This is a genomic window from Citrobacter sp. CK181 (assembly GCF_030333595.1).
GTDB classification, from domain to species: domain Bacteria; phylum Pseudomonadota; class Gammaproteobacteria; order Enterobacterales; family Enterobacteriaceae; genus Citrobacter_B; species Citrobacter_B koseri.
In genome coordinates this window covers 1-56,121 of the sequence record NZ_JAOWFN010000016.1, presented here as the reverse complement: position 1 = coordinate 56,121, position 56,121 = coordinate 1, and the positions used below count along the sequence as shown (strand labels likewise).

The window sequence follows — 56,121 nt, the reverse complement described above, 5'->3', positions numbered from 1 at the left end:
CAGGGAAATTATTCCCTCGCCCGAAAAACACAAGCCGTGGAATTTAATGACAACGGCGATATCGATACGCCGGGAGAATATTTTAGCCATCCTCGCTGGTATCACGCCTTAATTACCACGCTACAGGATGTGGATACGCTGATTTATGTACATGCGGCAAATGACCGCGAAAGTCGCTTACCCGCCGGGTTATTGGATATTGGCGCCAGTAAACGACACATCGCCGTCATCAGCAAAACGGACATGCCGGATGCCGACGTCGCCGCCGCGCGACAGCTACTGAGCGGGCTGGGATTTCAGGAGCCGATTTTCGAGCTCAACAGCCATGACCCGCAAAGTGTGCAGCACCTGGTGGATTATCTGGCAGCACTCACCGAACAGGAGGAAGGCGCAGGTGAAGAAACTCATCACAGCTAACGATATTCGTGCGGCTCACGCACGCGGCGAACAGGAAATGTCGGTTGTTCTGCGCGCCAGCATCATTACCCCGGAAGCCCGCGAAGTTGCGGAACTGCTGGACTTCACGATCGTGGAATGCGACGAATCGGCACCGGCTGTCGCGCCGGTGGAAGACGCGAAAACCGAAAGTCAGCGCATTCGTGAAACCATTATCGCGCAACTGCCGGAAGGGCAATTTACCGAAAGCCTGGTCGCGCAACTGATGGACAAAGTGATGAAGGAAAAACAGTCGCTGGAGCAGGCTGACATGCAGCCGGGCTTTAAGTCGGTCACTGGCAAGGGCGGCGTAAAAGTGATCGACGGCAGCAGCGTGAAGTTTGGTCGCTTCGACGGCGCGCAGCCCCACTGCGTCGGCTTAACGGATTTGGTCACCGACAAGGACGGCAGCAGCATGGCAGCCGGGTTCATGCAGTGGGATAACGCGTTTTTCCCGTGGACGCTGAACTACGACGAGATCGATATGGTACTGGAGGGCGAACTGCATGTGCGTCATGAAGGCGAAACCATGATCGCGAAAGCCGGGGACGTGATGTTTATCCCGAAAGGCTCCAGCATTGAGTTTGGCACACCGTCGACCGTGCGCTTCTTATACGTTGCCTGGCCTGCGAACTGGCAGTCCTGCTAAGGCGGATGTATGAAGGATTTCATTACCGAAGCATGGCTCAGAGCGAATCATACGCTCAGCGAAGGGGCGGAGATCCATCTTCCCGCTGACGCTCGCCTGACGCCATCTGCCCGGGAATTGCTGGAAAGCCGCCATTTGCGCATCAAGTTTCTGGATGAGCAAGGCCGTCTTTTTGTCGATGACGATGAGCAGCAATTACAGCCGGTGCACGGTTTGACCAGCAGCGATACGCACCCTAAGGCGTGCTGCGAACTGTGTCGCCAGCCGGTGGCAAAAAAGCCCGATACGCTGACCCACCTGACCGCCGACAAAATGGTTGCGAAAAGCGATCCGCGCCTGGGATTTCGCGCCGCGCTGGACAGCACCATCGCGCTGGTGGTGTGGCTGCAAATTGAGTTGCCGGAGCAGTGGCAACCCTGGCTTGCTGACATTCGTTCCCGCCTGGGCAACATCATGCGTGCCGATGCGATGGATGAACCGCTGGCCGCGCAGGCCATTGTGGGGCTAAACGAAGACGAATTGCATCGTCTGTCCCATCAGCCGCTGCGCTATCTCGATCACGATCATCTGGTGCCGGAAGCCAGCCACGGCCGCGATGCCGCGCTGCTGAATTTGCTGCGTACCAAAGTGCGTGAGACGGAAGTCGTGGCCGCTCAGGTCTTTATCACCCGCAATTTTGACGTGCTGCGCCCGGATCTTCTACAGGCGTTGAACCGCCTCTCCAGTACGGTCTACGTGATGATGATTTTGTGCGTGACGAAGCATCCGCTCACCGTCAGCCAGATTCAACAGCGACTGGGAGGGGAGCAATGATCATTGAACGTTGCCGCGAACAGGCCTTACGCGCGCCCGCCAGGGTGGTCTTCCCGGATGCGCTGGATGTCCGTGTCCTGAAGGCGGCGCACTATCTGCAACGGCATGGTCTGGCGCGACCGGTTCTTGTCACCAGCCCGTTTGCGCTACGCCAGTTTGCGCTCACTCACCGTATCGCGATGGATGGCATTCAGGTGATTGACCCACAGAGCAATCTGTCTATGCGCGAGGTGTTCGCCGGGCGCTGGCTGGCGCGGGCGGGAGAGAAAACACCGCCGGATGCGCTGGAAAAACTGAACGACCCGCTGATGTTCGCCGCCGCGATGGTGAGCGCAGGTCATGCCGATGTGTGCATTGCCGGCAACCTCTCTTCGACAGCGAACGTGCTACGGGCAGGGCTACGCCTGATCGGTTTGCAGCCGGGCTGCAAAACGCTGTCGTCGATCTTCCTGATGCTGCCGCAGTACACCGGGCAGGCGCTGGGATTCGCCGATTGCAGCGTGGTGCCGCAACCCACGGCGGCGCAACTGGCGGATATCGCCATCGCCAGCGCGCAGACCTGGCGAACCATTACTGGAGAGGAGCCTCGGGTCGCCATGCTGTCGTTCTCCAGTCATGGCAGCGCGCGTCACCCCAATGTCGCCAATGTGCAGCAGGCGACAGAGATCGTTCGTGAGCGCGCGCCGGATTTGATTGTTGACGGCGAGTTGCAGTTCGACGCCGCTTTTGTCCCGGACGTCGCCGCGCAAAAAGCGCCCGCCAGTCCGTTACAGGGCAAAGCCAATGTGATGGTCTTTCCGTCACTGGAAGCGGGCAACATTGGCTACAAAATCGCCCAGCGTCTGGGAGGATATCGCGCCGTTGGGCCGCTGATTCAGGGGCTTGCCGCACCGCTTCACGATCTCTCCCGAGGCTGTAGCGTACAGGAAATTATCGAACTGGCGTTGGTGGCAGCAGTGCCGCGCCAGACTGACGTGAGTCGTGAACACGACTCGCAAACACTGGTTGTATAAAGGTCCCGTCTGGACCCCCTTACCGAAGAGGAAAACACAATGGAAGCATTAGGAATGATTGAAACCCGGGGCCTGGTTGCACTGATTGAGGCCTCTGATGCGATGGTTAAAGCAGCACGCGTGAAACTGGTTGGCGTGAAGCAGATTGGCGGCGGTCTGGTCACCGCGATGGTGCGTGGCGATGTGGCAGCGTGCAAAGCCGCTACTGATGCCGGCGCCGCAGCGGCGCAGCGCATTGGCGAACTGGTTTCCGTACACGTCATTCCGCGCCCGCACGGCGATCTGGAAGAGGTGTTCCCGATCAGCTTCAAAGGTGACAGCAATATCTAAGCTGGATGGCTACGTCTGATCGTGTAGGCCGGAGAAGACGCAAACGCGTCGCCATCCGGCAATGAGATGGCATCGATGCCGGATGGCGCCTCGTTTATCCGGCCTATAGTTTCGGCACGCAACACACAACACATGGAGGCGGGTATGAAGCTGGCAGTCGTCACAGGACAAATTGTTTGTACGGTGCGCCATGAAGGACTCGCGCATGACAAATTGCTGATGGTGAAAATGATTGATGCCGAAGGGAATCCCGACGGGCAGTGCGCCGTTGCAATCGACAGCATTGGGGCGGGAACCGGGGAGTGGGTGCTGCTGGTTAGCGGCAGTTCTGCCCGCCAGGCGCATCGGAGCGAATCCTCACCTGTCGATCTGTGCGTGATTGGTATTGTCGATGAAGTGGTGGCTGGCGGGAAAGTCGTTTTCCATAAATAGGACTGAACATCATGAATCAACAGGATATTGAACAGGTGGTAAAAGCGGTATTGCTGAAAATGAAAGACAGCAGTCAACCTGCCGCCGCCGTTCATGAAATGGGCGTCTTTGCCTCCCTGGATGACGCCGTTGCCGCAGCGAAAGTGGCTCAGCAGGGGCTGAAGAGCGTGGCCATGCGCCAGCTCGCTATTCATGCGATACGTGAGGCGGGTGAAAAGCACGCCAGAGAACTGGCGGAACTTGCCGTGTCAGAAACCGGCATGGGACGCGTCGAAGATAAATTAGCGAAAAACGTGGCGCAGGCGCGCGGTACGCCGGGCGTGGAATGCCTCTCGCCGCAGGTACTGACCGGCGATAACGGTCTGACCTTAATTGAAAATGCGCCGTGGGGGGTTGTGGCGTCGGTCACGCCGTCCACCAATCCGGCGGCAACCGTGATTAACAACGCCATTAGCCTGATTGCCGCAGGCAACAGCGTGGTCTTTGCGCCGCATCCGGCGGCGAAAAAGGTTTCTCAGCGCGCCATTACGCTGCTTAACCAGGCGGTTGTTGCCGCTGGCGGCCCGGCTAACCTGCTGGTGACCGTTGCGAACCCGGATATCGAAACCGCCCAGCGCCTCTTTAAATATCCCGGTATCGGCCTGCTGGTGGTGACCGGCGGCGAAGCGGTCGTCGAGGCCGCGCGTAAACACACCAACAAACGTCTGATTGCCGCAGGCGCCGGGAACCCGCCGGTGGTGGTGGATGAAACCGCTGACCTGGCGCGCGCCGCGCAGTCCATCGTCAAAGGCGCATCCTTCGATAACAACATCATTTGCGCCGACGAGAAGGTGCTGATTGTTGTCGATAGCGTTGCCGATGAACTGATGCGCCTGATGGAAGGGCAGCATGCGGTGAAACTCACCGCCGCACAGGCCGAACAGCTTCAGCCGGTATTGCTGAAAAATATCGACGAGCGTGGCAAAGGAACGGTCAGCCGCGACTGGGTTGGGCGTGACGCCGCCAAAATCGCCGCCGCGATTGGGCTGACGGTGCCGGAGCAAACGCGCTTGCTGTTTGTGGAAACGCCTGCCACGCACCCGTTCGCGGTCACGGAACTGATGATGCCGGTACTGCCGGTGGTGCGGGTTGCCAACGTAGAAGAGGCCATTGAGCTGGCGGTCACGCTGGAAGGCGGTTGCCACCATACGGCGGCGATGCACTCGCGCAACATCGACAACATGAACCGGATGGCAAACGCCATTGATACCAGCATCTTCGTCAAGAACGGACCGTGCATCGCCGGGCTGGGTCTGGGCGGCGAAGGCTGGACCACCATGACCATTACTACGCCAACCGGGGAAGGGGTGACCAGCGCGCGCACCTTCGTGCGTCTGCGTCGCTGCGTGTTGGTGGATGCGTTTCGCATCGTCTGATACCGGCCCAGCAGACTGTCTATAAGGAGAAAAGAGATGGCGCACGATGAACAACGTTGGCTGACGCCGAGACTCCAGAAAGCCGCTGAGCTGTGTAATCAGCATCCCGTCGCCAGCGATTCGCCGCTGTGGCTGGGTATTGATTTAGGGACGTGCGATGTGGTGTCGATGGTTGTCGACCGCGACGCGCAGCCAGTCGCCGTTTGTCTGGACTGGGCTGACGTCGTGCGTGACGGCATCGTCTGGGACTTCTTCGGCGCCGTCACCATCGTGCGTCGCCATCTCGACACGCTCGAACGCCAGCTTGGCTGCCAGTTCACCCACGCGGCGACCTCATTTCCGCCAGGCACCGACCCGCGTATCTCCATCAATGTTCTGGAATCCGCCGGGCTGGAGGTCAGTCATGTGCTGGATGAGCCGACCGCTGTGGCGGATCTGCTGCGACTGGATAACGCGGGCGTGGTGGATATCGGCGGCGGTACGACGGGGATCGCCATTGTGAAGCAGGGCAAGGTGACTTACTCCGCTGATGAAGCGACCGGCGGACACCATATTTCCCTGACGCTGGCCGGAAACCGCCGCATCGAACTGGAAGACGCTGAGCAGTTCAAGCGCAGCAACGCCCGGGAGATTTGGCCGGTGGTAAAACCGGTATACGAAAAGATGGCGGAGATTGTTGCCCGGCATATCGAAGGGCAAGGTATAGCCGATCTGTGGCTGGCGGGCGGCTCCTGTATGCAACCGGGCGTGGATGAGCTATTCCGTAAACGCTTCCCGGAACTGCGGGTGCATTTACCTGAACACAGCCTGTTTATGACGCCGCTGGCGATTGCCAACAGCGGGAAAGAAAAAGCGGAGGGGATCTATGCAAAGTGAATTGCAGACCGCGCTCTTTCAGGCATTCGATACCCTGAATCTGCAACGGATAAAAACGTTCAGCGTTCCGCCCGTCACGCTGTGCGGCCTGGGGGCGCTCAGCGCCTGCGGGCAGGAAGCGCAAACGCGCGGGCTGACGCATCTGTTTGTCATGGTTGACAGTTTTCTGCATCAGGCAGGGATGACCGCCGGGCTTGAACGGAGTCTGGCGATGAAAGGCGTGGCGATGAGCATCTGGCCCTGCCCGGTGGGAGAACCTTCCATCACTGACGTTTGCGCGGCGGTCGCGCAGCTGCGCGAATCAAAATGTGACGGCGTGGTGGCGTTTGGCGGCGGCTCGGTGCTGGATGCGGCAAAAGCCGTAGCGCTGCTCTTTACCAACCCAGGGCAGACGCTGGCGGATATGACGGCGCAGAGCGTACTGCGCCCGCGTCTGCCGCTGATTGCCGTGCCGACGACGGCGGGGACGGGGTCGGAAACCACCAACGTGACGGTGATTATTGATGCGGTAAGCGGGCGCAAGCAGGTTCTGGCGCATGCCTCGCTGATGCCGGACGTCGCCATTCTGGATGCGGCGCTGACGGAAGGGGTGCCTTCTCACGTAACGGCGATGACCGGGATTGACGCGCTGACCCATGCGGTTGAGGCGTATAGCGCTCTGAATGCCACGCCGTTTACCGACAGCCTGGCGATTGGCGCTATTGCGATGATCGGCAAGTCGCTGCCGAAAGCGGTGGGGAACGGGCATGACATGGCGGCGCGGGAAAACATGCTGCTGGCGTCCTGCATGGCGGGGATGGCCTTTTCCAGCGCGGGGCTGGGGCTGTGTCATGCGATGGCGCACCAGCCGGGCGCGACGCTGCATATTCCGCATGGCCAGGCGAACAGTATGTTGCTGCCGACGGTGATGGGATTTAACCGCATGGTGTGTCGCGAACGGTTCAGCCATATCGGTCGGGCGTTACTCAACAAGAAAGCGGACGATCGCGACGCGATCGGCGCAGTTAGCGAACTGATTATTGAAACCGGGCTGACAAAACGCCTCGCCGATGTTGGCGCGACGTCCGCGCATTACAGCGCGTGGGCGCAAGGCGCGCTGGAAGATATTTGTATTCGCAGTAACCCACGAACCGCCACACAGGAACAGATTATCGACCTGTACGCGGCGGCACAATAAAGCATACCAGGATGTAGGCCCGATAAGGCGTTCGCGCCGCCATCCGACAAAAACGCGGCACTATTGCCTGATGGCGCTGCGCTTATCAGGCCTATGAAACACCTGGCAAATGGAGATAGGGCTATGGGAATTAATGAAATCATCATGTACATCATGATGTTCTTTATGCTGATTGCCGCCGTGGACAGGATCCTGTCGCAGTTTGGCGGTTCGGCGCGTTTTCTCGGTAAATTCGGTAAGAGCATCGAGGGGTCTGGCGGTCAGTTTGAAGAAGGTTTTATGGCGATGGGCGCGCTGGGGCTGGCGATGGTCGGTATGACCGCCCTGGCGCCGGTGCTGGCGAAGCTGCTCGGGCCGGTGATTATCCCGCTGTATGAAATGCTCGGCGCGAACCCGTCGATGTTCGCCGGAACGCTGCTGGCCTGCGATATGGGCGGCTTCTTCCTCGCCAAAGAACTGGCGGGCGGCGATGTGGCGGCATGGCTGTACTCCGGTCTGATCCTGGGAGCGATGATGGGGCCGACGATCGTCTTCTCCATTCCGGTGGCGCTCGGCATTATCGAGCCGTCTGACCGCCGCTACCTGGCGCTGGGCGTGCTGGCGGGGATTGTCACCATTCCCATTGGCTGTATCGCCGGTGGTTTAGTGGCGATGTACTCCGGCGTGGAGATCAACGGGCAACCAGTGGAGTTTACCTTCGCGCTGATCCTGATGAACATGATCCCGGTGATCATCGTCGCGGTGCTGGTTGCGCTGGGGCTGAAATTTATCCCGGAGAAAATGATCAGCGGTTTCCAGATCTTCGCTAAATTCCTGGTGGCGTTGATCACCATTGGTCTGGCGGCTGCGGTGATTAAATTCCTGCTGGGATGGGAGCTGATCCCAGGCCTCGACCCGATCTTCATGTCCCCTGGCGACCAGCCTGGCGAAGTGATGCGCGCCATTGAAGTGATCGGCTCCATCTCCTGCGTTCTGCTCGGCGCCTATCCGATGGTGCTTCTGCTGACCCGCTGGTTTGAAAAACCGCTGATGCGCGTTGGCGGCCTGTTAAAAATCAACAATATGGCGGCAGGCGGCATGGTCGCGACGCTGGCGAACAATATTCCGATGTTCGGCATGATGAAACAGATGGATACCCGCGGCAAAGTGATCAACTGCGCCTTTGCGGTCTCCGCTGCCTTTGCGCTGGGCGACCACTTAGGCTTTGCGGCCGCCAACATGAACGCGATGATCTTCCCGATGATTGTCGGCAAGCTGATCGGCGGTGTGACGGCGATTGGCGTGGCGATGATGCTGGTGCCCAAAGATGAAGACGTTCCGGCAGAAACGGAAGTGGAGGCACAGTCGTGAACACTCGCCAGCTACTGAGCGTCGGTATCGATATCGGCACCACCACCACTCAGGTGATCTTCTCACGCCTTGAGCTGGTTAACCGTGCGGCAGTGTCGCAGGTGCCGCGCTACGAATTTATCAAACGTGAAATTAGCTGGCAAAGCCCGGTCTTTTTTACCCCTGTGGATAAGCAGGGCGGATTGAAAGAGGCCGAACTTAAGGCGCTGATTCTGGATCAGTATCAGGCGGCGGGGATTGCGCCGGAGACGGTGGATTCCGGGGCGATCATCATTACCGGCGAAAGCGCGAAAACCCGCAATGCGCGTCCGGCAGTGATGGCGCTGTCGCAGTCTCTCGGCGATTTTGTCGTCGCCAGCGCCGGGCCGCATCTGGAATCGGTGATTGCCGGGCACGGCGCGGGGGCGCAGACCCTGTCTGAACAGCGTTTGTGTCGCGTGCTCAATATCGACATCGGCGGCGGCACCTCGAACTATGTTCTGTTTGACGCCGGAAAAGTGAGCGGCTCCGCCTGTCTGAACGTGGGCGGCAGATTGCTGGAAACGGACGGTCAGGGGCGGGTGGTGCATGCGCATAAACCGGGGCAGATGAGCGTTGAGGCGGTGTTCGGCGCGGGCACTGACGCCCGCTCGCTCAATGCCACACAGTTGGCGCAGGTTGTGCGGCGGATGGCGGATTTGATTGTCGAAATCATTGACGGCGAGCCTTCGCCGCTGGCGCAGGCGCTGATGCAAACCGGATTACTGCCCGCAGGGGTGAAACCGGAGGTGATCACCCTTTCCGGTGGCGTTGGGGAGTGCTACCGCAATCAGCCTGCCGATCCGTTCTGCTTTTCTGATGTCGGCCCGCTGCTGGCGACGGCGCTGCATGAGCACCCGCGCCTGCGTGAGATGAACGTGCAGTTCCCGACGCAAACCGTGCGCGCCACGGTGATTGGCGCGGGGGCGCACACGCTGTCGCTGTCCGGCAGCACCATCTGGCTGGAGGGGGTTGCGCTTCCGCTGCGCAACCTGCCGGTGGCGATTCCACAAGATGAGAACGAACTGGTGGTCGCCTGGGAACAGGCGTTGACTCAGCTCGATCTCGACCCTGGCACTGACGCATACGTGCTGGCGCTTCCCGCCCGGCTTCCGGTGCGCTACGCGGTATTACTCACGGTCATCGACGCGCTGCTGGCGTTTACCGCGCGTTTTCCCAATCCGCATCCCCTGCTGGTGGTGGCCGAGCAGGACTTTGGCAAAGCCCTGGGCATGTTATTGCGCCCACAGTTACAGCAACACCCGCTGGCGGTCATTGACGAAGTGAGCGTCCGGGCGGGGGACTATATCGACATTGGTACGCCTCTTTTTGGCGGATCGGTTGTGCCGGTGACGGTGAAATCACTCGCATTTCCTTCCTGAGGGAACGACTTATGAAACTAAAGACCACATTGTTCGGCAATGTTTATCAGTTTAAGGATGTAAAAGAGGTGCTGGCAAAAGCCAACGAACTGCGTTCGGGGGATGTGCTGGCAGGTGTTGCGGCTGAAAGCTCACAGGAGCGCGTTGCCGCGAAACAGGTGTTGTCGGAAATGTCGGTGGCGGATATTCGCAACAACCCGGTGATTTCCTATGAAGAGGACTGCGTGACGCGTCTGATTCAGGACGACGTCAATGAAACGGCCTATAACCGCATTAAAAACTGGAGCATCAGTGAGCTGCGCGAATATGTGCTGAGTGATGAAACGTCCGTCGATGACATTGCGTTTACGCGTAAAGGGCTGACTTCGGAAGTGGTGGCGGCGGTCGCGAAGATCTGCTCCAACGCCGACCTGATCTACGGTGGCAAGAAAATGCCGGTGATCAAAAAGGCCAACACCACCATCGGTATTCCGGGCACCTTTAGCTGCCGTTTGCAGCCGAACGATACCCGTGACGATGTACAGAGTATCGCCGCGCAAATCTATGAAGGGCTCTCTTTCGGGGCGGGCGATGCGGTGATTGGCGTTAACCCGGTAACGGACGACGTGGAAAACTTAAGTCGCGTGCTGGATACCGTGTACGGGGTGATCGACAAGTTCAATATTCCGACGCAGGGCTGCGTGCTGGCGCACGTCACCACTCAGATTGAAGCCATTCGTCGCGGCGCGCCGGGCGGGCTGATTTTCCAGAGTATTTGCGGCAGCGAAAAAGGATTAAAAGAGTTCGGCGTGGAGCTGGCGATGCTGGATGAAGCGCGTGCGGTCGGCGCGGAGTTCAACCGTATCGCCGGGGAAAACTGCCTGTACTTTGAAACCGGGCAGGGGTCTGCGCTTTCGGCTGGAGCCAACTTCGGCGCCGACCAGGTGACGATGGAAGCACGTAACTACGGCCTGGCGCGGCACTACGATCCGTTCCTGGTGAATACGGTGGTCGGTTTTATCGGGCCGGAGTATCTCTACAATGACCGGCAGATTATTCGCGCTGGTCTGGAAGATCACTTTATGGGCAAGCTGAGCGGCATCTCAATGGGCTGCGACTGCTGCTACACCAACCACGCCGACGCCGATCAGAACCTCAACGAAAACCTGATGATTCTGCTCGCCACCGCAGGCTGTAACTACATTATGGGCATGCCGCTCGGCGACGACATCATGCTCAACTACCAGACCACCGCATTCCACGATACCGCAACGGTACGTCAGTTACTCAACCTGCGTCCGTCGCCGGAGTTTGAGCGCTGGCTGGAAACGATGGGCATTATGGAAAACGGTCGCCTGACCAAGCGGGCGGGCGATCCGTCACTGTTCTTCTGATGACGCGGGGATGACATACGATGGATCAAAAACAGATTGAAGAAATTGTACGCAGTGTAATGGCGTCAATGGGCGAGTCGCAGCCGCAGGCCCCCGCAGAATCCGCGCCAGCCTGTAGCGCTAAACAATGTGCCGCACCTTCAGCGCCTTCAGCGGCGGAAAGCTGCGCGCTGGATTTAGGTTCGGCTGAGGCGAAAGCCTGGGTAGGCGTGGAGAATCCGCATCGCGCGGATGTGTTGGCCGAACTGCGCCGCAGCACCGCTGCGCGCGTGTGTACCGGTCGCGCTGGCCCACGTCCTCGCACCCTGGCGCTGTTGCGCTTCCTGGCGGATCACTCTCGTTCGAAAGATACCGTCCTGAAAGAGGTGCCGGAAGAGTGGGTGAAAGCACAGGGGCTGCTGGAAGTGCGTTCGGAAATCAGCGACAAAAACCTCTACCTGACCCGCCCGGATATGGGGCGTCGTCTGAGCCTGGAGGCCATTGACGCGCTGAAAGCGCAGTGTGTCGCCAGCCCGGATGTCCAGGTGGTGATTTCCGATGGTTTATCGACGGATGCGATTACCGCCAACTATGAAGAGATCCTGCCGCCGCTGCTCTCTGGCCTGAAACAGGCGGGGCTGAAAGTCGGGACGCCGTTCTTTGTACGCTATGGCCGCGTGAAGATTGAAGATCAGATCGGCGAAATTCTCGGCGCGAAAGTGGTGATTCTGCTGGTAGGCGAGCGTCCTGGCTTAGGTCAGTCGGAAAGCCTCTCCTGCTATGCGGTTTACTCACCACGGGTGGCAACCACCGTTGAAGCGGATCGTACCTGTATTTCGAATATTCACCAGGGCGGCACGCCGCCGGTTGAAGCCGCAGCGGTAATTGTGGATTTGGCGAAACGTATGCTGGAGCAGAAAGCATCCGGCATCAATATGACCCGTTAAGGAGGCAGCATGCCAGCATTAGATTTGATTCGACCGTCGGTCACCGCAATGCGCGTGATTGCCTCGGTGAATGACGGTTTCGCGCGTGAGCTTAAATTACCGTCACATATACGTAGCCTCGGTCTCATCACGGCAGACTCTGATGACGTAACGTATATTGCGGCAGACGAAGCGACAAAACAGGCGATGGTGGAAGTGGTGTATGGCCGTTCACTGTATGCCGGAGCGGCCCACGGGCCGTCGCCGACGGCCGGTGAAGTCTTGATTATGTTGGGCGGCCCGAACCCGGCGGAAGTGCGGGCGGGTCTGGATGCGATGGTGGCGCATATTGAAGGCGGCGCAGCGTTCCAGTGGGCCAACGATGTGGAAGATACTGCATTCCTGGCGCATGTGGTTTCGCGTACCGGGTCTTATCTCTCATCAACCTCAGGCATCGCGCTGGGCGATCCTATCGCTTATCTGGTGGCGCCGCCGCTGGAAGCGACGTTTGGCATTGATGCGGCGATGAAATCCGCCAATGTCCAACTGGTGACCTACGTGCCGCCGCCGTCAGAAACCAACTACTCTGCGGCGTTTTTAACGGGGAGCCAGGCCGCCTGTAAAGCCGCCTGCAACGCCTTTACCGATGCCGTTCTGGATATTGCCCGTAATCCCGTCCAGCGCGCGTAAGAGAGGTAGCGATGATCAATGCACTGGGATTACTGGAAGTGGATGGCATGGTTGCCGCCGTTGATGCGGCGGACGCCATGCTGAAAGCCGCCAATGTGCGATTGCTCAGCCACGAAGTGCTCGATCCCGGCAGGCTGACGCTGGTGGTGGAGGGCGATCTGGCGGCGTGTCGCGCGGCGCTGGATGCCGGAAGCGCCGCAGCACAACGCACGGGCCGTGTTATCAGCCGCAAAGAAATTGGGCGGCCGGAAGACGACACCCAGTGGCTGATCGGCGGCTTTAAGCGCCAGCCAACGAAAGTCGGAAGGACGCCAGATGCGCCTGTTACCTCTGAATCCTCAGAAGCGCTGTTGGCGTTATTAGCATCAGTACGTCAGGGAATGACGGCAGGGGAGGTGGCCGCGCATTTTGGCTGGTCACTGGAGCGCGCCAGAAATGCGCTGGAGCAACTCTTTTCTGACGGGGCGTTGCGTAAACGCAGTAGTCGCTATCGTCTGAAGAAAGTATAACCTGTCGGAGGTGCCGGGGACGTTGCGCCCCGGCTTTGAAGATCATGAAAAAGACTCGTACAGCAAACTTGCACCATCTTTATCATGAAGCGTTACCCGAAGACGTTAAACTTACGCCTCTGGTTGAGGTGGATAATGTTCACCAGCGGCTGACAACGGACGTCTATGAACACGCCCTGACGATAACCGCCTGGCAGCAGATTTACGATCAGCTGCATCCCGGTAAATTTCATGGGGAATTCACGGAAATCCTGCTGGATGAAATTCAGGTGTTCCGTGAGTACACCGGTCTGGCGCTGCGTCAGTCTTGCCTGGTCTGGCCGAACTCCTTCTGGTTCGGTATTCCGGCAACGCGCGGCGAGCAAGGTTTTATCGGCACGCAGTGCATTGGCAGCGCGGAGATCGCCACCCGCCCGGGCGGGACGGAGTTTGAGCTGAGCACGCCGGATGATTACACCATCCTCGGCGTGGTTATCTCGGAGGAGGTGCTTACCCGGCAGGCCAATTTCCTGCATCACCCGGAAAGGGTGCTGCATATGCTGCGTAACCAGTCTGCGCTGGAGGTGAAAGAGCAGCATAAAGCGGCGCTGTGGGGCTTTGTCCAGCAGGCGCTGGCGACGTTCAGCGAGAACCCGGAAAACCTGCATCAGCATGCGGTGCGTAAAGTGCTGGGGGATAACCTGCTGCTGGCGATGGGGACGATGCTGGAAGAAGCGCAGCCGATTATAACGGCAGAAAGCGTCAGCCATCAGAGCTATCGAAAATTGCTGTCCCGCGCGCGGGAATACGTGCTGGAGAATATGTCGGAGCCGCTGACGGTACTCGATCTGTGCAATCAGCTGCACGTCAGCCGCCGCACGTTGCAAAACGCGTTTCACGCGATTCTGGGGATTGGCCCGAACGCGTGGCTGAAGCGGATTCGATTAAACGCGGTGCGGCGGGAGCTGATCAGCCCGTGGTCGCAAAGTTCGACGGTCAAAGAGGCGGCAATGCAGTGGGGGTTCTGGCATCTGGGGCAGTTCGCGACCGATTACCAGCAGCTGTTTGCCGAAAAACCGTCGCTGACGCTGCATCAGCGTATGCGCCAGTGGATGTGATGACATTATTGTGCCGGATGCGACGCTTTGCGTCTTATCCGGCCTACGGGCGCTACCGTTGCAGTTGTAGGCCGGATAAGGCGTTAGCCGTCATCAGGCAAAACGCGGCCAGGTAAATTATACCCAGTCGCGGACTTTGATAAATTCGCTCAGCGCCGCTTCCGGGCTGCCCTCTTCCGGCTGCCAGTCGTACTCCCAGCGCACCAGCGGCGGCATCGACATCAAAATGGACTCGGTGCGTCCGCCCGTTTGCAGGCCAAACAGCGTGCCGCGATCCCACACCAGATTAAACTCCACATAGCGGCCCCGGCGATAAAGCTGGAAATGACGTTCGCGCTCGCCCCAGGCCATTGCTTTACGCCGCTCGACAATTGGCAGAAAAGCATCGGTATAGCCTTTGCCTACCGCCTGCATAAAGCGAAAGCAGCTGTCGAAATCAGGCGTGTTCAGATCGTCGAAGAAAAGCCCGCCGATGCCGCGCTGCTCATCGCGATGCTTCAGGAAAAAGTAATCGTCGCACCATTTTTTATAGCGCGGATAGACGTTCTCGCCGTAGGGCTGGCATAGATCCCGCGCCGTGCGGTGCCAGTGAATGGCATCCTCTTCAAACGCGTAATAGGGCGTCAGGTCGAAACCGCCGCCAAACCACCAGACCGGCTCCGCGCCGGGCTTCTCCGCAATAAAAAAGCGAACATTGGCATGGCTGGTTGGAATGTACGGATTCAACGGATGCACCACCAGCGATACGCCCATCGCTTCAAAACTGCGCCCAGCCAGCTCCGGGCGGTGTGCCGTCGCGGAGGCGGGCATCGCGTCGCCGTGAACATGGGAGAAATTTACCCCAGCCTGCTCAAAGACACCGCCGTTACGCAGTACCCGGCTGCGCCCGCCGCCACCCGCGTCGCGCTGCCAGCTATCTTCAACAAAATCAGCGCCATCAACGGCGGCTAACTGCTGGCAAATATCATCCTGAAGGCTGAGCAGGAACTGTTTTACGCGTTGTGCATCGGGTTTCATGATTACCGTTTCTTCGAGTGTGCTTTCTGGTTATCAAACCAGTGGAAATAACTGATCACGCCATTGGCTATCGCGGTGGCGATTTTCTGCCGGAATGCGGTGGTGCCTAACAGACGCTCCTCTTCCGGGTTGGTGATAAATGAGGTTTCTACCAGTACGGAGGGAATTGACGGTGATTTTAGCACCACAAACGCCGCCTGTTCCGTATTGCGACTGTGCAGACGATGCACTGGCTTGATCTTCTTAAGAATATGCGATCCCAGCGTCAGGCTGTTTTTGATGGTGTCGGTTTGCACCAGATCGAACAACACCTGCTGCAACAGATGATCTTTATCGGTCGCTTTTTTCCCCGCGACTTCATCGGCGCGGTTTTCACGGTCGGAGAGGTATTTCGCCATGGCGCTACTGGCGCCGCGATTAGAAAGCGCAAACACCGAGGCCCCTGCGGCGCTGGGGTTGGTAAAACCATCTGCGTGGATGGACATAAACAGATCCGCGCCGTGCTTGTGGGCGATTTCCACGCGATCGTACAGGGGAATAAAGGTGTCGCCCGTGCGTGTCAGGCGCGCATCAATCCCCTGGTTGCGCAAAATCGCGCGCACGTTTTTGGCGATCTCCAGCACGACGTGTTTTTCCTTCGAGCCGTTGCGACCAATCGCGCCGGTGTCGATACCGCCGTGGCCGGGGTCGAGAACAACAATGCGTCTGGCGCCTGCTTTTTTGGCCTTCGGTTTGCTGTGACCATTACTGGTCTTTAGCGCTTCTTCTTTAGCGATGGCGTGCGACATGCCCGACAGCGTCAGAGCCGCCAGCCCGGCTTTCAGCACCTGGCGGCGCGATGTGAGAGTTTTTAAGGGTTTAAAAGTGCTCATACAGCCTGAGTTGTGAAAATTGAGTTCCAGATGTTATATCGTATCGCGTAATCCGTTACGACTGTTCGTGATGAGAATTGTTTTACTTTTCATTTCAATACGTGACAATCCGTCATTATGCCATTTTTTTCGCCGTTTCGCGTCAGATATTGGCTAAATCAGTCGTTCGCGCCATAATCGGAGTTTTAACCTTGAAAAGGGTCTCAATACCATGGAGATACGCGTTTTTCGCCAGGAAGATTTCGAAGAGGTGATCACCCTCTGGGAGCGCTGCGATTTGCTGCGTCCGTGGAACGATCCTGAAATGGATATCGAACGTAAGCTGAACCATGACGTCAGCCTGTTCCTGGTTGCTGAGGTGAATGGCGAGGTGGTCGGTACGGTCATGGGCGGCTATGACGGCCATCGGGGTTCTGCCTATTATCTTGGCGTACACCCGGAGTTTCGCGGTCGTGGCATCGCCAACGCGCTGTTGAACCGGCTGGAGAAAAAGCTCATTGCTCGCGGCTGCCCGAAAATCCAAATCATGGTGCGGGAAGACAACGACATTGTACTGGGCATGTACGAGCGCCTGGGTTATGAACATTCGGACGCGTTAAGTCTGGGCAAGCGTCTGATTGAAGATGAAGAGTACTGAGTTTCATCCTGCTGACTACGACGGTCATGGGCGCTTGCGCCTGCCTTTTCTGTTCTGGTGCGTGCTGCTGCTTCAGGCGCGTACCTGGGTGCTGTTTGTGATTGCTGGCTCCTCCCGCGAGCAGGGCGATACGCTGCTGAATCTGTTTTATCCCGATCACGATACGTTCTGGCTGGGGTTGTTGCCCGGCGTCCCGGCGGTACTGGCGTTTTTACTGAGCGGGCGGCGCGACGCTTTCCCGGTGCTGTGGCGCGGGCTGCGCGGTTTGTTGATTCTGGCGCAGGGCGTTCTGCTCTGCTGGCAACCGGTGCTGTGGCTGTACGGTGAACCGGTAAACGGCATCGGGCTGGCGCTGGTGGTGGCCGATATTGTCGCGCTTATCTGGTTGCTCTCTAACCGTCGTTTACGCGCCTGCTTTGCACCGGTAAAAGAATAACGGCACTTTTTGGCGAAACCGGACTCCAAACAACGTTGATTAATAAAGAAAGGAAGTGAGATGAAATCGCTGCGTTTGATTTTATGCGCAATGCCGCTGGTGCTGAGCGGCTGTTCAACCCTCTCGTCGGTGAACTGGTCTGCTGCGAATCCGTGGAACTGGTTTGGATCGTCGACAGAGGTCACTGAGCAGGGCGTTGGGGCATTAACTGCGTCCACGCCGCTGGATGAAAAAGCGATTACTGACGCGCTGGATGGCGACTATCGCCTGCGTAGCGGAATGAAAACCCAGAACGGCAACGTGGTGCGTTTTTTTGAAGTGATGAAAGAGGACAAGGTTGCGCTGGTTATCAATGGCGACCAGGGAACCATCAGCCGTATTGATGTGCTGGACAGCGATATTCCATCGCAGGCAGGCGTCGAAATCGGTACGCCGTTTAGCGACCTTTACAGCAAAGCCTTCGGTAACTGCCAGAAAGCGACGGGCGATGACAGCGCGTCGGTCGAGTGTAAAGCACAAGACAGTCAACATATTAGCTATCTGTTCTCCGGCGAGTGGAACGGCCCGGAAGGGTTAATGCCTCCTGACGACACGCTGAAGAACTGGAAAGTGAGCAAAATCATCTGGCGCCGTTAATTTGCGTCTGAACAAACCGCCTCGCTGAAAAAACGGGTACAATACGCCCATCAATGCCACGCAGCCGTGGCATTCTTATTTTTCAGGAGGAACAATGTCTCAGGTTCAAAGTGGCATTTTGCCAGAACACTGCCGCGCGGCGATTTGGATTGAAGCCAATGTAAAAGGGGATGTCGATGCCCTGCGTGCGGCCAGCAAAGCGTTTGCCGATAAACTGGCAACCTTCGAAGCGAAATTCCCTGACGCGCATCTGGGCGCGGTTGTCGCATTTGGCAACAACACCTGGCGCGCCCTGAGCGGCGGCGCTGGGGCTGAAGAGCTGAAAGATTTTATCCCTTACGGTAAAGGTCTGGCGCCAGCAACCCAGTACGATGTGCTGATCCACATTCTTTCACTGCGTCACGACGTGAACTTCTCTGTCGCGCAGGCGGCAATGGCGGCTTTTGGCGAGTGCATCGAGGTGCAGGAAGAAATCCACGGTTTCCGCTGGGTGGAAGAACGCGATCTCAGCGGCTTCGTTGACGGGACGGAAAACCCGGCGGGAGAAGAGGTTCGCCGCGACGTGGCGGTCATCAAAGACGGCGTGGATGCGGGCGGCAGCTACGTGTTCGTTCAGCGTTGGGAACACAACCTGACGCAACTCAACCGCATGAGCGTTCACGACCAGGAGATGATGATTGGTCGTACTAAAGAAGCCAACGAAGAGATCGATGGCGATGACCGTCCGGTCACGTCTCACCTGACCCGCGTGGATCTGAAAGAAGACGGCAAAGGGCTGAAAATTGTGCGCCAGAGCCTGCCATACGGTACGGCCAGCGGCACCCACGGCCTCTATTTCTGCGCTTACTGCGCGCGTCTGTACAATATTGAGCAGCAGTTGCTGAGCATGTTTGGCGATACCGACGGGAAGCGTGACGCCATGCTGCGCTTCACGAAGCCAGTGACGGGCGGCTATTACTTTGCACCGTCTCTGGACAGATTGATGGCGCTGTAATTTCTTTTGCCGGATGGCGGCATCGTTTTACCCGGCCTACAGAGCCTTTTTGTAGGCCGGGCAAGCGAAGCGCCCCCGGCAGTCCTGCCTTATCGGTTACTCATGTTTTAACGCCGCGTATATCTGATCCACCACCCAACCGTATGTGGCTATCGGCATCAACCCGCTGTTAAACATATTCGGGTTCTTTTGCGGGTCGGCGACGGGTGAGTGCGGTTTGTTGCTCAGCATCACAATCGCCATCTGATTGGCCGGGTCGATAACGGTCAGCGTCCCTGTCCATCCGGTATGGCCGTATGCCTGCGCGCTGGCCAGCGTGCCGAATGTCGGCGTCATGGACGCATTGCCGTTAACGCGCCAGCCGAGACCAAACGTGGCATCCTCCGGCGAGGATTGCGTGAACATTTTCACGGTTTCCGGGCTGAACAGCGTCACGTTACCGTACCCTCCGCCATTCAGCATGGTCTGCATCAGTACCGCAATATCGCCGGTATTCGAAAACAGTCCCGCATGTCCTGAAACACCGCCCATCGAGTAGAATGCTTTTTCATCATGCACCTGGCCCCATAGGGTGGTCGTGCGGATATTGGGGAAATGAATCACGCCATCCCGGGTATTGCCGTTCAGTTCCGTCGCGGCGATCTGCTGTTGGCGGAAGCCTTTCTGTAGCGGGTTAAAGACCGTATGCGTTAAACCGAGCGGGCGATAGAGGTTCTCTTCAACATAACGATCGAGCGGCTGGCCCGTCACGGACTCCACGATAAACCCAAGCAGCATATAATCCACATCGCTGTAGATGTGTTTCGTGCCGGGGCGGTACGCCAGCGGCGTGCGTTTGATCATCTCCAGCGTGGTGGCTTTATCCTGTGAATACAACCCGCCCGCGACGGCCTGGTTCGGGTATTGCGGGTCAGCGGGGAAACCGCCGGAATGATGCAGCAGATCCGCAATGCGTAACGTGCTTTTCCCTTTAATCGCATCCCCCGGGCGATCGCCAAAATCGGGAATGTATTTCGAGATAAGATCGTCCGGCTGTAATTTGCCCTCTGACATCAGTTTTTGCAGGGCAAAGTTCGTGGCATACATTTTTGTATTTGATGCCAGGTCGTACAGGGTGTCAGTGGTTGCCTTGACGGGATGAGACATCAGGACGCTGCCGTCATATTTTTTAGCCTGACCCCAGGCCTTACGATAAACAATATGACTGTCTTTAATAATGAGCAGGTTAACGCTTGGATAACCGGCATCAACCTGTTGCGCTATCCAGTTATCCAGCGCGTTAAGCCGTTCAATATTAAATCCTGCTTTTTCCGGCGCGGCGTCAGTCAATACCGGAAATGGCGCGGCGCTGGCGGTGCAACTGAGCGCCAGCAGGGAAGCAAAAAGTAATGTCATTTTCATGGTATTAGTCCAGATTCACATTACGGCAGCCAAAGAGAGCGGTAAAAATAAATCCGCCAAGATACGCAATCAGCATTCCTCCGGCATATACCGCCATTGCGGGCAGAATACCTTGCGCGGACGTCATTAACGGCAGCGCCACCAGACCGGATGGGCCAAAGGCGCTGTTTAAGCCCATCGGCAGACCCGACCAGGCCACTAAGCCGATGAACAGCCCCCCGGCAGCGCCGCCGAGGCAGGCGGTGATAAACGGTTTCATTCGTGGCAGCGTAACGCCGTAAATCAGCGGTTCGCCAACACCGAGTAAGCCGGGAATAATCGCCCCGCGAACCTGGCTGCGTAACACGCTGTGTTTTTCTGCTCGCCAGTAGAGCGCCAGTGCGGCGCCGACCTGACCTGCGCCAGCCATAGAAAGAATAGGGAACAGGCTGTTGAATCCCTGGCTACTCATTAATGCCAGATAGACGGGAATGAAGCCCTGATGGACGCCAAACACCACCGAAACAAGAAACAGACCCGCCAGAACGGCGCAGCCCAGCGGGTTGCTGTTGAGGTGGATAAAGAGCCATGACATCCCTTCGAACAGCCAGCCGCCCAGCGGCATGATGATCAGGTAGGCCAGTGCGGCAGTGACCAGCAGGGTTAACATGGAGGTCAGCAGCATGTCCAGATCGTCGGGCATAAAGCGTCGGATAAAGCCCTCAATACGCGCGCTGGCCCAGGCGGCGATCAGTACGCCGATAATGTTGCCGCGCGGGTCGATCGGCAGGCCAAAGAAGTCCTCAATACCGGAGAAATAGCCCGTGGTGGCGGCAGGGTTGTATCCCAACAGGAACAGCGAGGCGATGATCGCCCCGTTAACGCCGGTGCCGCCGAAAGCCTGCGCGGCGTTATAGCCAATAAGAATGACCAGAAAGGTAAACAGCCCTTTACTGAACACTTTCATAAAGTTCAGGGCGTCGGGAAGCATACCTTGCGCATCGGCCGGAACGTGCAATACCGTACCCAGCAGCGTGGCAATCCCCAGCAGCAGACCCGCAGCAATAAAACCGGGAATGAGCGGCGTAAAAATAGTGGCGAACTTCGACAGGAATTGCTGAATGCCTGAGGTTTGTTTCGCTTTTAGCTGGCTTTTGGTTTTGGCGGCGATATCTGCCGCCTGCGTGACGGTGCCGCTGTTATCGCTCAGTAGCGCATTCATGGCATCTGCCGCCCGCTGCGCTTTACCGGGGCCAAAAATGACCTGCACCTGGTTATTCGAGAGGACCACGCCTTTCACGCCTTCGAGCGTTTTAATCGCCGGATCGACCCGATCGCTGTCATGTACCGCCAGGCGTAAACGGGTCATGCAGTTCCCGCAGGTGGCAATATTACCCGGGCCACCGACCCGGGAGATAATCGTATTCAGGAGATCATTACTGATTTCTTTTGCCATTCGCTTTATTCCTCTTCCAGTACCTGGCGAATGAAGCCGCCATGTTGCTCAAGACGCAGACTGGCTTCTGTTGCGTTGAGGTTTTTCAGTAGCATGACGATAGCGGTTTTGCAGTGACGGCCACAGGCCATCAGCGCGGCTTCAGCCTGTTGCCCGGTGCAGCCTGTCGCATTTTTCACAATATTTACCTGACGCACGTTGAGTTTTTCGTTCGTGGCGACAACATCCACCATCAGGTTGCCAAACACCTTGCCGGATTTAATCATCAGGCCGGTGGACAGCATGTTGAGAATCAGCTTCTGCGCGGTGCCCGCCTTCATACGGGAAGAACCGCTCACCACTTCGGCGCCGACAACGGGCGTGATGGCAAGCTCCGCCGCCTTTGCTACGGCGCTCCCCGGATTGCAGGAGATCCCGATCGTCCGGCAGCCGAGCGTACGGGCATATTCCAGACCGGCAATCACATACGGCGTGCGACCGCTGGCCGCAATGCCCACAACCACATCTCTTTCATTGAGTGCGAGGGCTTTCAGGTCGTTGACCCCAAGCTCGCGGTTGTCTTCCGCGCCTTCAATCGCATGCTGTATCGCGCGCTCGCCACCGGCGATCAAACCGATAACCAGGCCTGATTCCACGCCATAGGTCGGGGGGCATTCGCTGGCGTCAAGGATACCCAGGCGACCGGACGTTCCGGCGCCGGTATAAATCAGCCGCCCGCCAGCGCTGACCTGCGCATAAATGATGTCGATAGCCGCGGCGATCTCGGGCAGAACCTGCTCCACGGCGAGTGGAACCGTTTTATCTTCATCATTAATGATGCGGCACATATCGAGGGTGGAAGCCCGGTCAATCTCAAAAGAGGCGCGGTTAACACCTTCGGTAATCATATTTTCAAGTTGCATATTACTTACAGCCTTACAGGTTTAGCGCCCATTTCAGGAATGCTTTTTTCTGGGTGTCGTCAGCTTTCAGATACAGTTGCTGTAGCTGGGAGAGCTGGTCATGCGAAGTGGCGGGCGCCGCCGGGGAAGCGGAGCGCGCCGGAGAAGGTATCATCGTGCTGTCATCGTTGACGATGGCGCTCAGGTCGGTGAACACGGTGATGCTGTCACGGTCGAGAATTTTGATATCAAACGGTACGGGTTTCCCGGCCGCCGTCAGGGTGAATACCGGTTTTTGCGCCATCTGACGGGCTTCTTTTTCGTCCAGCGGTTTTCCCGCAGACAGTTGCAGATCCACATTGCCGGAAGCGTTAAACGAGATGATATACGGGTTAGACGTCACGCGGCCCCGGTTATTGTTCACCGATTCAGGATTTGCCGGACTGTCGAACTTCACCACCATTTTTTGAGCGCCGTCTGGCAGCGCCACGTCTTTACTAAAAATACTGACTTTTGCCGAACGGGCCGCCAGCACGCTGACGTTATCGCCAATAAAGAGATGCGGAGCGGCAAAAGCCTGGCTGCAAAACAACAGTGCTGCGGCGGACACAAAATATTTCTTCATTTTTACTCTCCCGGAAAAGGGGAATCAGAATTCGTAACGTAAGCCAAGGTGGAAATAGTCATCAGCCGGGTTGCTGCCGCCGAAGGAGACATCATTGCCGTTCGTCCGTTTTTTCCCTTCTTCACCATTACGCCAGGAGTAAGACGCAAATATGGAACTGCGAACGGTGAGTTTGTACTGCGCTTCAAAGGTGGTATCGCGAAGTTTCAGCCCGTCGCCGTCCTCATTTTTCAGATGGCGATAGCCGGTACGTAACGCCCAGTCCGGGCTGACGTTCCAGACCAGCGTTGCTTCGTAATCTTTATCTGTGCTGTCCGCAGAACCGTCGAGGTAGGTCACTTTATCCTGGGCATAGAGCAGGCCGAACATGAAATCGCCCAGGTAGTAGCGGGTGCCGATGCCATAAAAGGTGTACTTATCGACATTATTATCCGACAGCGTGGATGTATCGTCATGGCTCGCTTTCTCTGTCTGACCGGCAATCACCGGCTGGAGGCGGCCAAAATCGCCCATATCGAGCGTATAGCGAAGGGCGGCATTATAACCGTAATCCAGATCGGAGGTGTTGTTGCCCAGAATATAGGCGGTAGAGAAATCAAAATTGCCGAATGTGTTCTGGTACTGAATGGTGCCGTCCTGACGGAAAACCTGTACCGCCGTCGGGTCAACAAAGTTTGCCTGGCGAGCCATTGCGACATCGGAGCTGGCGAACACATCGCCGATATCCGTGAACATGATCAGGCCGGATGACACGCGCCCGCCGGTCAGCTTGCCGTATTCGGCAAAATCGATCCCTGCCCAGACGTAACGCGCGGTGAAGTCATTCGGGTTTTCCGCGCTGATGTTGTTCGCGTACTCTGCGGCATTTACCTGATACTGCGTAAAACCAATAACGGCCAGCTTGTCATTAATCGCCTGGCGGGCGGAGAAACCGATACGCGCGTCAAAATCGCCCGAGGTGTCGCCTGATTTCTTGTCAGAGATATTGAATCCGAGACGCCCGTAGAGATCGATATTCGATCCGTCATTGGCCTGGTAGATCACGGCGGCATGGCTGGCGCTGGTTGCGAGGAGAGTAAAGATTGCCAGGGACTTCAGAGTACGTTTCATTATGATTATCCTTTTCTGTGTGTAGTTTTTTGTTGCTATGAAAGACGTAAGGAATCATATATTCCATAAAAATATTTACAATAGAATCATTGAATCGTAATACAAATATTGTGAGGGCTATCAAATTCTCACCCGCGTTGTGTTATCCTGCGAACAGTGCGTTGGAATTAATGATTCCATGATGACGGGAGCGGAAGAGCGATGTTGTATCTGGCGAAAATGCGTAATGCAGAGGGAGAGTTAACGGAAAATGAACAGAAAATTGCCAGCTTTCTTTTGGCTCATGTCAGCGAGCTAAAAACCGTTTCTTCCCGCAATCTGGCGAAGCAGCTGGAAGTCAGCCAGTCCAGTATTGTGAAATTTGCCCAGAAACTTGGCGCGAAGGGATTCACCGAGCTCAGAATGGCGCTCATTGAGGAGTACAGCGTCAACCGGGAAAAGAAACATGACACGGCGCTGCATCTGCACAGTACGATTACCAGTGAAGACAGCCTGGAGGTGATTGCCCGTAAGCTGAACAGAGAAAAAATGTTCGCGCTGGAGGAAACCTGTAGTCTGATGGATTTCGATCGCCTGAAGCAGGTGATTAACCTGATCAGCAAGGCCCGGCTTATTCAGATTACGGGCGTCGGCGGTTCGGCGCTGGTAGGACGGGATTTATCCTTCAAGCTGATGAAAATTGGTTATCGCGTGGCCTGCGAGGTCGATACCCATGTGCAGGCAACCATTGCTCAGGCCTTGCAGGAAGGGGACGTGCAAATAGCCATTTCCTACAGCGGGTCGAAAAAGGAGATCGTGCTTTGCGCTGAAGCGGCGCGTAAGCAGGGGGCGACGGTGATTGCGATCACCTCTTTGACGGACTCTCCGCTGCGGCGGCTGGCCGATTACACGCTGGATACCGTATCCGGTGAGACCGAATGGCGCAGTTCGTCTATGTCCACCCGAACCGCGCAGAACTCGGTGACCGATCTGCTGTTTGTTGGCATGGTGCAGCTCAATGATGTTGAGTCGCTTCGTATGATTGAGCGCAGCAGCGAGCTGATTAATCTTTTGGGCAGGAGCTAGGGACTTTTACGTAAGATTTACCCTAATTAGTGAGCTGTTCCGCAGCACTTATTTGTTTTTTCTGTATTTTCAATGTTAATGGAGTGTAAGGCTTCATCGTAGTTTCGCTGGAGACGAGAGTAGCGCATAAGACGCACCGCTTATGCGCTGCAACAGACTGAAAAGGAGAACATTGAAATGGGTAAACTCACGGGCAAAACGGCATTGATTACCGGCGCGTCACAGGGCATTGGCGAGGGGATCGCCAGAGTGTTTGCTCGCCACGGCGCGAATTTAATTTTGCTGGATATCACCGATGAGGCGGAAAAACTGGCGGATGAGCTGGGCGGACGCGGTCATCGTTGTACCGCCATCAAAGCGGATGTCAGGGATTTTGCATCAGTCGCGGCGGCAGTGGCGCGCGCGAAAAAGATAGAAGGTAAAATTGATATTCTGGTCAACAATGCGGGTGTTTGCCGGTTGGGCAACTTCCTCGACATGAGCGAAGAAGATCGCGATTTCCATATCGATATTAATATCAAAGGCGTCTGGAACGTCACAAAAGCCGTTCTGCCGGAAATGGTTGAACGCAAAGATGGGCGTATCGTCATGATGTCCTCCGTGACCGGGGATATGGTGGCCGATCCAGGCGAAACGGCTTATGCCCTGTCTAAAGCGGCGATTATCGGACTCACCAAGTCCCTGGCCGTGGAGTATGCGCAGTCCGGCGTTCGTGTGAACGCAATCTGTCCGGGTTATGTCCGTACGCCGATGGCGGAAAATATCGCCCGTCAGTCTAATCCTGACGATCCTGAATCGGTACTCACCGAAATGGCGAAAGCGATCCCGATGCGCCGTCTGGCCTGTCCGCTCGAAGTGGGTGAACTGGCGGCCTTTCTGGCATCGGATGAGTCCAGCTATTTGACCGGGACGCAAAACGTGATTGATGGCGGCAGCACGCTGCCTGAAAGCGTGAGCGTGGGCGTCTGATTAACGCCGCTTTCCTCCTCACCGCATGTGGGGAGGGATTCTCTGGCGGAGCATCTGTTCTTCTGAAGGCACGCCCTGTCTGATTATTTCGTCGATACGCATCTTATCTCGGTAAAAAATATTTTACCTGAAATTCAAATGTATTTGAGTACAGAATCGAGTAATCAATCGGTTGATGGTTTTTGCAGACCGCCTGCGTTTGAATTTTCAGTACGGGATCTTTGGTACTTATATGCAGAATACTGGCAATTTCTGCTGTTGGAAATGCCGGAGAAAACGTCTCAAAGGTGCCAATGATTTTGATGCCGCACTCTTTTTCTATATATGAAAATTTAGATTTTTTCATATGTGAGATTGTGAGTTTTGGGAAACGACTTACCGATAGCCAGGTTTCTTCTAATTGCGCTGGTTTATCATCAATAATACGTAATCGCTTTATATAATATACAGGGTCATTAAGTTTTATATTTAGCTCCCTGGAGATGAGTGGGGATGCTGTCTGAAGCTCAAACTTCATGATCTGACTAATAACTTCTTTACCGCTGTTATGAGCAATCTCACTAAAACTATTCATATGATTTACATGTGCGATAAAGCTTTTCTGCTTTACGTATGTCCCTGAGCCATGTTTACGCTCTATCATTCCGTCTTCTTCTAAGAGAAGTAGTGCTTTCCGTAAGGTATTCCGGGAAATACTGTAGCGCTGTGCAAGTTCAACTTCTGGCGGTAATAGATCTCCTACATTATATGTATATCCGTTAATACTGTCTTTAAGCATCCTGGCGACATCCTGAAATACCACTTTTGCACCTCTTGAATATGAATGAAAACAATTGGTTGTGTGTTTTTTATTGAAGATTATTTATGGTTGTTCATTTCTCAGGCCTAAATTGAACCTATTTACTTATATCTTACTGTGACCAATGTAACAAAAAGTATATTTGGCATTAAATATTATAATAACGCAATAATTCATATTTAATATATTAATGGGTAATTTATATGAAAAAGATATTATTAGTCTGTGCTGCGGGTATGTCTACCAGTATGCTGGTAAAGCGGATGATTGAACATGCGACAACAGTAAATATTGAAGTTGATATAAATGCATTCGCGATTGCTGAGGCCAAAGGTAAAATAAAAAATAATGAGGCAGATGTCATTCTGCTTGGGCCACAGGTTCGTTTCCAGAAATCAGAAATTGAGGCAGTTGCTCAGGGAAAAATTCCGGTGGCTGTTATTGATATGAAAGATTATGGCGCGATGAATGGTAAATCGGTTCTTGATTTTGTCATGAAACTTCTTGAAGAATAAAGCATACCCATACTGAATATTTGTTCCTGATAATGTCTGTCAATTTTTTATTAGTGCGGATGACGTAATTAAATTATTGCAGCGCACGGTCGGGAACGATTCTTTATATTTACGGGAAATATTGGATAATTACAGGAGACTATAATGGGATTAATGCGCTCATTTGAAAGCGGGATGGAACGCTTTCTTGTGCCAATAGCAATAAAATTAAACTCACAAAAACATGTTGCCGCTGTAAGAGATGGTTTTGTTTATACATTTCCTATTATTATGGCAAGTTCACTAATTATTTTAATAAATTTTGCCATATTATCGCCAGATGGCTTTATTGCCGGGTTATTGCACCTTAACAGCTTGTTTCCTAATCTGGAAAAAGCTCAGGCCATCTTTACACCGGTAATGAATGGCTCTGTAAACATAATGTCTATAATGATTGCGTTTCTCGTCGCAAGAAATATGGCTATTAGTTATGAACAAGATGATCTCTTATGTGGTTTGACCGCGATAGGAGCATTTTTTATTGTTTATACCCCTTACCAGATGATTAATGGTCAGGCCTTTTTAACAACAAAATTTCTGGGAGCGCAGGGACTGTTTGTTGCAGTTATTGTTGCATTATTGACCAGTGAAATTTTTTGTCGGATGGCAAGAAACCCCAGAATAACGATAACCATGCCAGCGGCGGTTCCACCTGCGGTAGCCCGATCGTTTAAAGTGCTGTTACCCATTTTTTTCGTCATGATATTCTTTTCAGCGCTGAACTATTTATTGTCGCTGATTTCTCCTGCCGGGCTGAATGACCTGATTTATACATTGATTCAGGCTCCGCTTAAACACATGGGGACGAATATCTTTGCGGTGATTATCCTTGGTGCCGTCGGAAACTTTCTGTGGGTTCTTGGCATACATGGCCCCAATACCACATCGGCTATTCGTGAAACCGTTTTTTCTGAAGCGAATCTGGAAAATCTTTCCTGGGCTGCGCAACACGGTTCAACATGGGGAGCGCCTTATCCCATCACCTGGACGTCGATTAATGATGCTTTCGCGAACTGCGGTGGGTCAGGTATGACGTTGGGGCTGCTATTGGCAATTTTTATTGCTTCACGGCGAGCTGAATATCGGGATCTGGCAAAGATGTCGTTCATTCCCGGTATTTTCAATATCAACGAGCCGGTCATGTTTGGACTGCCGATTGTCCTGAATCCGATTATGATGGTGCCTTTTATCCTTGTCCCCATTGTTAACTCTGTAATCGGCTATTTCTTTGTATCCCTGAAGATTATTCCTCCTGTTGCTTATGCTGTTCCCTGGACAACACCTGGGCCATTAATCGCATTTCTGGGGACGGGAGGTAACTGGCTAGCCTTACTTGTTGGTTTTTTATGTCTTGGCGTTGCGACATTAATATATTTACCTTTTGTTATTGCTTCTAACAAAGTGAATGTTGCCCTTTCTGAATAAATAACAATCTACTTTCTCTGGAATGACAGGAGTGATTCATGTTTGCAAATGAAGAGACCGTAATGGAGTTATTGATACATTCCGGGCAGGCACGCTCTGATGCAATGGAGGCAATCAGCCGTGCCCGTGAAAAGGACTGGAATGCTGTAGAGCAATTGATGAAAAGTTCGGAACAGGCCTGTCTTAAAGCTCACAAGATTCAAACAGCCTTAATCGGTCAGGATGAAGGATGCGGAAAAATACGGGTTAATTTGATTCTTGTACATGCACAAGATCATTTAATGAATGCAATATTGTGTCAGGACCTGGCGAAAGAGATTATTTCATTAAGGAAAGAGTTACTCTCTTAATACTATTTCCTCCAATAAAAACATTGGAGGAAAATGATTTGTATTTATCAAGGATGTTTTATGAATTCAAGAAAATTGAAGGTGAGTCTATTATCGTTATATGTGTGTCTGGCTTTATGTCCAGTTGATGTGCTGGCCGGTAAATTAACCGTTGAGCAACGACTCGAACTTCTGGAGTCAGAACTTACTGCAAATAAAAATGAACTCCAGAAAACGAAAGATGAACTAAGGAAGTACAAGTCAAAGCTGGCATCTTTACAGCAAAGTGTTGTTGAAAATAATTATCGCAATACGGTTGTTTCTAACCCATCGGGATCATCACCGGTCGCTGAAAACATAAAAAATGAGAATGGCGAACTGGCTCAGTCGGTGGCGAATACTCAGGTGAAAGGAACACAGCAGGTCGCTGTAATTGATAGCAATGGAGAAAAAACCACAATTGAAAGTGTTACGCTGAAAGATATTAGCAAGTACGTGAAGGATGACATAGGGTTTAGTTATCAGGGGTATTTCCGATCGGGATGGGGGACTGGTAATCATGGCTCTCCTGAGACGTATGCCGCAGGCTCATTGGGGCGTTTTGGTAATGAAATGAGCGGCTGGTTTGATCTGACATTAAATCAACGGGTTTATAATCAGGATGGTAAAACTGCTAATGCTATCGTTACCTATGATGGCAATGTTGGCGAACAATATAATGATGCCTGGTTTGGTGACAGTGATAATGAAAATATCATGCAGTTTAGTGATATTTACCTGACTACCCGTGGTTTTTTACCTTTTGCGCCTGATGCGGATTTTTGGGTTGGTAAACATAAATTACCACAATATGAAATCCAGATGCTGGACTGGAAAACATTAACTACCGATGTGGCCGCTGGGGTAGGCATTGAAAACTGGGCGATAGGGCCTGGTATGCTGGATATTTCATTAAGCCGTGATGATGTGGATGTCTATTCACGCGACTTTGAACATACTACCCAAATGAACACGAATTCTGTAGATGTTCGCTATCGTAATATCCCACTATGGGAGAGTGGAACGCTGTCATTGATGGCCAAATACTCCAGTCCAAATAAAACCGATCAGCAGGAAGACAATGAAAGCGATGATAGCTATTTTGAGATGAAAGATAGCTGGATGTTGAGTTCTATTCTTCGTCAGAACATGGAGCGTGATGCTTTTAATGAATTCACATTACAGGTCGCTAATAATTCTTTCGCCAGTAGTTTCTCAAGTTTTTCCGACGCAAGTAACACAATGGCTCATGGACGTTATTACTACGGCGATCATACCAATGGCCTCGCCTGGCGATTGATTTCGCAAGGTGAGATGTACCTTAGCGATAATATTATTGTTGCTAATGCCCTCGTTTACTCACATGGCGAAGATGTTTATAGCTATGAAAGTGGTGCTCATAGCGATTTTGATAGTATTCGCACAGTGATCCGTCCTGCATGGATTTGGAATACCTGGAATCAGACTGGGGTTGAATTGGGCTGGTTTAAACAGAAAAATAAAACTCAACAAGGTATAACGCTGGATGAGTCGGCATATAAAACGACCCTGTATCATGCTTTCAAAGTTGGCACGAGTATCCTTGGTTCAAGACCTGAAATTCGATTCTATGGGACGTACATTAATATCTTAGATAATGAATTGTCTAATTTTAACTTTAATGATGACAGTAAAGATGAATTCATGGCTGGCATACAGGCTGAAGTCTGGTGGTAATTTATTTTAATTAAGGAAGGTATTTATGTCTGGTTTTAAAAAAGATTTTCTTTGGGGTGGCGCGGTAGCAGTACATCAACTTGAAGGTGGCTGGAACGAAGGTGGTAAGGGCATCAGCATTGCGGATGTAATGACGGCTGGAGAATACGGTATTTCACGAGAGGTGACGCCGGGGATCATTGAAGGCAGAAACTACCCTAATCACGAAGCTATTGATTTCTTTCATCGTTATAAGGACGATATTAAGCTATTTTCAGAAATGGGATTTACGTGTTTCCGCACCTCTATTGCCTGGTCCAGAATTTTTCCTGAAGGTGACGAGCTGGAGCCTAATGAAGCGGGCTTGCAATTTTATGATAATATGTTTGATGAGTGTTTAAAATATAATATTCAACCCGTTATCACTTTATCGCATTTTGAAATGCCATATCACCTTGTGACTGAGTATGGCGGCTGGCGGAACCGTAAATTAATCGACTTTTTTCTTCGGTTTGCGAAGGTAGTTTTCACGCGTTATAAATCTAAAGTTAAATACTGGATGACATTTAATGAAATAAATAACCAGGTCAACTATCGTGAAAGTCTTTGTCCTTTTACTAATTCAGGTATTCTTTATTCTTCGGATGAAGATGAGTATGCGCGTGAAAGAGCGATGTATCAGGCAGTTCACTATGAATTAGTTGCCAGTGCATTAGTCGTTGATGCTGGACACCTCATTAATCCAGATTTTAAAATTGGTTGTATGATTGCGATGTGTCCAATCTATCCGCTTACCTGTTCACCGGGCGATATGATGATGTCTGTGAGTGCAATGCATCGTCGTTATTGGTTTACTGACGTGCATGTGCGTGGATATTATCCTCAACATATGGTTAATTATTTCAGGAAAAAAGGTTTTGAACTTGATATCACTGAAAGTGATATTGAGATTCTTCAGCATGGGCGTGTGGACTATATCGGTTTCAGTTACTACATGTCTTTCGTAACTCAATACACGGATGATAATCCTGAGTTTGATTATGTCGAGCCAGCGCATCTGGTGAATAATCCGTATATTCAAACATCTGACTGGGGTTGGCAGGTTGATGCGATGGGCTTGCGCTACTCGCTCAACTGGTTCTGGGACCATTACCAGCTACCGATGTTTATCGTAGAGAACGGTTTTGGCGCGAATGATGTCCAGCAGGCGGACGGAACAGTTGATGATCAATATCGCATTGACTATCTTACCGCGCATGTGAGCGAGATGAAAAAAGCCGTTGTAGAAGATGGTGTTGACTTAATCGGGTATACCCCGTGGGGCTGCATTGACCTGATTTCTGCCGGTACGGGCGAAATGAAGAAGCGCTACGGTATGATTTATGTTGATAAGGATAATGACGGTAATGGTTCTCTGAATCGTAGTCGTAAGAAATCCTTCTACTGGTATCGGGATCTTATTGCGGATAATGGCAATACTATTTGATTGATTATTGTTCACTTCATGCGGCAAAAGGGGTTCCGAATGGAATCCCTTGCTGCTCGTTTTTCGTCCATGTTTTTCTGCCGTAACGTTGGGCGAGTTGTCTGGAGCCTTTGGGACATCCGGCATGCGTGTTCCAGCTTTTCCATGCAGGAAAGGATTTTCCTTATTCCCTTTTCGACTTTCAAATCATCAAACGGTATATAAAACCGTTACTCCTTTCGTACCCGTTATAAATATTATGACCATAAGAAAGTCATCAAATTTATAAGGGTGCGCAATGGCTGTTAACTTACTGAAAAAAAGATACCTGGCGCTGAGCGCGATGCTGTTGTTGGCCACGCAGGCGCAGGCAACAGAGCTGCTGAACAGCTCATACGACGTTTCTCGCGAACTGTTTGCCGCCCTTAATCCGCCGTTTGAACAGCAGTGGGCGAAAGATAACGGCGGCGATAAGCTGACCATCAAGCAGTCTCACGCCGGTTCGTCAAAACAAGCGCTGGCGATCCTGCAAGGGCTGAAAGCTGACGTAGTGACCTATAACCAGGTCACGGATGTGCAGATCCTGCATGACAAAGGCAAGCTGATCCCTGCCGACTGGCAAAGCCGTCTGCCGAATAACAGCTCACCGTTCTATTCCACGATGGGATTCCTGGTGCGCAAAGGGAATCCGAAAAATATCCATGACTGGAATGACCTTGTGCGTTCCGATGTAAAACTGATTTTCCCGAACCCGAAAACCTCAGGCAACGCCCGTTACACCTATCTGGCTGCATGGGGCGCGGCGGATAAAGCTGACGGAGGCGATAAAGCCAAAACCGAGCAGTTTATGACCCAGTTCCTGAAGAACGTCGAAGTGTTTGACACCGGCGGTCGCGGCGCGACCACCACCTTTGCGGAACGCGGCCTGGGCGATGTGCTGATTAGCTTTGAATCGGAAGTGAATAACATCCGTAAACAGTATGAAGCGCAGGGATTTGAAGTCGTTATCCCGAAAACCAATATTCTGGCCGAATTCCCGGTGGCATGGGTGGATAAAAACGTACAGGCCAACGGTACTGAAAAAGCGGCGAAGGCTTACCTGAACTGGCTCTACAGCCCGCAGGCGCAGACCATCATCACCGACTTCTACTACCGCGTGAATAACCCGGAAGTGATGGACAAACTGAAAGATAAATTCCCGCAGACCGAACTGTTCCGCGTGGAAGACCAGTTTGGCTCCTGGCCGGAAGTGATGAAAACCCACTTCGGCAGCGGCGGCGAGCTGGACAAACTGTTGGCGGCGGGGCGTAAGTAATGTTCGCAGTATCGACAAGACGTGTGCTGCCCGGCTTTACCTTAAGCCTCGGAACCAGCCTGTTGTTCGTCTGCCTGATATTGCTGCTTCCGTTGAGCGCGCTGGTGATGCAGCTGGCGCAAATGAGCTGGGCGCAATACTGGGAGGTTATCACCAACCCGCAGGTGGTAGCGGCCTACAAAGTCACGCTGTTGTCGGCGTTTGTGGCATCAATCTTCAACGGCGTATTTGGCCTGTTGATGGCGTGGATCTTAACCCGCTATCGCTTTCCGGGACGTACGCTGCTGGATGCGCTGATGGATCTGCCGTTTGCCCTGCCGACGGCGGTGGCGGGTCTGACGCTGGCGTCATTGTTTTCCGTGAACGGTTTTTACGGCGAATGGCTGGCGAAGTTTGATATCAAAGTGACTTACACCTGGCTTGGCATCGCGGTAGCGATGGCTTTTACCAGCATCCCGTTTGTGGTGCGCACGGTGCAGCCGGTACTGGAAGAGTTAGGCCCGGAATATGAAGAAGCGGCGGAAACGCTCGGCGCAACGCGCCTGCAAAGTTTCCGCAAAGTGGTGTTGCCGGAGCTGTCTCCTGCGCTGGTGGCGGGTATTGCGCTCTCGTTTACCCGTAGCCTCGGCGAGTTCGGCGCGGTGATTTTTATTGCCGGGAACATTGCGTGGAAAACTGAAGTGACCTCGCTGATGATTTTTGTTCGTTTGCAGGAGTTTGACTATCCGGCGGCCAGCGCGATTGCGTCGGTGATCCTCGCGGCGTCGTTGTTGCTGCTGTTCTCGATTAACACCCTGCAAAGTCGCTTTGGTCGACGTGTGGTAGGTCACTAATGGCGGAAGTTACCCAATTGAAGCGTTATGACGCCCCCCGCATTAACTGGGGAAAATGGTTTCTGATTGGCACCGGGATGCTGGTTTCGGCGTTTATTTTGCTGGTGCCGATGATTTATATCTTCGTACAGGCCTTCAGCAAAGGGCTGATGCCGGTCTTACAGAACCTGGCCGACCCGGACATGCTGCACGCGATCTGGCTGACGGTGTTGATTGCGCTGATTGCCGTACCGGTAAACCTGGTGTTTGGCGTTTTGCTGGCGTGGCTGGTGACGCGCTTTAATTTTCCCGGTCGCCAGCTGCTGCTGACGCTGCTGGATATTCCGTTTGCCGTCTCGCCGGTGGTGGCCGGTCTGGTCTACCTGCTGTTTTACGGCTCGAACGGCCCGCTGGGCGACTGGCTGGATGAGCACAACCTGCAAATTATGTTTGCCTGGCCGGGGATGGTGCTGGTCACTATTTTCGTCACCTGTCCGTTTGTGGTGCGTGAACTGGTGCCGGTTATGCTGAGCCAGGGCAGTCAGGAAGATGAAGCGGCGATTCTGCTTGGCGCTTCCGGCTGGCAGATGTTCCGTCGCGTTACGTTGCCTAATATTCGCTGGGCGCTGCTGTACGGCGTGGTGCTGACCAACGCGCGCGCCATTGGCGAGTTCGGCGCGGTGTCGGTGGTTTCCGGCTCGATTCGCGGCGAAACCCTGTCGCTGCCGTTACAGATTGAATTACTGGAGCAGGACTACAACACCGTCGGCTCCTTTACCGCCGCCGCGCTGCTGACGCTGATGGCGATTATTACCCTGTTTTTGAAGAGTATGTTGCAATGGCGCCTGGAAAATCAGGAGAAACGCGCGCAACAGGAGGAAAATCATGAGCATTGAGATTGCCAATATTAAGAAGTCTTTTGGTCGCACCCAGGTGCTGAACGATATCTCGCTGGATATTCCTTCAGGTCAGATGGTTGCCTTGCTGGGGCCGTCCGGTTCCGGTAAAACCACGCTGCTGCGTATTATTGCCGGGCTGGAGCATCAGACCAGCGGGCACATTCGTTTTCACGGTACAGACGTAAGCCGTCTGCACGCGCGCGATCGTAAAGTCGGCTTTGTTTTTCAGCACTATGCGCTGTTTCGTCATATGACGGTGTTCGACAATATCGCCTTTGGCCTGACGGTGCTGCCGCGTCGCGAACGTCCGAATGCGGCGGCCATTAAAGCGAAAGTGACGAAACTGCTGGAAATGGTGCAACTGGCCCATCTGGCGGAGCGTTTTCCGGCACAGCTTTCCGGCGGGCAGAAACAGCGCGTGGCGCTGGCGCGCGCGTTAGCGGTTGAGCCGCAGATCCTACTGCTGGATGAACCGTTTGGCGCGCTTGATGCGCAGGTGCGTAAAGAGCTGCGCCGCTGGCTGCGTCAGCTGCATGAAGAGTTGAAATTCACCAGCGTGTTTGTCACCCACGATCAGGAAGAGGCTACGGAAGTGGCGGATCGCGTGGTGGTGATGAGCCAGGGCAACATTGAACAGGCCGATGCGCCGGATCAGGTGTGGCGTGAACCCGCCACCCGCTTTGTGCTGGAGTTTATGGGCGAAGTGAACCGTTTGCAGGGGACTGTTCGCGGCGGTCAGTTCCACGTTGGCGCGCATCGCTGGCCGCTGGGGTATACGCCAGCGTACCAGGGGGCGGTCGATCTGTTCCTGCGTCCGTGGGAGGTGGATGTCAGCCGCCGCACCAGTCTGGATTCCCCGCTGCCGGTACAGGTGCTGGAGGCCAGTCCGAAAGGTCACTACACCCAATTAGTCGTGCAGCCTCTGGGGTGGTATAACGAACCGCTGACGGTGGTGATGCAGGGGGATAATCCCCCACAGCGCGGCGAGCGGCTGTTTGTCGGGCTGCAAAATGCGCGGTTGTACAACGGCAACCAGCGCATTGAGACGCGCGAAGAGGAGCTTGCTCTGGCAGAATCGGCCTGATAGGTTAATATCACGTAGTTTTGCCGGGTGGCGCTGCGCTGACCCGGCCTACAATATGATCTGCGTCGGCCCGGTAAGCGAAGCGCCACCGGGCTTTTTACTGGACAGAGAAGTGAACACATTAGAACAAACAATTGGCAATACGCCTCTGGTGAAATTGCAGCGGATGGCGCCGGATAACGGCAGTGAAATTTGGGTCAAGCTGGAAGGCAATAACCCTGCCGGGTCAGTGAAAGACCGGGCGGCGCTGTCGATGATCGTCCAGGCGGAAAAACGCGGGGAAATTAAGCCCGGCGATGTGCTGATTGAAGCGACCAGCGGCAATACCGGTATTGCGCTGGCGATGATTGCCGCACTGAAAGGCTATCGCATGAAACTGCTGATGCCGGACAACATGAGCCAGGAGCGCCGCGCGGCGATGCGCGCCTATGGCGCGGATCTGATTCTGGTGTCTAAAGAGCAAGGGATGGAAGGCGCGCGCGATTTGGCGCTGGAAATGGCCGAACGCGGCGAAGGTAAGCTGCTCGACCAGTTTAACAATCCCGACAACCCTTACGCGCACTACACCACGACCGGGCCGGAAATCTGGCAGCAAACCTCAGGTCGCATCACCCACTTTGTCTCCAGTATGGGAACAACCGGTACGATTACCGGTGTGTCGCGCTTCCTGCGCGAACAGGAAAAACCGGTAACGATTGTTGGCCTGCAACCGGAAGAGGGCAGCAGCATTCCGGGGATTCGTCGCTGGCCCGCAAAATATATGCCGGGTATTTTTAATGCTCAGCTTGTGGATCAGGTGCTGGATATTCACCAGAGCGAGGCGGAAAACACCATGCGCGAACTGGCAGTACGCGAAGGTATTTTCTGCGGCGTGAGTTCCGGCGGCGCGGTTGCCGGTGCGTTACGCGTCGCCCGCGCGACGCCGGGGGCCGTGGTGGTTGCGATCATCTGCGATCGCGGCGATCGTTATCTTTCTACCGGCGTCTTTGGCGAAGAACACTTCAGCCAGGGGGCAGGGATTTAGCCTGTAGGCCTGATAAGCGTAGCGCCATCCGGCAACCGTAAGGCATGATCGCCGGATGACGACGCAAAGCGTCTCATCCGGCCTGCAACGTCAAGCGTTACGTTTCTCCACCAGCAGGTCGAGGAAGCGCCACAGTTTCTCGTTCATCTCCTGATAATTCCACTCGCGCATTTCGGCGTTCGAGCGAATAAAGCGCTTCCCTTTTGCCGCAGCCAGTTCCTGTTCTGAATGCTGGATCAGCCCTTCTACCGCCTCGGCGGTAAACTCCATATGACACTGAAAACCGTAGACGGCGTTACCGTATTGCACGATCTGGCGCGGACATCCTTCGCTTGTCGCGAGAACGACCGACTGATCGGTTAACCCTGGCATATCGTTGTGCCAGTGCCCGACCACAAGCGGAGAGCCGAAATGAGCGAGCAGCGGATTCTGTTTCCCGGCTTCCGTTAGCGTAATCGGGTAGTGGCCGATCTCCTTTTCCGGGCTCTGGCGTACTTTTGCGCCCAGCGCCTCACCAATCAACTGGGAACCAAGACAGATGCCGATCACAATACGACGCGCAGAGATCGCCTGATTAATAAGCCGCTGCTCCGCTAAAGAGTCAAAATACGGGCACTCTTCGAGCGTAGTACGCGGTGACTGCGGGCCGCCAAACACCACCAGCATATCGAAACCATCCGCATTGGCGGGGACAGGTTCACCGGCATACACGCGGGACCAGGAGAGGGGATAACCGCGATCCTCAGCCCATTGCAGATAGGCTCCGGCAGATTCGAAAGACTCATGAACGACAAAATGAACTCGCACTTTTTCTCTCCTGTTAACGTTTCAACGCCTGATGGATATCAGCCGCCAGTTTGTTGATATCGCCGTCGCCCAGCGTCGACAGCGTAATACGCAGACCGTGGGCGGGCGCATTGACGCCAAATGCTTCGCCTTCCCGTACCAGCCAGCCCGCTTTCGCCAGCATAAACGCGATGCTCTGGCTGTGGCTTTTCAACGGCAACCACGCATTCAGCCCATCGCCGGGGGCGTGTGTAAGCCCGGTTCGCTGGAGCGCGCAGGCCAGCTTCTGCTGCTGCGAAGCATAAAATTGCCGGGTCTGCGCCAGCGTTCGCTGATAGTTTTTGTCACTCAGACAGGCATGCACTAAATCTTGCAACAGATGGCTGACCCACTGACTGCCGGAATTAAGGCGCAGGCGCAGTCTGGCTGAGGTGGCGGGATCGCTGGCGATAATGGCGAGACGCAGATCCGGCCCCAGCGTCTTTGACATCGAGCGAACCACTGACCAGTGTAGCGTCTCCGGGGCGATCACCGGGTGCCAGGGAGATGAAGAGAGCAGGGCAAAGTGGTCGTCGATAATAACCAGCGCTTGCGGGTATTTCGCCACAATGTTCTGTAGCGCGGCGGCGCGGGAGGCGCTCAAACTGCACCCCGTAGGATTGTGGGCGCGCGGGGTTAAAATGACGGCGCGGGCGCCATTTTTCAGCGCCTGTTCCAGCATCTCAGGCTGCATACCTTCGCTATCGACGCCGACGGGGATGGCGGAAAAACCGGCGTAGCGCAGCATACTGATGCTGCTTAAAAAGCAGGGATCTTCCACCGCCACGCTGTCACCCGGCAGTAAATGGGCGCACAGCAGACGCTCGATGGCGTCAATCGCCCCACTGGTGATATCAATCTCGCCTTCGCCAGGTATGGCATCCTGCATCCACTGCTTCGCCCACGCGTGAAGGGCGGGAGAAACGGCCGCATCGCCGTAAAGACGCGGTGACTTATTTATTGTCGAAAAATAACTGCTGAGATCGGGCAGCCGTTGGGGATCGGGATTGCCGCCGGAAAGATCGGTCAGCGGCGTATCGGGACTGCTTCCTTCCAGCGCGAGCGGAGAAGGCGCACCTTTAATGACCGTACCGTTACGTCCCTGGCTCAGGGCCAGGCCGGATGTCACCAGCCGTTTGTAAGCCGCCGCGACAGTATTGCGGTTCACGTTTAATTCCGATGCCAGTTCCCGCACCGGCGGCAGCGTTTCCCCTGGCGCCAGTGCGCCGGTAGTGACATGCTGACGAATACTGTCAAAGATTTCGCTGGCGGTTTTTCCGTCGATCATTATTGACCTATGACAAAATGAATTTTAGCATATGACGATAATAGTGAGGCGTTAGCCCGCTGTCCAGTGAGAGGAGAGGTAAATGGGGCAGGATAGTGAAATACAGTCAGTGCTCTTCGACGATAAGCATCGGGCTTTACAGACCGACATTGTCGCCGTTCAGTCACAGGTGGTGTACGGCAGCGTAGGCAACAGTATTGCCGTACCGGCGATTAAAGCGCAGGGCTTGCGGGTGACGGCGGTGCCCACGGTGCTGTTCAGCAATACGCCGCATTATGAAACGTTTTACGGCGGCATTATTCCTGCCGACTGGTTCAGCGGTTATCTCCAGGCCTTAAATGAACGGGATGCGCTGCGTGAGCTTAAAGCGGTCACGACAGGCTATATGGGCAGTGCGGAACAAATCGTTCTGCTGGCGAAATGGCTGGAAACGGTGCGGATCGCGCATCCTGAGGTGTGCATTCTGGTCGATCCGGTGATTGGCGACACGGACAGCGGAATGTATGTGAAAGCGGAAATCCCGCAGGCGTATCGTCATTATCTGCTGCCGTTGGCGCAGGGGCTGACGCCGAATGTGTTCGAGCTGGAGATGCTCAGCGGCAAACCGTGCGGCACGCTGGATGAAGCGGTTGCGGCGGCGAAATCGCTGCTCTCCGACACGCTGAAGTGGATTGTGATCACCAGTGCGCCAGGCCAGACGGCGGATACCATCAATGTGGCGGTGGTGACGAACGGCGGCGTGGATGTGATTGAACACCCGCGTGTGGAAACCGATTTAAAAGGGACGGGCGATCTGTTCTGCGCCGAACTGGTGAGCGGTATTGTGCAGGGGAAAGCGCTGACGGCGGCGACGCGACATGCCGCAGAGCGTGTGCTGGAGGTGATGACCTGGACGCAGCGCTGCGGGTGTGATGAGTTGATTCTGCCACCGGCAGGGGAGGCGCGATGAAGAGTTATCGGCTGGTGGTTCGCCAGCAGGGGCGTGTGGTTGGTCACTTTGAAACGAGCGGGCTTGATGCGCTGGAGGATATCTGCGTGGCGCGCGCGATGTTCGGCATTGCGGGCGGCTATCAGTGCGAATTGCTGGTGTCGGACTCGGAGAAGCGGATGCTGGAAAGCGGGCCGGAAGGGATGAAGATCCTGATGCGCGAGAAGTGCTACCGTCCAGTCACCTCGCTGTTGTGAGCGCGTAACTATGCCGGATGGCGGCGAAAAACGCCTTATCCGGCCTACGATCTTTTATTGTAGGCCCGATAAGCGAAGCGCCATCAGGCGCGGTTTTACCGTAACCAGGATAAAAAAATGGCGCCAGTCGGCGCCATTTTTCCCTGCGGCAAGAATTACTTCTTGATGCGGATAACCGGGGTTTCACCCACAGTCACGCTACCGGACAGTTTGATCAGTTCTTTGATTTCGTCCATGTTGGAGATAACAACCGGAGTCAGGGTAGACTTGGCTTTTTCTTCCAGCAGCGGCAGATCGAACTCAATTACCGGATCGCCAACTTTAACGCGTTGACCTTCTTCAGCAATACGCTTGAAGCCTTCGCCTTTCAGTTCAACGGTGTCGATACCGAAGTGAACGAACAGCTCAATGCCGCTATCCGATTCGATAGAGAACGCATGGTTGGTTTCAAAGATTTTGCCGATGGTGCCGTCTACTGGCGCGACCATTTTGTTACCGGTTGGTTTGATAGCAATGCCATCGCCAACGATTTTCTCGGCAAAAACTACATCCGGCACGTCTTCGATGTTGACGATCTCGCCAGAGAGCGGAGCAACAATCTCAATAGTTCCGGTGTCTTTCTTATCATCAGAAACCAGAGATTTTAGTTTATCGAACAAACCCATGATCTTCTCCTAAGCAGTAAATTGGGCCGCATCTCGTGGATTAGCAGATTGTTTTTTCTTCAATGAACTTGTTAACCAGCGTCATTAACTCGTCCGTTGTCGGTTGAGCAAGAGCCTGCTCTGCTAACACCTTCGCATCTTCGAAGTTCGTGTTACGGATAATCTTCTTAATGCGCGGGATAGAAATGGCGCTCATAGAGAATTCGTCCAGACCCATCCCCAGCAACAGAAGTGTAGCACGTTCGTCGCCTGCAAGCTCACCACACATGCCAGTCCATTTACCTTCAGCATGAGAAGCATCAATAACTTGCTTGATCAAGTTCAGCACGGACGGTGACATTGGCTGGTAAAGATGTGAAATCATATCATTACCACGGTCAACTGCCAGGGTGTACTGCGTTAAATCATTGGTGCCGATACTAAAGAAATCAACTTCTTTAGCTAAATGACGAGCAATGGTTGCCGCAGCTGGTGTTTCCACCATTACGCCAATCTCAATGCTTTCATCAAATGCTTTACCTTCGTCGCGCAGTTCCTGTTTGTAGATTTCAATCTCTTTGCGCAGCGCGCGAACTTCTTCAACAGAGATGATCATCGGGAACATGATGCGCAGTTTACCGAACGCAGAGGCGCGCAGAATGGCGCGAACCTGATCACGCAGGATCTCTTTGCGATCCATCGCGATACGTACCGCACGCCAGCCCAGGAACGGGTTCTCTTCTTTCGGGAAGTTCATGTACGGCAGTTCTTTGTCGCCGCCGATATCCATAGTACGGACGATAACCGCCTGAGAGCCGCAGGCTTCAGCGACGGCTTTGTACGCCGCAAACTGTTCTTCTTCAGTCGGCAGCGCGTCACGGTCCATGAACAGGAATTCAGTACGATACAGACCAACGCCTTCCGCGCCATTGCGCTCTGCGCCTTCAACGTCACGAACGGTACCGATGTTGGCGCAAACTTCTACCTGATGACCGTCCAGCGTGATAGCCGGCAGATCTTTCAGTTTAGCGAGTTCCGCTTTCTCGGTTGCAACCTGCTCCTGAACGGCGCGCAGTTTTTCAATTTCTTCGTTGGTTGGGTTGACGTAAACCTGATTGTTTACGGCATCCAGAATCAGATAGTCGTCGTTTTTCACCTGAGAGGTGACGTTACCGGTGCCCACGATGGCCGGCAGTTCCAGAGAACGCGCCATGATAGAGGTGTGGGAGGTACGGCCACCTGCGTCAGTGATGAAACCCAGCACCTTTTGCAGGTTCAGCTGTGCGGTTTCTGATGGGGTCAGGTCAGCGGCAACCAGGATGACTTCGTCCTTGATTGCGCTCAGGTCGATGATTGCCAGACCCAGGATGTTGCGCAGCAGGCGCTTACCAATGTCACGCACGTCAGCCGCACGTTCTTTCAGGTATTCATCATCCAGTTCTTCCAGGGCAGTGGCCTGACCTTCGATAACTTCATGCGCAGCTGCGTCAGCCGTCATGTTCTTATCTTTAATCAGGGCTATGATTTCCTGCTCCAGCTCCTCATCTTCGAGCAGCATGATATGCCCTTCAAAGATGGCTTCTTTTTCTTCACCGAACGTTTCACCAGCTTTCGTTTTGATCGCTTCCAGTTGCGCAGATGCCTTGGCACGACCGCTCAGAAAACGTTCAACTTCCTGATCAACCTTGTCGGCAGAAATTTTTTTCCGGTCAATGACGATTTCGTCTTCTTTCAGCAGCAGTGCTTTGCCGAAAGCGATACCCGGGGATGCTAAAATGCCTGAAATCATAACCCTACCTTACTTGTGACTGATTTTTAAAAGAACCCGGGAACTTACTCGAGTTCCGCCATCAGTTTGACCAGATGCTCTACCGCTTTTTGTTCGTCTTCGCCTTCAGCAGCGATGGTGACAACGGTGCCCTGAGTCAGGCCCAGAGTCTGTAGTTTGAACAGGCTTTTTGCGCTGGCGCTTTTGCCGTTGGAAGTCACAGTAATCTCAGAAGTGAAGCCTTTCGCTTCTTTAACAAACTGAGCAGCAGGGCGGGTGTGCAGACCGTTCGGAGCGGTAATGGTAACTTCTTGCTGGAACATTGTATTTCCCCAACTTATAGGTTTAGTGTTGTGGAACTAAAGTCTAGCCTGGCGGTTTGACTTTAGCCTGTATTGTTAGCGTCGGCGTAAACGGGACGCGACACACCAGGTGTTATGCGCAATCCGTTGCTGGCAACTGCTGGCCGCTGACGTTTCGCTCGTCATTAAACATTATGCCGTGAAAGGAAGACTTGAACCAAATCATTAAATCGATTCAGCTAGCGCTTTTCCTGTAACGATTAATTTCGGGCATCAAAATAATTAGTCTGGTTAAATACCAGACCCGGCAGGGTGAATCAATGCCAGGAGGGTTGAAAATTTGAAGCAGGCCACAAAAAAGCACCCAAAAGGGTGCTTTTTTACGCGTTTTTAACATGCTGGCATTACTGTTGCAGTTCTTTTTCAGTAAAGAGATCGGCAAACAAAGCAGTGCTCAGATAACGCTCACCCGATGACGGTAGGATAACCACAATATTCTTATTGGTAAAGGTTTCATCTTCCTGGAGCTTAAGTGCTGCCGCAACGGCCGCGCCGGAAGAGATCCCCGCCAGAATACCTTCTTCTTCCATCAGGCGACGAGCGGTGGAAATGGCTTCTTCATTTGTGATGCCGACAACTTTATCAATCAGTTTCAGATCGAGGTTGCCCGGAATGAAGCCTGCGCCAATGCCCTGAATTTTGTGCGGGCCGGGCTTCAGTTCTTCACCAGCCAGCGCCTGCGCGATAACCGGAGAGTCGGTCGGTTCTACTGCTACGGTAATGAGGTCCGTTTTGCCTTTGGTGCCTTTGATGTAGCGGGTGACGCCTGTCAGCGTACCGCCGGTGCCGACGCCGGAGATAAAGACATCGACCTGACCATCGGTATCTTCCCAGATTTCCGGGCCGGTGGTTTTTTCGTGAATTTCCGGGTTAGCCGGGTTGCTGAACTGCTGAAGCAGCAGGTATTTTTCTGGATCGCTGGCGACAATCTCTTCCGCTTTCTGGATAGCGCCTTTCATGCCTTTCGCGCCTTCGGTCAGTACGAGGTTCGCCCCCAGTGCTTTGAGCAGTTTGCGACGCTCAACGCTCATGGTGTCTGGCATGGTCAGCGTCAGCTTGTAGCCACGCGCGGCAGCAACATAAGCCAGCGCGATACCGGTGTTGCCGCTGGTCGGTTCCACCAGTTCGACGCCCGGTTTCAGCACGCCGCGTTTTTCGGCATCCCAAATCATATTGGCACCGATACGGCATTTAACGCTGAAGCTCGGGTTACGTGATTCCACCTTCGCCAGAATGCGTCCGTTACCGATACGGTTCAGTCGAACCAGCGGCGTATGACCGATAGTCAGCGAGTTATCTTCAAAAATCTTACTCATGGCCTGTCCTTAACTGTATGAAATTGGGATACATGGGCTAGCATACCTGCTCAGAGAATATGCGGAAGTAAGGATTTAGCATATCTATATTCGGAAGGGAAATAATGGCTACCGAGATGGAATAAGGAGCGGCATAAGCCCCTCCTTTTTTATACAACTATTTTACAGGTTTATGAGTTCGCTGTGATTCATTTCCATGACCCATGTCTGGAACGGTAGCAATCAACCCACATCGCCGTTGCGCCACACACGGCGACGGGCATGATCACCAGGTTAAGCACCGGGATCATGGTGAACAAACTGGTTAACGCGCCGAACTGCATATTGGCGACTTTCTGCGTGCGCAGGGCGGCGCGCATCTCTTTGAACGGGACTTTGTGGTTGTCGAAGGGATAGTCGCAATACTGAATCGCCAGCATCCACGCGCTGAACAGGAACCACAGCACCGGGGCGACGGTTTGCCCGACTCCTGGAATAAAATAGAGAATTAACAGCACAATGGCGCGCGGCAGATACCAGATGAACTTTTGCCATTCGCGTTTCATAATGCGCGGCACATCTTTCATAATACCCAGTACGCCGGTATCTGGCGGCGTTGCGCCGGTCAGGCGCGCCTCAAGCTGTTCCGCCAGCAGCCCATTGAAAGGGGCTGCGATCCAGTTGGCAATGGTTGAAAAGAAATAGCCGAAGACCAGTAAAACCGAGATGACCGCAATGGGCCACAGCAGATAGCTTAACCACTGCAACCAGTCGGGAACGTGGCTCATCAGCGAAGGGATCCAGACGTCCAGTTGCGTAAACAGCCACCAGAATGCGCCGCCCATCAGCAAAATGTTTACCAGTAACGGCAAAATAACAAAGCGACGGATCCCCGGTTGCGTGACCAGTTTCCACCCCTGTGAGAAATAGTAAAAGCCGCTGCGAGGTGCAGTTGCGGATGATGACACCATAATCAGGACATGCTCCTTTAATAAAGCCCCGGGTAAACTTTGCGTATCTTACCGGGTTGTGACGCGTTCGCCAGTTAAGAAATGTTCGAAAAAACAGCAAAAAGCACGATTTCGTTCATCTTTATGCTGTGAAAGCCAAGAGCGCACTTGCACTTGACGTAATCGGCAAATACTCTTAGTGAGTAAATGTTTGCCGTGGTGGCAAGGTGTTAGAACAACAGAGAATATAATGATGCAGGATTTGCGTCTGATATTAATCATTGTTGGCGCGATCGCCATAATCGCTTTACTGGTACATGGTTTCTGGACCAGCCGTAAAGAACGATCTTCTATGTTCCGCGATCGTCCACTGAAACGCATGAAGTCAAAACGTGACGACGATTCTTACGACGATGACGTCGAAGAAGAGGAAGGCGTGGGTGAAGTTCGTGTTCACCGCGTGAATCATGCCCCCGGCAACGCTCAGGAGCATGATGCGCCTCGTCAGTCACCGCAACACCAATACCAGCCGCCTTATGCGTCTGCGCAGCCTCGTCAACCGGCTCAGCAGCCGCCTGAAGCGCCAGCGCAGCCGCAGCAACAGCCGCAGTATGGGCAGCCGTCGCAACCGCAACCGGCACAACAACCGGCACAGCCTGTGCAGCAGCCAGTACAGCAACAGCCGGTAGCGCCGCAGGTTCAGTCTGCGCCGCAACAGCCTGTTCAGCCAGCGCCACAGCAACCTGCGCCTCAGCCTGCTCCGCAGACTTTCCAGCCAGCGGAACCTGTCGCAGAGCCTGCTCCAGCGCCTGAACCAGTAGTGGAAGAAGCGCCCGTCGCGGAAAAACCGCAGCGTAAAGAAGCGGTCATTATTATGAACGTCGCCGCTCATCATGGCAGCGAGCTTAGCGGCGAAGTGCTGCTGAACAGCATCCAGCAAGCGGGCTTCAAATTTGGCGATATGAATATTTTCCATCGCCACCTGAGCCCGGATGGCAGCGGCCCTGCGCTGTTTAGCCTGGCCAACATGGTGAACCCGGGAACGTTTGATCCTGAAATGACCGGTGATTTCTCCACGCCGGGGGTCACTATCTTTATGCAGGTGCCTTCTTACGGCGACGAGCTGCAAAACTTTAAGCTGATGCTCCAGTCTGCGCAGCATATCGCTGATGAAGTCGGCGGCGTGGTGCTTGATGACCAGCGCCGGATGATGACGCCGCAGAAACTGCGTGAATATCAGGATCGCATTCGCGAAGTGAAAGAATCCAACGCCTGAGAAACCCAGGCGTGACCCTCCCTTTCTGAACCCCCGCCTGTCGGGGGTTTTTTATCATTGATGGTGCGATATGGAATCAATCGAACAACAACTGACAGAACTGCGAACCACGCTTCGCCATCATGAGTATCTTTACCATGTGATGGATGCGCCGGAGATCCCGGACGCTGAGTATGACCGTCTGATGCGCGAACTTCGTGAACTGGAAGCGCAGCATCCAGATTTAATTACGCCGGACTCCCCGAGCCAACGTGTCGGAGCGGCGCCGCTGGCGGCGTTCAGCCAGATTCGCCACGAAGTGCCCATGTTGTCGCTGGACAACGTGTTTGATGAAGAGAGTTTTCTGGCGTTTAACAAGCGCGTGCAGGATCGGCTAAAAAACAGCGATAAACTGACCTGGTGCTGCGAGCTGAAGCTGGACGGCCTGGCCGTCAGCATCCTGTATGAAAACGGCGTGCTGATCAGCGCAGCAACGCGTGGCGATGGAACGACCGGCGAGGACATCACCTCCAATGTACGTACCATTCGAGCTATTCCGCTGAAGCTGCGTGGCGATAATATTCCGGCGCGTCTGGAGGTTCGTGGCGAAGTTTTCCTGCCGCAGGCCGGGTTTGAAAAAATTAATGAAGAGGCGCGCCGCACCGGTAATAAAGTGTTTGCCAACCCGCGTAACGCTGCGGCGGGGTCGTTGCGCCAGCTTGATCCGCGTATTACCGCGAAGCGACCGCTCACTTTCTTTTGCTACGGCGTCGGCATTCTGGAAGGTGGCGAACTGCCCGATACGCATCTGGGGCGCTTGCTGCAATTCAAAGCCTGGGGGCTTCCGGTAAGCGATCGGGTGACGTTGTGCGACTCTCCCGAAGCGGTGCTGGACTTCTATCACAAAGTGGAAGAAGACCGCCCGACGCTGGGTTTTGACATTGACGGCGTGGTGATTAAAGTCAACTCGATGGCGTTGCAGGAACAGCTTGGATTCGTCGCCCGCGCGCCGCGCTGGGCGGTGGCCTTTAAGTTCCCGGCGCAGGAGCAAATGACGTTTGTACGCGATGTAGAGTTCCAGGTGGGGCGGACTGGCGCGATCACGCCCGTCGCCCGTCTCGAACCGGTGCATGTTGCGGGTGTGCTGGTCAGCAACGCCACCTTGCACAACGCGGATGAAATTGAGCGTCTTGGCCTGCGCATCGGCGACAAAGTGGTGATTCGCCGCGCGGGGGATGTGATCCCGCAGGTGGTGAACGTGGTGCTTTCCGAACGCCCGGAAGAGACGCGCCCGGTCGAGTTCCCGACGCATTGCCCGGTGTGCGGTTCTGATGTTGAGCGCGTGGAAGGCGAAGCGGTCGCTCGCTGTACCGGCGGCCTGATCTGCGGCGCGCAGCGCAAAGAGTCGCTCAAGCACTTTGTTTCCCGCCGGGCAATGGACGTTGACGGCATGGGCGATAAAATTATCGACCAGCTTGTCGAGAAAGAGTATGTCCACACCCCGGCAGATCTGTTCCGTCTGACGGCAGGCAAACTGACGGGCCTGGATCGTATGGGGCCGAAATCGGCGCAGAATGTGGTGAATGCGCTGGAAAAAGCGAAAGAGACCACCTTCGCGCGATTCCTCTATGCGCTCGGTATCCGCGAAGTGGGCGAAGCCACGGCGGCAGGGCTGGCGGCGTACTTCGGTACGTTAGAGGCGCTGGAAGCGGCCTCTATCGACGAACTGCAAAAAGTGCCGGATGTCGGCATTGTGGTCGCTACGCACGTCTTTAACTTCTTTGCTGAAGAGAGTAACCGGGACGTGATCGGGCAGTTACTGGCGGAAGGCATTCACTGGCCTGCGCCGATCGTGGTTAACGCCGACGAAATCGACAGCCCGTTTGCCGGTAAAACGATCGTCCTGACGGGCAGCCTCAGCCTGATGTCGCGAGATGATGCGAAAGCGCGCCTCGTGGCGCTGGGGGCGAAAGTGGCGGGCAGCGTATCGAAAAAAACCGATCTGGTGATTGCGGGCGAAGCGGCGGGATCTAAGCTGGCGAAAGCGCAGGAACTGGGGATTGACGTGATCGACGAAGCAGAGATGCTCCGCTTACTGGGTGTCTGACATGGAAAAAGAGCAGCTGATTGAGATAGCCAACACGGTGATGCCGTTCGGCAAGTACAAAGGGCGTCGGCTCATTGATGTGCCGGAGGAGTATTTGCTGTGGTTTGCCCGTAAGGATGAATTTCCGGCGGGAAGACTGGGCGAGCTGATGCAAATCACGCTGCTGATTAAAACCGAGGGGCTGACGCAGCTGGTGCAGCCCCTGAAACGGCCTCTTTAAGCCTTCGCGGCGCGGCCTTCTTGCTGCGCCTGCAACTCATCGGTCTGGCGTTTGTAGCGACGCGCCAGCATCGCGCAGACCATCAACTGGATCTGATGGAAGATCATCAATGGCAGCACCATCATCCCAATCACTGAGGTGGGAAACAGGATATTGGCCATCGGGATGCCGTTCGCCAGACTCTTTTTCGACCCGCAGAAGACAATGGTTATCTCATCTGCTTTGTTGAATCCGAACCTGCGGGCGGCAAACACGTTAACGCCAATGACAATCGCCAGCAGCACAAGGCTGACGACGACAATAAACAACAACGAGCCCCATCCCACTTTGTGCCAGATACCGTTAACGACGGCTTCGCTGAATGCGGAATAGACGACCAGCAGAATGGAGGTCTGGTCCGTTTTTGCAATCCACTTTTTATGACGCGCGACCCAGTTGCCAATCCACGGACGCGACAGGTGCCCCAGCACAAACGGCAGCAGCAGTTGCAGCATGATCTTGCCGACCTGTTCCAGGCTGCCTTCCGCTCCGTGGATATTCATCACCAGGCCGACGAGCAGCGGCGAAAGAAAAATCCCCAGCAGGCTGGAAGCCGATGCCGAACAGACGGCCGCCGCGACGTTTCCTCCCGCCAGAGAGGTAAAGGCGATGGCAGACTGTACGGTCGCGGGCAAAATACACAGGTACAGGAAACCGGTATACAGCATGGGATCGACATTGACGGGCGCCCACCAGGCAAATAACACCCCGAGAACCGGAAACAGGATGAAGGTGCTGCACATCACCCACAGGTGCAGCCGCCAGTGGCTGCCGCCCGCGATAATGGCTTCGCGTGAGAGTTTTGCGCCATGCATAAAAAACAGCAGCGCAATCGCGGCGGTGGTTAAGCCTTCAAAAAACGGAACGAAATCCCCTTTGGCCGGAAAAAAGGAGGCCAGCAAAACGACGGTGATAAGCGTCAGCGTGAACGGATCAAGAATACGAAAAAGCTTCATAAAAACTCCTGAAAGTCGATGCAGGTATTTTGCTTTTTTCCGTTTGAGAAATAAAATTGATTTATTGCATCTATATATGAATTTAACAGATGAATTATTCTCTGCGTCAACTTCGTATCTTTGTCACCGTCGCTCAGGCTAAAAGCTTTAGTCGGGCAGGGGACGCCATTGGTCTGAGTCAGTCTGCGGTGAGCCACAGCGTAAAAGAGCTGGAACGGCAGACGGGAGTTAAGCTGTTGGATCGCACCACGCGAGAAGTGACGCTGACGGAAGCGGGTCAGCAGCTGGCGGGGCGCCTAGAGCGTGTTCTCGATGAACTGCACAGTACTCTGCGGGAAGCCGGAAGAGTGGGGACGCAGTTAACCGGCACCGTGCGCGTGGCGGCCAGCCAGACGATTTCCGCGCATCTTATCCCGCAGTGCATCGCGCAGAGTAACCAGCTGTACCCGGAAATTGATTTTGTACTGCACGATCGTCCCCAGCAGTGGGTGCTGGAGAGCATTCGTCAGGGTGATGTGGATTTTGGCATTGTCATCGATCCCGGGGCTGTTTCGGATTTGCAATGTGAAGCCGTGCTGTCGGAACCCTTTTTGCTGTTGTGTCGCCAGGATAGTCCGTTAGCGCAGCGGGAGTGGGTTAACTGGCAGGATCTTAAACATGAGCGGTTGGTATTGCAGGATTACGCCTCCGGCAGCCGCCCGTTGATTGACGCGGCTTTCGCGCATTTTGCCATTGATGCCACGATCGTGCAGGAGATTGGGCATCCCGCAACGCTGTTTCCGATGGTGGAGGCGGGGATTGGCATCAGCGTGTTGCCCGCGCTGGCGTTGCCGCTGCCTCAGGGAAGTCATTTGCAGGTGAAACGGCTGACGCCCGTCGTCGAAAGGCAGTTGATGCTGGCGAGACGCAAGAACCGGTCGCTCTCTACGGCGGCTCAGGCGCTGTGGGACGTCGTGCGCATGCAGGCCAGTGAACTTACCGCTGGCCGTGCACGCGATCCGTTGTATCAGATATAAACATCAATTTGGTGATCGTCGGAAGGCGCGTTGACACCTTCGGCCCTGAGTTGTTTCTGCTCCTGCTTCTGCTGCGTTTCTTCTGCCTGCTGGCGCTGTAATTGCGCCAGCTGCGCCTGCAACATTTTAATTTGCGTCTGTATCAGTTCCTGCTGCTTTTGTTTCTCTTCTGTGCTGCCACTGCCGTCAGCAACCTCTTTGAGCTGCTGTGTAAGCTTTGTAATTTGCTGCGTGATGCGCGAGATTTGCGCAGACAGATCGTTACCGGTAGCGGCTTTGCTGCCCGTGCTGCCGCTCTGAACGGCGGAGACTGAAGTGTTGATCGTCGTCATTACCATTTCCTCTTGCCTTAAAACGTTAATATCGGCAGAGGTGAACAGACCTTCAGCAGTCCCTGCCATTTCTGGTGGGTAAATCAGGCAAAGTCTGACCATTTTATTTTACGTATCAATATACATTTTATATCGATCGTCCGGGAAAACGGTATTGGTAATCTGTTGGTTACTCTCGTTATAACAACGACGTACCCAACGTATTTATCGATTATTCCGTTTTTAAGGACCTCTTATGACCCACACCCTTTTTTCGCAGAATCCCTGGTACAGCGCTGACATCATTCGCGCGCACAAGCCTGATTTTATCCCGCGTGTTGCTTTCATTCTTGGCTCCGGTCTGGGAGCGCTGGCGGAGCAAATTGAAGACGCGGTGGCGATTTCTTATGCGCGTTTACCTGGTTTTCCGGTCAGTACCGTTCACGGGCATGCGGGGGAACTGGTGCTGGGGAATCTGGCTGGAGTCCCGGTGGCATGTATGAAAGGCCGTGGGCACTTTTACGAAGGTTGCGGCATGACGATCATGACTGACGCGATCCGTACCCTGAAACTGCTGGGCTGTGAACTGCTGTTTTGCACTAACGCCGCCGGCTCTCTGCGCCCGGAAGTCGGGCCAGGCAGCCTGGTCGCGTTGAGCGATCATATCAATACGATGCCGGGCACGCCGATGGTGGGGATGAACGACGAACGCTTTGGCGATCGCTTCTTCTCACTGGCCAATGCCTACGATGCGGATTACCGCGCCATTCTCCAGTGCGTTGCAGGGGAAGAGGGTTTCACGCTTCACGAAGGGGTGTTTGTCTCTTATCCGGGGCCGAACTTTGAGACGGCGGCGGAAATTAGCATGATGCAGATCATCGGTGGCGACGTGGTGGGAATGTCGGTCGTCCCGGAGGTGATTAGCGCGCGCCATTGCGGACTAAAGGTGGTGGCCGTATCTGCGATCACCAATCTGGCGGAAGGGCTGGGTGATGTGAAACTGTCCCATGCGCAAACGCTGGCGGCGGCTGAGCTTTCCCGGCAGAACTTCATCAATCTGATTTGCGGCTTCTTACGCCAACTGGCTTAAAACACAAAATAATAATGGCCCTGCTTGCAGGGCCGTACTTTACGGCAAGGAACGAAAAAATGGGTATTACGTCCCGCTTAAAAGTCATGTCGTTTTTACAATATTTTATCTGGGGAAGCTGGCTGGTGACCCTGGGTTCTTACATGATTAACACCTTACATTTTACTGGCGCTAACGTTGGAATGATTTACAGCTCAAAAGGGCTGGCGGCGATTATTATGCCGGGCATTATGGGGATCGTCGCCGATAAATGGCTGCGTGCCGAGCGTGCATATATGCTTTGCCATCTGGTGTGCGCCGGCGCGTTGTTGTATGCCACGACCGTGACCGACCCGGATGCGATGTTCTGGATAATGTTAATTAATGCAATGGCCTATATGCCGACTATTGCCTTATCCAACAGCGTTTCTTACGCCTGCCTGGCGCAGTCCGGCCAGGACCCGGTTACTGCATTCCCGCCCGTTCGCGTCTTTGGCACCGTGGGCTTTATTATCGCTATGTGGACGGTCAGCCTGATGGGGCTGGAGCTAAGCAGCGCGCAGCTGTACATTGCCGCTGGCGCTTCGCTGTTACTGGCGCTGTATGCCTTTACGCTACCGAAAATTCCGGTGGCGAAGAAGAATACGTCCGCCACGCTTGCCAGCAAACTGGGGCTGGATGCGTTTATCTTATTCAGAAATCCGCGAATGGCGATTTTCTTTCTGTTTGCGATGATGTTAGGGGCTGTGCTGCAAATTACGAATGTTTTCGGTAATCCCTTCCTGCACGATTTTGCCCGCAATCCGGCGTTTGCTGACAGCGTTGTGGTGAAATATCCCTCCATCCTGCTGTCTGTTTCCCAAATGGCTGAAGTGGGTTTCATTCTGACTATCCCGTTCTTTCTGAAACGCTTTGGCATTAAAACCGTGATGCTGATGAGTATGCTGGCATGGACGCTGCGCTTTGGCTTTTTTGCGTTTGGCGATCCATCCCCGTTTGGCGTTGTGCTGCTGCTGATGTCGATGATTGTTTACGGTTGCGCTTTCGACTTTTTCAATATTTCAGGATCGGTATTTGTTGAGCAGGAAGTCAGTTCGACGATCCGCGCCAGTGCGCAGGGACTGTTTATGACTATGGTCAATGGCGTAGGCGCCTGGGTCGGGTCAATTTTGAGCGGTATCGCTGTGGACTACTTCTCGGTGGACGGCGTGAAAGACTGGCAGACCATCTGGCTGGTATTCGCCGCTTATGCGCTGGCGCTGGCAGTGATTTTTGCGCTGTTTTTCAAATATAAACATGAGCCAGAAAAATGGCTGGCGAAACCACTGGCGCACTAACGGCTGAAACGGCGGGGCGCCTGCCCGCCGTTTCAACGTCCCTGAGACAAATGTGCTAACGTTGCGCATTATTCCTTATCTGTGGAGCGCAATAATCATGGAACGCGTACATCGTATAGATCTTAAATTATTGCGCTATTTTCTCGCTGTTGCTGAGGAGCTGCATTTTGGCCGGGCGGCGGCGCGTCTGAATATGTCTCAGCCTCCTCTGAGTCTTCATGTCAAAGAGCTGGAAAATCAGCTCGGCACGCCGTTGTTTGTTCGCCATTCCCGCAGCGTGGCGTTAACGCATGCGGGGAAAATTCTCATGGAAGAGTCGCGGCGTTTGTTGTTCAGCGCGAATCAGGCATTTGCGCGCGTGGAACAGATCGGACGCGGTGAGGCAGGGCGCATTGAACTGGGCGTTGTGGGCACGGCGATGTGGGGGAAAATGCGTCCTGTGATGCGCCGTTTTTTGAAAGAGAACCCCAATGTCGAGGTGTTATTTCGCGAAAAAATGCCTGCGATGCAGATGGCGTTACTGGAGCGACGCGAGCTGGATGCTGGCATCTGGCGGATGGCGATCGAACCGACGGAGGGATTTACCAGTCTGCGTTTACATGAATCCGCATTTCTGGTGGCGATGCCGGAAGATCACCCTCTGGCTTGCTGCCCGGCGATCCCTCTTGATGCGTTACGCAACGAATATTTCGTTACCATGCCTTCGATTCATACCGACTGGGCATTTTTGCAACGTGTTTGTCAGAAGGCCGGATTTACGCCGATGATAGTGCGTGAAGTTATGGAGCCGCAAACGGTGCTGGCGATGATCAGCATGGGGATTGGCATTACGTTAATCGCAGACAGTTATGCGCAGATGAACTGGCCGGGCGTGGTGTTCCGCCCTCTGGAAGAACGTATTCCGGCAGATTTGTATATTGTTTACGAGCCGCAGCAGGCAACACCGGCATTAACGAAGTTGATTGATGCGCTGATTCGTTGAACATTGCCGGATGGCGGCGCAAGCGCCTTATCCGGCCTACAAGACCCGTAGGCCTGATAAGCGAAGCGTCATCAGGCATATAAATATCGCGCATAGCAAAAAGGCGCCTTTAGGGCGCCTTTTTACACTGGTGGGTCGTGCAGGATTCGAACCTGCGACCAATTGATTAAAAGTCAACTGCTCTACCAACTGAGCTAACGACCCGAAGTGGTGGGTGATGACGGGATCGAACCGCCGACCCCCTCCTTGTAAGGGAGGTGCTCTCCCAGCTGAGCTAATCACCCACTTCGGTACTTCATTTTACTGCAAGAAATTCAGCTGGCGAGAAAGTGGTGGGTGATGACGGGATCGAACCGCCGACCCCCTCCTTGTAAGGGAGGTGCTCTCCCAGCTGAGCTAATCACCCACTTCTCAATTTCTTGCTACACGGCGGAGACTACGTAAAGTAGTTGGTGGGTGATGACGGGATCGAACCGCCGACCCCCTCCTTGTAAGGGAGGTGCTCTCCCAGCTGAGCTAATCACCCCCGC

Annotated in this window: 58 protein-coding genes and 4 tRNA genes (1 of these 62 only partly in view); 41 read left to right on the top strand and 21 right to left on the bottom strand. The window is 54.2% G+C overall.

Annotated features, from left to right (window positions below; genetic code table 11):
* From eutP to eutR, 16 genes are all read left to right on the top strand, one after another.
* On the top strand, positions 1–417 hold the 3' portion of the coding sequence (gene eutP, locus OGW17_RS20690) for an ethanolamine utilization acetate kinase EutP (RefSeq protein WP_012131327.1). It extends 63 nt beyond the left edge of the window; the window shows 417 of its 480 coding nt (coding positions 64–480); the start codon falls outside the window, past its left edge; it ends in the stop codon at positions 415–417.
* Entirely contained in the window at positions 395–1,084 is a 690-nt protein-coding gene (gene eutQ / locus OGW17_RS20685) for an ethanolamine utilization acetate kinase EutQ (protein WP_012131328.1), read from the top strand. Before eutP ends, eutQ begins: the two co-directional genes overlap by 23 nt.
* A gap of 9 nt (positions 1,085–1,093) precedes the next feature.
* Positions 1,094–1,897, top strand: a complete 804-nt coding sequence (eutT, locus tag OGW17_RS20680) for an ethanolamine utilization cob(I)yrinic acid a,c-diamide adenosyltransferase EutT (RefSeq protein ID WP_012131329.1) — start codon at positions 1,094–1,096, stop codon at positions 1,895–1,897.
* Positions 1,894–2,910: a phosphate acetyltransferase gene (pta, locus tag OGW17_RS20675; protein WP_012131330.1), complete on the top strand. Its 1,017-nt coding sequence runs from the start codon at positions 1,894–1,896 to the stop codon at positions 2,908–2,910. Before eutT ends, pta begins: the two co-directional genes overlap by 4 nt.
* Before the next feature lie 39 nt (positions 2,911–2,949).
* Positions 2,950–3,240, top strand: coding sequence for an ethanolamine utilization microcompartment protein EutM (gene eutM / locus OGW17_RS20670; protein WP_000387720.1), 291 nt, complete (start codon positions 2,950–2,952; stop codon positions 3,238–3,240).
* A gap of 144 nt (positions 3,241–3,384) precedes the next feature.
* On the top strand, positions 3,385–3,672 hold the full coding sequence (gene eutN, locus OGW17_RS20665; protein WP_024130131.1) for an ethanolamine utilization microcompartment protein EutN: 288 nt from the start codon (positions 3,385–3,387) through the stop codon (positions 3,670–3,672).
* An 11-nt stretch (positions 3,673–3,683) separates the two neighbouring features.
* Positions 3,684–5,087: an aldehyde dehydrogenase family protein gene (locus tag OGW17_RS20660; protein ID WP_012131332.1), complete on the top strand. Its 1,404-nt coding sequence runs from the start codon at positions 3,684–3,686 to the stop codon at positions 5,085–5,087.
* A gap of 36 nt (positions 5,088–5,123) precedes the next feature.
* Positions 5,124–5,963: an ethanolamine utilization protein EutJ gene (gene eutJ, locus OGW17_RS20655; RefSeq protein ID WP_012131333.1), complete on the top strand. Its 840-nt coding sequence runs from the start codon at positions 5,124–5,126 to the stop codon at positions 5,961–5,963.
* On the top strand, positions 5,953–7,140 hold the full coding sequence (eutG, locus tag OGW17_RS20650; RefSeq protein WP_012131334.1) for an ethanolamine utilization ethanol dehydrogenase EutG: 1,188 nt from the start codon (positions 5,953–5,955) through the stop codon (positions 7,138–7,140). Before eutJ ends, eutG begins: the two co-directional genes overlap by 11 nt.
* Positions 7,141–7,263: 123 nt before the next feature.
* A complete protein-coding gene (eutH, locus tag OGW17_RS20645) occupies positions 7,264–8,490 on the top strand; it encodes an ethanolamine utilization protein EutH (protein ID WP_047462122.1) in 1,227 nt (408 codons plus the stop codon).
* The gene (eutA, locus tag OGW17_RS20640) at positions 8,487–9,890 is read left to right on the top strand and encodes an ethanolamine ammonia-lyase reactivating factor EutA (RefSeq protein WP_071258041.1); all 1,404 of its coding nucleotides are present in this window, start codon (positions 8,487–8,489) and stop codon (positions 9,888–9,890) included. Before eutH ends, eutA begins: the two co-directional genes overlap by 4 nt.
* An 11-nt stretch (positions 9,891–9,901) precedes the next feature.
* Positions 9,902–11,263, top strand: coding sequence for an ethanolamine ammonia-lyase subunit alpha (gene eutB, locus OGW17_RS20635; RefSeq protein ID WP_012131337.1), 1,362 nt, complete (start codon positions 9,902–9,904; stop codon positions 11,261–11,263).
* Positions 11,264–11,283: 20 nt separating this feature from the next.
* Positions 11,284–12,189, top strand: coding sequence for an ethanolamine ammonia-lyase subunit EutC (eutC, locus tag OGW17_RS20630; protein ID WP_071258039.1), 906 nt, complete (start codon positions 11,284–11,286; stop codon positions 12,187–12,189).
* 9 nt (positions 12,190–12,198) lie between these two features.
* Complete coding sequence (eutL, locus tag OGW17_RS20625; RefSeq protein ID WP_071258037.1) at positions 12,199–12,858, top strand: ethanolamine utilization microcompartment protein EutL; 660 nt, start codon at positions 12,199–12,201, stop codon at positions 12,856–12,858.
* An 11-nt stretch (positions 12,859–12,869) separates the two neighbouring features.
* Positions 12,870–13,367, top strand: coding sequence for an ethanolamine utilization microcompartment protein EutK (gene eutK / locus OGW17_RS20620; protein WP_071258035.1), 498 nt, complete (start codon positions 12,870–12,872; stop codon positions 13,365–13,367).
* Between the two features lie 44 nt (positions 13,368–13,411).
* Positions 13,412–14,464 carry an HTH-type transcriptional regulator EutR gene (gene eutR, locus OGW17_RS20615; RefSeq protein ID WP_012131341.1) on the top strand — a complete coding sequence of 351 codons (1,053 nt, stop codon included), beginning with the start codon at positions 13,412–13,414 and terminating at the stop codon, positions 14,462–14,464.
* A 117-nt stretch (positions 14,465–14,581) separates the two neighbouring features.
* Here eutR and hemF read toward each other — a convergent pair whose 3' ends face one another.
* Together hemF and amiA are read right to left on the bottom strand one after the other, a co-directional pair.
* The gene (hemF, locus tag OGW17_RS20610; protein ID WP_071258033.1) at positions 14,582–15,481 is read right to left on the bottom strand and encodes an oxygen-dependent coproporphyrinogen oxidase; all 900 of its coding nucleotides are present in this window, start codon (positions 15,479–15,481) and stop codon (positions 14,582–14,584) included.
* Between the two features lie 2 nt (positions 15,482–15,483).
* Complete coding sequence (amiA, locus tag OGW17_RS20605; protein ID WP_071258031.1) at positions 15,484–16,353, bottom strand: N-acetylmuramoyl-L-alanine amidase AmiA; 870 nt, start codon at positions 16,351–16,353, stop codon at positions 15,484–15,486.
* A 211-nt stretch (positions 16,354–16,564) separates the two neighbouring features.
* On the opposite strand from amiA, the gene OGW17_RS20600 reads away from it, so the two are divergent.
* From OGW17_RS20600 to OGW17_RS20585, 4 genes are all read left to right on the top strand, one after another.
* The gene (locus tag OGW17_RS20600; protein ID WP_012131345.1) at positions 16,565–16,990 is read left to right on the top strand and encodes a GNAT family acetyltransferase; all 426 of its coding nucleotides are present in this window, start codon (positions 16,565–16,567) and stop codon (positions 16,988–16,990) included.
* Positions 16,977–17,426, top strand: coding sequence for a DUF2919 domain-containing protein (locus OGW17_RS20595; protein ID WP_049009818.1), 450 nt, complete (start codon positions 16,977–16,979; stop codon positions 17,424–17,426). The genes OGW17_RS20600 and OGW17_RS20595 overlap by 14 nt, the downstream gene beginning before the upstream one ends.
* A 60-nt stretch (positions 17,427–17,486) precedes the next feature.
* Complete coding sequence (locus tag OGW17_RS20590) at positions 17,487–18,062, top strand: RpoE-regulated lipoprotein (protein WP_049009817.1); 576 nt, start codon at positions 17,487–17,489, stop codon at positions 18,060–18,062.
* A gap of 94 nt (positions 18,063–18,156) precedes the next feature.
* Complete coding sequence (locus OGW17_RS20585) at positions 18,157–19,056, top strand: Dyp-type peroxidase (RefSeq protein ID WP_071258029.1); 900 nt, start codon at positions 18,157–18,159, stop codon at positions 19,054–19,056.
* A gap of 96 nt (positions 19,057–19,152) precedes the next feature.
* Here the strand turns inward: OGW17_RS20585 and pbp4b are convergent, their stop codons facing one another.
* Genes pbp4b through OGW17_RS20560 form a run of 5 tightly spaced genes read right to left on the bottom strand, consistent with a single transcriptional unit; the run spans position 19,153 to position 24,508 of the window.
* Complete coding sequence (pbp4b, locus tag OGW17_RS20580; protein WP_071258028.1) at positions 19,153–20,457, bottom strand: penicillin binding protein PBP4B; 1,305 nt, start codon at positions 20,455–20,457, stop codon at positions 19,153–19,155.
* Between the two features lie 4 nt (positions 20,458–20,461).
* Positions 20,462–21,892 (bottom strand): PTS N-acetylmuramic acid transporter subunit IIBC, encoded by a 1,431-nt coding sequence (gene murP / locus OGW17_RS20575; protein ID WP_012131350.1) that lies wholly within the window; start codon positions 21,890–21,892, stop codon positions 20,462–20,464.
* A 5-nt stretch (positions 21,893–21,897) separates the two neighbouring features.
* Positions 21,898–22,794, bottom strand: coding sequence for an N-acetylmuramic acid 6-phosphate etherase (murQ, locus tag OGW17_RS20570; protein WP_071258026.1), 897 nt, complete (start codon positions 22,792–22,794; stop codon positions 21,898–21,900).
* 13 nt (positions 22,795–22,807) lie between these two features.
* Complete coding sequence (locus OGW17_RS20565) at positions 22,808–23,398, bottom strand: DUF2057 family protein (RefSeq protein ID WP_071258024.1); 591 nt, start codon at positions 23,396–23,398, stop codon at positions 22,808–22,810.
* A gap of 24 nt (positions 23,399–23,422) precedes the next feature.
* Complete coding sequence (locus OGW17_RS20560; protein ID WP_012131354.1) at positions 23,423–24,508, bottom strand: porin; 1,086 nt, start codon at positions 24,506–24,508, stop codon at positions 23,423–23,425.
* A 201-nt stretch (positions 24,509–24,709) separates the two neighbouring features.
* On the opposite strand from OGW17_RS20560, the gene murR reads away from it, so the two are divergent.
* Positions 24,710–25,573 carry an HTH-type transcriptional regulator MurR gene (gene murR / locus OGW17_RS20555; RefSeq protein ID WP_012131355.1) on the top strand — a complete coding sequence of 288 codons (864 nt, stop codon included), beginning with the start codon at positions 24,710–24,712 and terminating at the stop codon, positions 25,571–25,573.
* A gap of 177 nt (positions 25,574–25,750) precedes the next feature.
* On the top strand, positions 25,751–26,542 hold the full coding sequence (gene ucpA, locus OGW17_RS20550; protein ID WP_071258023.1) for an SDR family oxidoreductase UcpA: 792 nt from the start codon (positions 25,751–25,753) through the stop codon (positions 26,540–26,542).
* A 103-nt stretch (positions 26,543–26,645) separates the two neighbouring features.
* Here the strand turns inward: ucpA and OGW17_RS20545 are convergent, their stop codons facing one another.
* Positions 26,646–27,344, bottom strand: coding sequence for a GntR family transcriptional regulator (locus OGW17_RS20545; protein WP_071258021.1), 699 nt, complete (start codon positions 27,342–27,344; stop codon positions 26,646–26,648).
* 200 nt (positions 27,345–27,544) lie between these two features.
* On the opposite strand from OGW17_RS20545, the gene OGW17_RS20540 reads away from it, so the two are divergent.
* The 10 genes from OGW17_RS20540 (at position 27,545) to cysM (ending at position 37,982) form a co-directional block, all read left to right on the top strand.
* Entirely contained in the window at positions 27,545–27,856 is a 312-nt protein-coding gene (locus OGW17_RS20540; protein WP_071258019.1) for a PTS sugar transporter subunit IIB, read from the top strand.
* A gap of 144 nt (positions 27,857–28,000) precedes the next feature.
* A complete protein-coding gene (locus tag OGW17_RS20535; protein ID WP_071258018.1) occupies positions 28,001–29,320 on the top strand; it encodes a PTS sugar transporter subunit IIC in 1,320 nt (439 codons plus the stop codon).
* 38 nt (positions 29,321–29,358) lie between these two features.
* A complete protein-coding gene (locus OGW17_RS20530; protein WP_071258016.1) occupies positions 29,359–29,670 on the top strand; it encodes a PTS lactose/cellobiose transporter subunit IIA in 312 nt (103 codons plus the stop codon).
* Positions 29,671–29,730: 60 nt separating this feature from the next.
* Positions 29,731–31,404, top strand: coding sequence for a carbohydrate porin (locus OGW17_RS20525; protein WP_071258014.1), 1,674 nt, complete (start codon positions 29,731–29,733; stop codon positions 31,402–31,404).
* A 25-nt stretch (positions 31,405–31,429) separates the two neighbouring features.
* The gene (locus OGW17_RS20520) at positions 31,430–32,869 is read left to right on the top strand and encodes a 6-phospho-beta-glucosidase (protein ID WP_286452259.1); all 1,440 of its coding nucleotides are present in this window, start codon (positions 31,430–31,432) and stop codon (positions 32,867–32,869) included.
* A gap of 277 nt (positions 32,870–33,146) precedes the next feature.
* On the top strand, positions 33,147–34,163 hold the full coding sequence (gene cysP / locus OGW17_RS20515) for a thiosulfate/sulfate ABC transporter substrate-binding protein CysP (RefSeq protein WP_049009733.1): 1,017 nt from the start codon (positions 33,147–33,149) through the stop codon (positions 34,161–34,163).
* Complete coding sequence (gene cysT, locus OGW17_RS20510) at positions 34,163–34,996, top strand: sulfate/thiosulfate ABC transporter permease CysT (RefSeq protein WP_012131358.1); 834 nt, start codon at positions 34,163–34,165, stop codon at positions 34,994–34,996. The genes cysP and cysT overlap by 1 nt, the downstream gene beginning before the upstream one ends.
* Positions 34,996–35,871, top strand: coding sequence for a sulfate/thiosulfate ABC transporter permease CysW (gene cysW, locus OGW17_RS20505; RefSeq protein ID WP_012131359.1), 876 nt, complete (start codon positions 34,996–34,998; stop codon positions 35,869–35,871). Before cysT ends, cysW begins: the two co-directional genes overlap by 1 nt.
* Positions 35,861–36,958: a sulfate/thiosulfate ABC transporter ATP-binding protein CysA gene (gene cysA / locus OGW17_RS20500; RefSeq protein ID WP_071258012.1), complete on the top strand. Its 1,098-nt coding sequence runs from the start codon at positions 35,861–35,863 to the stop codon at positions 36,956–36,958. Before cysW ends, cysA begins: the two co-directional genes overlap by 11 nt.
* 112 nt (positions 36,959–37,070) lie before the next feature.
* Positions 37,071–37,982 (top strand): cysteine synthase CysM, encoded by a 912-nt coding sequence (cysM, locus tag OGW17_RS20495; RefSeq protein WP_071258089.1) that lies wholly within the window; start codon positions 37,071–37,073, stop codon positions 37,980–37,982.
* A gap of 90 nt (positions 37,983–38,072) precedes the next feature.
* On the opposite strand, the gene OGW17_RS20490 is transcribed toward cysM, so the two are convergent.
* Both OGW17_RS20490 and ptsJ read right to left on the bottom strand, forming a co-directional pair.
* Entirely contained in the window at positions 38,073–38,789 is a 717-nt protein-coding gene (locus OGW17_RS20490; RefSeq protein ID WP_012131362.1) for a type 1 glutamine amidotransferase, read from the bottom strand.
* Between the two features lie 13 nt (positions 38,790–38,802).
* Complete coding sequence (ptsJ, locus tag OGW17_RS20485; RefSeq protein WP_071258010.1) at positions 38,803–40,095, bottom strand: MocR-like B6 salvage transcription factor PtsJ; 1,293 nt, start codon at positions 40,093–40,095, stop codon at positions 38,803–38,805.
* Between the two features lie 82 nt (positions 40,096–40,177).
* Between ptsJ and pdxK the strand changes: the two genes are divergently transcribed.
* A complete protein-coding gene (pdxK, locus tag OGW17_RS20480; RefSeq protein ID WP_012131364.1) occupies positions 40,178–41,044 on the top strand; it encodes a pyridoxine/pyridoxal/pyridoxamine kinase in 867 nt (288 codons plus the stop codon).
* Complete coding sequence (locus OGW17_RS20475; protein ID WP_012131365.1) at positions 41,041–41,280, top strand: hypothetical protein; 240 nt, start codon at positions 41,041–41,043, stop codon at positions 41,278–41,280. The genes pdxK and OGW17_RS20475 overlap by 4 nt, the downstream gene beginning before the upstream one ends.
* 155 nt (positions 41,281–41,435) lie before the next feature.
* On the opposite strand, the gene crr is transcribed toward OGW17_RS20475, so the two are convergent.
* From crr to cysZ, 5 genes are all read right to left on the bottom strand, one after another.
* A complete protein-coding gene (crr, locus tag OGW17_RS20470) occupies positions 41,436–41,945 on the bottom strand; it encodes a PTS glucose transporter subunit IIA (RefSeq protein WP_000522253.1) in 510 nt (169 codons plus the stop codon).
* A 40-nt stretch (positions 41,946–41,985) separates the two neighbouring features.
* A complete protein-coding gene (gene ptsI, locus OGW17_RS20465; RefSeq protein ID WP_047462162.1) occupies positions 41,986–43,713 on the bottom strand; it encodes a phosphoenolpyruvate-protein phosphotransferase PtsI in 1,728 nt (575 codons plus the stop codon).
* Between the two features lie 44 nt (positions 43,714–43,757).
* Positions 43,758–44,015 carry a phosphocarrier protein Hpr gene (gene ptsH, locus OGW17_RS20460; RefSeq protein ID WP_005971891.1) on the bottom strand — a complete coding sequence of 86 codons (258 nt, stop codon included), beginning with the start codon at positions 44,013–44,015 and terminating at the stop codon, positions 43,758–43,760.
* A gap of 383 nt (positions 44,016–44,398) precedes the next feature.
* Positions 44,399–45,370, bottom strand: a complete 972-nt coding sequence (cysK, locus tag OGW17_RS20455) for a cysteine synthase A (protein WP_047462171.1) — start codon at positions 45,368–45,370, stop codon at positions 44,399–44,401.
* Between the two features lie 188 nt (positions 45,371–45,558).
* Positions 45,559–46,320 (bottom strand): sulfate transporter CysZ, encoded by a 762-nt coding sequence (gene cysZ / locus OGW17_RS20450; protein WP_049011408.1) that lies wholly within the window; start codon positions 46,318–46,320, stop codon positions 45,559–45,561.
* A gap of 229 nt (positions 46,321–46,549) precedes the next feature.
* On the opposite strand from cysZ, the gene zipA reads away from it, so the two are divergent.
* The 3 genes from zipA (at position 46,550) to OGW17_RS20435 (ending at position 49,881) form a co-directional block, all read left to right on the top strand.
* The gene (zipA, locus tag OGW17_RS20445) at positions 46,550–47,575 is read left to right on the top strand and encodes a cell division protein ZipA (RefSeq protein ID WP_071258009.1); all 1,026 of its coding nucleotides are present in this window, start codon (positions 46,550–46,552) and stop codon (positions 47,573–47,575) included.
* Between the two features lie 70 nt (positions 47,576–47,645).
* Entirely contained in the window at positions 47,646–49,661 is a 2,016-nt protein-coding gene (gene ligA / locus OGW17_RS20440; RefSeq protein WP_058667836.1) for an NAD-dependent DNA ligase LigA, read from the top strand.
* 1 nt (position 49,662) lies between these two features.
* Positions 49,663–49,881 carry a DUF3820 family protein gene (locus tag OGW17_RS20435; RefSeq protein ID WP_012131373.1) on the top strand — a complete coding sequence of 73 codons (219 nt, stop codon included), beginning with the start codon at positions 49,663–49,665 and terminating at the stop codon, positions 49,879–49,881.
* Here OGW17_RS20435 and OGW17_RS20430 read toward each other — a convergent pair.
* On the bottom strand, positions 49,878–50,876 hold the full coding sequence (locus tag OGW17_RS20430) for a bile acid:sodium symporter family protein (RefSeq protein ID WP_049011412.1): 999 nt from the start codon (positions 50,874–50,876) through the stop codon (positions 49,878–49,880). The genes OGW17_RS20435 and OGW17_RS20430 overlap by 4 nt on opposite strands.
* An 89-nt stretch (positions 50,877–50,965) precedes the next feature.
* Between OGW17_RS20430 and OGW17_RS20425 the strand changes: the two genes are divergently transcribed.
* Positions 50,966–51,892: a LysR family transcriptional regulator gene (locus tag OGW17_RS20425; RefSeq protein ID WP_071258007.1), complete on the top strand. Its 927-nt coding sequence runs from the start codon at positions 50,966–50,968 to the stop codon at positions 51,890–51,892.
* Here OGW17_RS20425 and OGW17_RS20420 read toward each other — a convergent pair.
* The gene (locus OGW17_RS20420; RefSeq protein ID WP_024130136.1) at positions 51,883–52,224 is read right to left on the bottom strand and encodes a FlxA-like family protein; all 342 of its coding nucleotides are present in this window, start codon (positions 52,222–52,224) and stop codon (positions 51,883–51,885) included. The genes OGW17_RS20425 and OGW17_RS20420 overlap by 10 nt on opposite strands.
* Before the next feature lie 235 nt (positions 52,225–52,459).
* On the opposite strand from OGW17_RS20420, the gene xapA reads away from it, so the two are divergent.
* The 3 genes from xapA to OGW17_RS20405 all read left to right on the top strand — a co-directional run bounded on the left by xapA (position 52,460) and on the right by OGW17_RS20405 (position 55,591).
* Entirely contained in the window at positions 52,460–53,293 is an 834-nt protein-coding gene (gene xapA / locus OGW17_RS20415; protein WP_071258005.1) for a xanthosine phosphorylase, read from the top strand.
* A gap of 59 nt (positions 53,294–53,352) precedes the next feature.
* Positions 53,353–54,609: a nucleoside permease gene (locus OGW17_RS20410; protein WP_071258003.1), complete on the top strand. Its 1,257-nt coding sequence runs from the start codon at positions 53,353–53,355 to the stop codon at positions 54,607–54,609.
* Between the two features lie 97 nt (positions 54,610–54,706).
* Entirely contained in the window at positions 54,707–55,591 is an 885-nt protein-coding gene (locus tag OGW17_RS20405; protein WP_047462185.1) for a LysR family transcriptional regulator, read from the top strand.
* 128 nt (positions 55,592–55,719) lie between these two features.
* Here the strand turns inward: OGW17_RS20405 and OGW17_RS20400 are convergent.
* The 4 genes from OGW17_RS20400 to OGW17_RS20385 all read right to left on the bottom strand — a co-directional run bounded on the left by OGW17_RS20400 (position 55,720) and on the right by OGW17_RS20385 (position 56,117).
* Positions 55,720–55,795, bottom strand: a tRNA-Lys gene (locus OGW17_RS20400).
* 4 nt (positions 55,796–55,799) lie between these two features.
* Positions 55,800–55,875, bottom strand: a tRNA-Val gene (locus tag OGW17_RS20395).
* A gap of 46 nt (positions 55,876–55,921) precedes the next feature.
* Positions 55,922–55,997, bottom strand: a tRNA-Val gene (locus tag OGW17_RS20390).
* A 44-nt stretch (positions 55,998–56,041) separates the two neighbouring features.
* Positions 56,042–56,117 (bottom strand) — tRNA-Val (locus OGW17_RS20385).
* Positions 56,118–56,121: the final 4 nt, after the last annotated feature.

Coding starts and splice junctions, on each gene's coding strand:
- eutT (WP_012131329.1), top strand. CDS start 1,094: ATGAAGGATTTCATTACCGAAGCATGGCTCAGAGCGAATCATACGCTC.
- pta (WP_012131330.1), top strand. CDS start 1,894: ATGATCATTGAACGTTGCCGCGAACAGGCCTTACGCGCGCCCGCCAGG.
- eutM (WP_000387720.1), top strand. CDS start 2,950: ATGGAAGCATTAGGAATGATTGAAACCCGGGGCCTGGTTGCACTGATT.
- eutN (WP_024130131.1), top strand. CDS start 3,385: ATGAAGCTGGCAGTCGTCACAGGACAAATTGTTTGTACGGTGCGCCAT.
- OGW17_RS20660 (WP_012131332.1), top strand. CDS start 3,684: ATGAATCAACAGGATATTGAACAGGTGGTAAAAGCGGTATTGCTGAAA.
- eutJ (WP_012131333.1), top strand. CDS start 5,124: ATGGCGCACGATGAACAACGTTGGCTGACGCCGAGACTCCAGAAAGCC.
- eutG (WP_012131334.1), top strand. CDS start 5,953: ATGCAAAGTGAATTGCAGACCGCGCTCTTTCAGGCATTCGATACCCTG.
- eutH (WP_047462122.1), top strand. CDS start 7,264: ATGGGAATTAATGAAATCATCATGTACATCATGATGTTCTTTATGCTG.
- eutB (WP_012131337.1), top strand. CDS start 9,902: ATGAAACTAAAGACCACATTGTTCGGCAATGTTTATCAGTTTAAGGAT.
- eutC (WP_071258039.1), top strand. CDS start 11,284: ATGGATCAAAAACAGATTGAAGAAATTGTACGCAGTGTAATGGCGTCA.
- eutL (WP_071258037.1), top strand. CDS start 12,199: ATGCCAGCATTAGATTTGATTCGACCGTCGGTCACCGCAATGCGCGTG.
- eutK (WP_071258035.1), top strand. CDS start 12,870: ATGATCAATGCACTGGGATTACTGGAAGTGGATGGCATGGTTGCCGCC.
- eutR (WP_012131341.1), top strand. CDS start 13,412: ATGAAAAAGACTCGTACAGCAAACTTGCACCATCTTTATCATGAAGCG.
- hemF (WP_071258033.1), bottom strand. CDS start 15,481: ATGAAACCCGATGCACAACGCGTAAAACAGTTCCTGCTCAGCCTTCAG.
- amiA (WP_071258031.1), bottom strand. CDS start 16,353: ATGAGCACTTTTAAACCCTTAAAAACTCTCACATCGCGCCGCCAGGTG.
- OGW17_RS20600 (WP_012131345.1), top strand. CDS start 16,565: ATGGAGATACGCGTTTTTCGCCAGGAAGATTTCGAAGAGGTGATCACC.
- OGW17_RS20595 (WP_049009818.1), top strand. CDS start 16,977: ATGAAGAGTACTGAGTTTCATCCTGCTGACTACGACGGTCATGGGCGC.
- OGW17_RS20590 (WP_049009817.1), top strand. CDS start 17,487: ATGAAATCGCTGCGTTTGATTTTATGCGCAATGCCGCTGGTGCTGAGC.
- OGW17_RS20585 (WP_071258029.1), top strand. CDS start 18,157: ATGTCTCAGGTTCAAAGTGGCATTTTGCCAGAACACTGCCGCGCGGCG.
- pbp4b (WP_071258028.1), bottom strand. CDS start 20,457: ATGAAAATGACATTACTTTTTGCTTCCCTGCTGGCGCTCAGTTGCACC.
- murP (WP_012131350.1), bottom strand. CDS start 21,892: ATGGCAAAAGAAATCAGTAATGATCTCCTGAATACGATTATCTCCCGG.
- murQ (WP_071258026.1), bottom strand. CDS start 22,794: ATGCAACTTGAAAATATGATTACCGAAGGTGTTAACCGCGCCTCTTTT.
- OGW17_RS20565 (WP_071258024.1), bottom strand. CDS start 23,398: ATGAAGAAATATTTTGTGTCCGCCGCAGCACTGTTGTTTTGCAGCCAG.
- OGW17_RS20560 (WP_012131354.1), bottom strand. CDS start 24,508: ATGAAACGTACTCTGAAGTCCCTGGCAATCTTTACTCTCCTCGCAACC.
- murR (WP_012131355.1), top strand. CDS start 24,710: ATGTTGTATCTGGCGAAAATGCGTAATGCAGAGGGAGAGTTAACGGAA.
- ucpA (WP_071258023.1), top strand. CDS start 25,751: ATGGGTAAACTCACGGGCAAAACGGCATTGATTACCGGCGCGTCACAG.
- OGW17_RS20540 (WP_071258019.1), top strand. CDS start 27,545: ATGAAAAAGATATTATTAGTCTGTGCTGCGGGTATGTCTACCAGTATG.
- OGW17_RS20535 (WP_071258018.1), top strand. CDS start 28,001: ATGGGATTAATGCGCTCATTTGAAAGCGGGATGGAACGCTTTCTTGTG.
- OGW17_RS20530 (WP_071258016.1), top strand. CDS start 29,359: ATGTTTGCAAATGAAGAGACCGTAATGGAGTTATTGATACATTCCGGG.
- OGW17_RS20525 (WP_071258014.1), top strand. CDS start 29,731: ATGAATTCAAGAAAATTGAAGGTGAGTCTATTATCGTTATATGTGTGT.
- OGW17_RS20520 (WP_286452259.1), top strand. CDS start 31,430: ATGTCTGGTTTTAAAAAAGATTTTCTTTGGGGTGGCGCGGTAGCAGTA.
- cysP (WP_049009733.1), top strand. CDS start 33,147: ATGGCTGTTAACTTACTGAAAAAAAGATACCTGGCGCTGAGCGCGATG.
- cysT (WP_012131358.1), top strand. CDS start 34,163: ATGTTCGCAGTATCGACAAGACGTGTGCTGCCCGGCTTTACCTTAAGC.
- cysW (WP_012131359.1), top strand. CDS start 34,996: ATGGCGGAAGTTACCCAATTGAAGCGTTATGACGCCCCCCGCATTAAC.
- cysA (WP_071258012.1), top strand. CDS start 35,861: ATGAGCATTGAGATTGCCAATATTAAGAAGTCTTTTGGTCGCACCCAG.
- ptsJ (WP_071258010.1), bottom strand. CDS start 40,095: ATGATCGACGGAAAAACCGCCAGCGAAATCTTTGACAGTATTCGTCAG.
- pdxK (WP_012131364.1), top strand. CDS start 40,178: ATGGGGCAGGATAGTGAAATACAGTCAGTGCTCTTCGACGATAAGCAT.
- OGW17_RS20475 (WP_012131365.1), top strand. CDS start 41,041: ATGAAGAGTTATCGGCTGGTGGTTCGCCAGCAGGGGCGTGTGGTTGGT.
- crr (WP_000522253.1), bottom strand. CDS start 41,945: ATGGGTTTGTTCGATAAACTAAAATCTCTGGTTTCTGATGATAAGAAA.
- ptsI (WP_047462162.1), bottom strand. CDS start 43,713: ATGATTTCAGGCATTTTAGCATCCCCGGGTATCGCTTTCGGCAAAGCA.
- ptsH (WP_005971891.1), bottom strand. CDS start 44,015: ATGTTCCAGCAAGAAGTTACCATTACCGCTCCGAACGGTCTGCACACC.
- cysK (WP_047462171.1), bottom strand. CDS start 45,370: ATGAGTAAGATTTTTGAAGATAACTCGCTGACTATCGGTCATACGCCG.
- cysZ (WP_049011408.1), bottom strand. CDS start 46,320: ATGGTGTCATCATCCGCAACTGCACCTCGCAGCGGCTTTTACTATTTC.
- zipA (WP_071258009.1), top strand. CDS start 46,550: ATGATGCAGGATTTGCGTCTGATATTAATCATTGTTGGCGCGATCGCC.
- ligA (WP_058667836.1), top strand. CDS start 47,646: ATGGAATCAATCGAACAACAACTGACAGAACTGCGAACCACGCTTCGC.
- OGW17_RS20435 (WP_012131373.1), top strand. CDS start 49,663: ATGGAAAAAGAGCAGCTGATTGAGATAGCCAACACGGTGATGCCGTTC.
- OGW17_RS20430 (WP_049011412.1), bottom strand. CDS start 50,876: ATGAAGCTTTTTCGTATTCTTGATCCGTTCACGCTGACGCTTATCACC.
- OGW17_RS20425 (WP_071258007.1), top strand. CDS start 50,966: ATGAATTATTCTCTGCGTCAACTTCGTATCTTTGTCACCGTCGCTCAG.
- OGW17_RS20420 (WP_024130136.1), bottom strand. CDS start 52,224: ATGACGACGATCAACACTTCAGTCTCCGCCGTTCAGAGCGGCAGCACG.
- xapA (WP_071258005.1), top strand. CDS start 52,460: ATGACCCACACCCTTTTTTCGCAGAATCCCTGGTACAGCGCTGACATC.
- OGW17_RS20410 (WP_071258003.1), top strand. CDS start 53,353: ATGGGTATTACGTCCCGCTTAAAAGTCATGTCGTTTTTACAATATTTT.
- OGW17_RS20405 (WP_047462185.1), top strand. CDS start 54,707: ATGGAACGCGTACATCGTATAGATCTTAAATTATTGCGCTATTTTCTC.